The 57,671-nt window shown below is 59.8% G+C and carries 52 protein-coding genes (1 of these 52 running past the window's edge); 23 read left to right on the top strand and 29 right to left on the bottom strand.

From position 1 onward, the window contains the following. A protein-coding gene (locus PY649_RS28750; RefSeq protein WP_285872316.1) for an ATP-binding cassette domain-containing protein crosses the window boundary here: on the top strand, nucleotides 1-106 show its final stretch. 338 nt of this gene lie to the left of the window's left edge; the window shows 106 of its 444 coding nt (coding positions 339-444); its start codon lies beyond the left edge, outside the window; the stop codon is at nucleotides 104-106. 126 nt (nucleotides 107-232) lie between these two features. Here the strand turns inward: PY649_RS28750 and PY649_RS35210 are convergent, their stop codons facing one another. Then, the gene (locus PY649_RS35210; RefSeq protein WP_432761423.1) at nucleotides 233-559 is read right to left on the bottom strand and encodes an IclR family transcriptional regulator domain-containing protein; all 327 of its coding nucleotides are present in this window, start codon (nucleotides 557-559) and stop codon (nucleotides 233-235) included. 12 nt (nucleotides 560-571) lie between these two features. Next, entirely contained in the window at nucleotides 572-1,054 is a 483-nt protein-coding gene (greA, locus tag PY649_RS28745) for a transcription elongation factor GreA (RefSeq protein WP_285872314.1), read from the bottom strand. Between the two features lie 314 nt (nucleotides 1,055-1,368). Here greA and ubiA point away from each other — a divergent pair, with 314 nt between their 5' ends. Further along, entirely contained in the window at nucleotides 1,369-2,283 is a 915-nt protein-coding gene (ubiA, locus tag PY649_RS28740; protein WP_285872312.1) for a 4-hydroxybenzoate octaprenyltransferase, read from the top strand. A 46-nt stretch (nucleotides 2,284-2,329) separates the two neighbouring features. On the opposite strand, the gene PY649_RS28735 is transcribed toward ubiA, so the two are convergent. The 4 genes from PY649_RS28735 to PY649_RS28720 all read right to left on the bottom strand — a co-directional run bounded on the left by PY649_RS28735 (nucleotide 2,330) and on the right by PY649_RS28720 (nucleotide 4,380). Beyond that, nucleotides 2,330-2,656 (bottom strand): hypothetical protein, encoded by a 327-nt coding sequence (locus PY649_RS28735; protein WP_285872311.1) that lies wholly within the window; start codon nucleotides 2,654-2,656, stop codon nucleotides 2,330-2,332. A gap of 1 nt (nucleotide 2,657) precedes the next feature. After that, on the bottom strand, nucleotides 2,658-3,224 hold the full coding sequence (locus tag PY649_RS28730; RefSeq protein ID WP_285872310.1) for an isochorismatase family protein: 567 nt from the start codon (nucleotides 3,222-3,224) through the stop codon (nucleotides 2,658-2,660). 37 nt (nucleotides 3,225-3,261) lie between these two features. Continuing rightward, nucleotides 3,262-3,720, bottom strand: coding sequence for a MarR family winged helix-turn-helix transcriptional regulator (locus PY649_RS28725; RefSeq protein WP_285872309.1), 459 nt, complete (start codon nucleotides 3,718-3,720; stop codon nucleotides 3,262-3,264). Between the two features lie 90 nt (nucleotides 3,721-3,810). Then, nucleotides 3,811-4,380, bottom strand: coding sequence for an alpha/beta fold hydrolase (locus PY649_RS28720; protein WP_285872308.1), 570 nt, complete (start codon nucleotides 4,378-4,380; stop codon nucleotides 3,811-3,813). 248 nt (nucleotides 4,381-4,628) lie between these two features. Between PY649_RS28720 and PY649_RS28715 the strand changes: the two genes are divergently transcribed. Beyond that, nucleotides 4,629-4,778 carry a hypothetical protein gene (locus PY649_RS28715; RefSeq protein WP_285872307.1) on the top strand — a complete coding sequence of 50 codons (150 nt, stop codon included), beginning with the start codon at nucleotides 4,629-4,631 and terminating at the stop codon, nucleotides 4,776-4,778. A 370-nt stretch (nucleotides 4,779-5,148) separates the two neighbouring features. Next, nucleotides 5,149-5,418: a GCG_CRPN prefix-to-repeats domain-containing protein gene (locus PY649_RS28710; RefSeq protein ID WP_285872306.1), complete on the top strand. Its 270-nt coding sequence runs from the start codon at nucleotides 5,149-5,151 to the stop codon at nucleotides 5,416-5,418. 255 nt (nucleotides 5,419-5,673) lie between these two features. Here PY649_RS28710 and PY649_RS28705 read toward each other — a convergent pair whose 3' ends face one another. Together PY649_RS28705 and PY649_RS28700 are read right to left on the bottom strand one after the other, a co-directional pair. Further along, nucleotides 5,674-8,127, bottom strand: coding sequence for a phospholipase C/P1 nuclease family protein (locus PY649_RS28705; RefSeq protein WP_285872305.1), 2,454 nt, complete (start codon nucleotides 8,125-8,127; stop codon nucleotides 5,674-5,676). Between the two features lie 256 nt (nucleotides 8,128-8,383). Continuing rightward, nucleotides 8,384-10,117, bottom strand: a complete 1,734-nt coding sequence (locus PY649_RS28700; RefSeq protein ID WP_285872304.1) for an adenylate/guanylate cyclase domain-containing protein — start codon at nucleotides 10,115-10,117, stop codon at nucleotides 8,384-8,386. A 403-nt stretch (nucleotides 10,118-10,520) separates the two neighbouring features. Between PY649_RS28700 and PY649_RS28695 the strand changes: the two genes are divergently transcribed. After that, nucleotides 10,521-12,218: a phospholipase D-like domain-containing protein gene (locus PY649_RS28695; protein WP_285872303.1), complete on the top strand. Its 1,698-nt coding sequence runs from the start codon at nucleotides 10,521-10,523 to the stop codon at nucleotides 12,216-12,218. Nucleotides 12,219-12,302: 84 nt separating this feature from the next. Continuing rightward, entirely contained in the window at nucleotides 12,303-13,211 is a 909-nt protein-coding gene (locus PY649_RS28690) for an acetamidase/formamidase family protein (RefSeq protein WP_285872302.1), read from the top strand. Between the two features lie 13 nt (nucleotides 13,212-13,224). On the opposite strand, the gene PY649_RS28685 is transcribed toward PY649_RS28690, so the two are convergent. From PY649_RS28685 to PY649_RS28655, 7 genes are all read right to left on the bottom strand, one after another. After that, nucleotides 13,225-14,967, bottom strand: coding sequence for a cation:proton antiporter domain-containing protein (locus PY649_RS28685; protein ID WP_285872301.1), 1,743 nt, complete (start codon nucleotides 14,965-14,967; stop codon nucleotides 13,225-13,227). A gap of 194 nt (nucleotides 14,968-15,161) precedes the next feature. Next, nucleotides 15,162-16,208 (bottom strand): NAD(P)-dependent alcohol dehydrogenase, encoded by a 1,047-nt coding sequence (locus tag PY649_RS28680; RefSeq protein ID WP_285872300.1) that lies wholly within the window; start codon nucleotides 16,206-16,208, stop codon nucleotides 15,162-15,164. Nucleotides 16,209-16,660: 452 nt separating this feature from the next. Continuing rightward, complete coding sequence (locus PY649_RS28675) at nucleotides 16,661-18,124, bottom strand: MFS transporter (protein ID WP_285872299.1); 1,464 nt, start codon at nucleotides 18,122-18,124, stop codon at nucleotides 16,661-16,663. Between the two features lie 120 nt (nucleotides 18,125-18,244). After that, nucleotides 18,245-19,360 carry a mandelate racemase/muconate lactonizing enzyme family protein gene (locus PY649_RS28670; RefSeq protein WP_285872298.1) on the bottom strand — a complete coding sequence of 372 codons (1,116 nt, stop codon included), beginning with the start codon at nucleotides 19,358-19,360 and terminating at the stop codon, nucleotides 18,245-18,247. Between the two features lie 179 nt (nucleotides 19,361-19,539). After that, a complete protein-coding gene (locus PY649_RS28665; protein WP_285872297.1) occupies nucleotides 19,540-21,018 on the bottom strand; it encodes an NAD-dependent succinate-semialdehyde dehydrogenase in 1,479 nt (492 codons plus the stop codon). Nucleotides 21,019-21,020: 2 nt separating this feature from the next. Then, nucleotides 21,021-22,271: an iron-containing alcohol dehydrogenase gene (locus tag PY649_RS28660; RefSeq protein WP_285872324.1), complete on the bottom strand. Its 1,251-nt coding sequence runs from the start codon at nucleotides 22,269-22,271 to the stop codon at nucleotides 21,021-21,023. A gap of 24 nt (nucleotides 22,272-22,295) precedes the next feature. After that, nucleotides 22,296-23,300, bottom strand: a complete 1,005-nt coding sequence (locus PY649_RS28655; protein ID WP_285872296.1) for an Ldh family oxidoreductase — start codon at nucleotides 23,298-23,300, stop codon at nucleotides 22,296-22,298. Between the two features lie 82 nt (nucleotides 23,301-23,382). Between PY649_RS28655 and PY649_RS28650 the strand changes: the two genes are divergently transcribed. Further along, nucleotides 23,383-24,081: a GntR family transcriptional regulator gene (locus PY649_RS28650; protein ID WP_285872294.1), complete on the top strand. Its 699-nt coding sequence runs from the start codon at nucleotides 23,383-23,385 to the stop codon at nucleotides 24,079-24,081. Nucleotides 24,082-24,181: 100 nt separating this feature from the next. Beyond that, on the top strand, nucleotides 24,182-24,697 hold the full coding sequence (locus PY649_RS28645; RefSeq protein ID WP_285872293.1) for a hypothetical protein: 516 nt from the start codon (nucleotides 24,182-24,184) through the stop codon (nucleotides 24,695-24,697). A 236-nt stretch (nucleotides 24,698-24,933) separates the two neighbouring features. On the opposite strand, the gene PY649_RS28640 is transcribed toward PY649_RS28645, so the two are convergent. Then, the gene (locus PY649_RS28640; RefSeq protein WP_285872292.1) at nucleotides 24,934-25,689 is read right to left on the bottom strand and encodes a 2-keto-4-pentenoate hydratase; all 756 of its coding nucleotides are present in this window, start codon (nucleotides 25,687-25,689) and stop codon (nucleotides 24,934-24,936) included. 82 nt (nucleotides 25,690-25,771) lie between these two features. Here PY649_RS28640 and PY649_RS28635 point away from each other — a divergent pair, with 82 nt between their 5' ends. Both PY649_RS28635 and PY649_RS28630 read left to right on the top strand, forming a co-directional pair. Continuing rightward, nucleotides 25,772-26,143, top strand: coding sequence for a hypothetical protein (locus tag PY649_RS28635; protein WP_285872291.1), 372 nt, complete (start codon nucleotides 25,772-25,774; stop codon nucleotides 26,141-26,143). 47 nt (nucleotides 26,144-26,190) lie between these two features. Beyond that, nucleotides 26,191-26,988 (top strand): FadR/GntR family transcriptional regulator, encoded by a 798-nt coding sequence (locus PY649_RS28630; protein ID WP_285872290.1) that lies wholly within the window; start codon nucleotides 26,191-26,193, stop codon nucleotides 26,986-26,988. Between the two features lie 108 nt (nucleotides 26,989-27,096). Here PY649_RS28630 and PY649_RS28625 read toward each other — a convergent pair whose 3' ends face one another. The 3 genes from PY649_RS28625 to PY649_RS28615 all read right to left on the bottom strand — a co-directional run bounded on the left by PY649_RS28625 (nucleotide 27,097) and on the right by PY649_RS28615 (nucleotide 30,841). Beyond that, nucleotides 27,097-28,593: an MDR family MFS transporter gene (locus tag PY649_RS28625; protein ID WP_285872289.1), complete on the bottom strand. Its 1,497-nt coding sequence runs from the start codon at nucleotides 28,591-28,593 to the stop codon at nucleotides 27,097-27,099. Between the two features lie 250 nt (nucleotides 28,594-28,843). Next, a complete protein-coding gene (locus tag PY649_RS28620; RefSeq protein ID WP_285872287.1) occupies nucleotides 28,844-29,320 on the bottom strand; it encodes a nucleoside deaminase in 477 nt (158 codons plus the stop codon). A 99-nt stretch (nucleotides 29,321-29,419) separates the two neighbouring features. Further along, a complete protein-coding gene (locus tag PY649_RS28615; RefSeq protein ID WP_285872286.1) occupies nucleotides 29,420-30,841 on the bottom strand; it encodes an aldehyde dehydrogenase family protein in 1,422 nt (473 codons plus the stop codon). Nucleotides 30,842-30,955: 114 nt separating this feature from the next. On the opposite strand from PY649_RS28615, the gene PY649_RS28610 reads away from it, so the two are divergent. Beyond that, a complete protein-coding gene (locus tag PY649_RS28610) occupies nucleotides 30,956-31,855 on the top strand; it encodes a LysR family transcriptional regulator (protein ID WP_285872285.1) in 900 nt (299 codons plus the stop codon). Between the two features lie 25 nt (nucleotides 31,856-31,880). On the opposite strand, the gene PY649_RS28605 is transcribed toward PY649_RS28610, so the two are convergent. The 3 genes from PY649_RS28605 to PY649_RS28595 all read right to left on the bottom strand — a co-directional run bounded on the left by PY649_RS28605 (nucleotide 31,881) and on the right by PY649_RS28595 (nucleotide 35,315). After that, nucleotides 31,881-32,753: an ABC transporter permease gene (locus PY649_RS28605; protein ID WP_285872284.1), complete on the bottom strand. Its 873-nt coding sequence runs from the start codon at nucleotides 32,751-32,753 to the stop codon at nucleotides 31,881-31,883. Beyond that, entirely contained in the window at nucleotides 32,753-33,673 is a 921-nt protein-coding gene (locus tag PY649_RS28600; RefSeq protein ID WP_285872283.1) for an ABC transporter permease, read from the bottom strand. The genes PY649_RS28605 and PY649_RS28600 overlap by 1 nt, the downstream gene beginning before the upstream one ends. 115 nt (nucleotides 33,674-33,788) lie before the next feature. Continuing rightward, the gene (locus tag PY649_RS28595; RefSeq protein ID WP_285872282.1) at nucleotides 33,789-35,315 is read right to left on the bottom strand and encodes an ABC transporter substrate-binding protein; all 1,527 of its coding nucleotides are present in this window, start codon (nucleotides 35,313-35,315) and stop codon (nucleotides 33,789-33,791) included. A gap of 171 nt (nucleotides 35,316-35,486) precedes the next feature. Between PY649_RS28595 and PY649_RS28590 the strand changes: the two genes are divergently transcribed. From PY649_RS28590 to PY649_RS28540, 11 genes are all read left to right on the top strand, one after another. Then, on the top strand, nucleotides 35,487-36,620 hold the full coding sequence (locus PY649_RS28590) for an ROK family transcriptional regulator (protein ID WP_285872281.1): 1,134 nt from the start codon (nucleotides 35,487-35,489) through the stop codon (nucleotides 36,618-36,620). Nucleotides 36,621-36,628: 8 nt separating this feature from the next. After that, on the top strand, nucleotides 36,629-38,074 hold the full coding sequence (locus tag PY649_RS28585; protein WP_285872280.1) for a M81 family metallopeptidase: 1,446 nt from the start codon (nucleotides 36,629-36,631) through the stop codon (nucleotides 38,072-38,074). 158 nt (nucleotides 38,075-38,232) lie between these two features. Next, the gene (locus PY649_RS28580; RefSeq protein ID WP_285872279.1) at nucleotides 38,233-38,970 is read left to right on the top strand and encodes a FadR/GntR family transcriptional regulator; all 738 of its coding nucleotides are present in this window, start codon (nucleotides 38,233-38,235) and stop codon (nucleotides 38,968-38,970) included. An 89-nt stretch (nucleotides 38,971-39,059) separates the two neighbouring features. Then, entirely contained in the window at nucleotides 39,060-40,568 is a 1,509-nt protein-coding gene (locus PY649_RS28575) for an ABC transporter substrate-binding protein (protein WP_285872278.1), read from the top strand. Between the two features lie 79 nt (nucleotides 40,569-40,647). Beyond that, nucleotides 40,648-41,595, top strand: coding sequence for an ABC transporter permease (locus PY649_RS28570; RefSeq protein ID WP_285872277.1), 948 nt, complete (start codon nucleotides 40,648-40,650; stop codon nucleotides 41,593-41,595). Beyond that, nucleotides 41,592-42,467 (top strand): ABC transporter permease, encoded by an 876-nt coding sequence (locus PY649_RS28565; RefSeq protein WP_285872276.1) that lies wholly within the window; start codon nucleotides 41,592-41,594, stop codon nucleotides 42,465-42,467. The genes PY649_RS28570 and PY649_RS28565 overlap by 4 nt, the downstream gene beginning before the upstream one ends. 22 nt (nucleotides 42,468-42,489) lie before the next feature. Then, the gene (locus PY649_RS28560; protein ID WP_285872275.1) at nucleotides 42,490-44,277 is read left to right on the top strand and encodes a gamma-glutamyltransferase family protein; all 1,788 of its coding nucleotides are present in this window, start codon (nucleotides 42,490-42,492) and stop codon (nucleotides 44,275-44,277) included. Between the two features lie 6 nt (nucleotides 44,278-44,283). Next, nucleotides 44,284-45,042: a DUF1028 domain-containing protein gene (locus PY649_RS28555; RefSeq protein ID WP_285872274.1), complete on the top strand. Its 759-nt coding sequence runs from the start codon at nucleotides 44,284-44,286 to the stop codon at nucleotides 45,040-45,042. Nucleotides 45,043-45,093: 51 nt separating this feature from the next. Continuing rightward, nucleotides 45,094-46,944, top strand: coding sequence for an ABC transporter ATP-binding protein (locus tag PY649_RS28550; protein WP_285872273.1), 1,851 nt, complete (start codon nucleotides 45,094-45,096; stop codon nucleotides 46,942-46,944). A gap of 79 nt (nucleotides 46,945-47,023) precedes the next feature. Beyond that, complete coding sequence (locus PY649_RS28545; protein WP_285872272.1) at nucleotides 47,024-47,575, top strand: glutathione peroxidase; 552 nt, start codon at nucleotides 47,024-47,026, stop codon at nucleotides 47,573-47,575. A gap of 182 nt (nucleotides 47,576-47,757) precedes the next feature. Next, on the top strand, nucleotides 47,758-48,819 hold the full coding sequence (locus PY649_RS28540) for a class I SAM-dependent methyltransferase (RefSeq protein ID WP_285872271.1): 1,062 nt from the start codon (nucleotides 47,758-47,760) through the stop codon (nucleotides 48,817-48,819). Nucleotides 48,820-48,867: 48 nt separating this feature from the next. On the opposite strand, the gene PY649_RS28535 is transcribed toward PY649_RS28540, so the two are convergent. The 7 genes from PY649_RS28535 to PY649_RS28505 all read right to left on the bottom strand — a co-directional run bounded on the left by PY649_RS28535 (nucleotide 48,868) and on the right by PY649_RS28505 (nucleotide 56,670). Continuing rightward, nucleotides 48,868-49,953 carry an ABC transporter ATP-binding protein gene (locus PY649_RS28535; RefSeq protein ID WP_285872270.1) on the bottom strand — a complete coding sequence of 362 codons (1,086 nt, stop codon included), beginning with the start codon at nucleotides 49,951-49,953 and terminating at the stop codon, nucleotides 48,868-48,870. Nucleotides 49,954-49,956: 3 nt separating this feature from the next. After that, on the bottom strand, nucleotides 49,957-50,865 hold the full coding sequence (locus tag PY649_RS28530; protein WP_285872268.1) for a carbohydrate ABC transporter permease: 909 nt from the start codon (nucleotides 50,863-50,865) through the stop codon (nucleotides 49,957-49,959). Continuing rightward, nucleotides 50,865-51,803 (bottom strand): carbohydrate ABC transporter permease, encoded by a 939-nt coding sequence (locus PY649_RS28525; protein WP_285872267.1) that lies wholly within the window; start codon nucleotides 51,801-51,803, stop codon nucleotides 50,865-50,867. The genes PY649_RS28530 and PY649_RS28525 overlap by 1 nt, the downstream gene beginning before the upstream one ends. Before the next feature lie 76 nt (nucleotides 51,804-51,879). Beyond that, entirely contained in the window at nucleotides 51,880-53,127 is a 1,248-nt protein-coding gene (locus PY649_RS28520; protein WP_285872266.1) for an ABC transporter substrate-binding protein, read from the bottom strand. 215 nt (nucleotides 53,128-53,342) lie between these two features. Beyond that, entirely contained in the window at nucleotides 53,343-54,464 is a 1,122-nt protein-coding gene (locus PY649_RS28515) for a Gfo/Idh/MocA family protein (RefSeq protein ID WP_285872265.1), read from the bottom strand. A gap of 11 nt (nucleotides 54,465-54,475) precedes the next feature. Continuing rightward, nucleotides 54,476-55,405, bottom strand: a complete 930-nt coding sequence (locus PY649_RS28510; RefSeq protein WP_285872264.1) for a sugar phosphate isomerase/epimerase family protein — start codon at nucleotides 55,403-55,405, stop codon at nucleotides 54,476-54,478. Nucleotides 55,406-55,635: 230 nt separating this feature from the next. Then, complete coding sequence (locus PY649_RS28505; RefSeq protein ID WP_285872263.1) at nucleotides 55,636-56,670, bottom strand: LacI family transcriptional regulator; 1,035 nt, start codon at nucleotides 56,668-56,670, stop codon at nucleotides 55,636-55,638. 244 nt (nucleotides 56,671-56,914) lie between these two features. Between PY649_RS28505 and PY649_RS28500 the strand changes: the two genes are divergently transcribed. Then, nucleotides 56,915-57,553, top strand: a complete 639-nt coding sequence (locus PY649_RS28500) for a bifunctional 4-hydroxy-2-oxoglutarate aldolase/2-dehydro-3-deoxy-phosphogluconate aldolase (RefSeq protein ID WP_285872262.1) — start codon at nucleotides 56,915-56,917, stop codon at nucleotides 57,551-57,553. Nucleotides 57,554-57,671: the final 118 nt, after the last annotated feature.

Raw genomic sequence — 57,671 nt, 5'->3', positions numbered from 1 at the left:
CGTTTCGACGCATGTCGTCGAGGCCGTTCCCGGCTTCTGCAATCGCGCCATTTTCCTGGCCGAAGGCTCGATCGCGGAAAGCTGGGATGCCGCGGCCCTCACCTAGGCCTCCGACCGGCCCGGCGGCTTCGGGCCGCCTGTCTCAGGCAGGCGCTTAGACAACATACTGCAAGCGGCAGCCAGCGCAACATCAACGACACTCGGCCGCGCTCGGCGAAATCAGGCGGATTTCTTATCTTTCGCCTTTCGAAAACCCAACCTTTCTGAAATCTCCAGGCCGCCGACCAACATAGTCTCGATACACTTCTTCCGATGCTCGGAGGTGTATCGCAGCTGGGGAGTGAGAACGTCCAAGGCAGCGGCGGTACGGCCTTGATAGTACTCTATCGGAACGGCGATAGCGTCGCCTCCGGCCACAAATTTGCCCCGGCTCGGCATAGCCGCGCTTGCGGATGACGGCCACTTCCTTGCGCAATGCATCGGCATCCGTGATTGTATTTTCTCGAATTTGCACGGGCTCAACGCGTGCCAGATATTCGTTCAGCTCCTCGTCGCTCATTGCCGTGGCGCTTTAGGAGATGGCAATGATCTCGAGCTCTTGATCACCTATGCTGACGACATCCCCAATCGCTTTACCCAACAGAGATTTCCCCACCGGGGCTACGAAGGAGATCGATCCGGCTTTCGGATCGGCTTCGTCCTCCCCCACGATACGATAGGTCTGCACGCGTCCATCGCTGCGGCTGAAGGTTACCGTGTGGCCAAAGGCAACGATGTCGAATGAAGTCGGGTTGGGGATCACCTGCGCCGTGCGAACTCTTGCCGAAAAGTATCGCGTGTCCCGCAACGGAATTGCCGCCTGCCGCCGCCGTTCGTTCACGTCTTCGATCGCACTGGCGGCATCATAGGCTTCGCGCGCTTCTTGGAGCTGCAATTCCAAGGCTTCCAGCCCCGCTTCCGTAACGAGGTTCGGGTGAGGTGAAATTGCGCGGTCGGGCAGCAACGTTTCCGCAGCTGTTTCGGCGCTTTCTTCCTTCATGAACGCGGTGCTCAATTTTAAACTCCATTTTGACGGCAGGCGAGCCGATATCGACACGTCGGCGGCTGTCACCGGCGCAGATCAATTCCGTTCGATTTTTCTGATGGTCACAGGCAGCTAAAATACCTCAATCCTGCGCAAGCAACGAGAGATTTTTCCAGATGGTCAATTTCGAGCGTCCATGACCAACGGAAAAGCTCAATTCCGGAATGCGTCAACTGCGATCATTGCGACGGTTAAGAGAGTCTCTATGCTGCCGCGATGAGAAGATGAGGCGCAAAGCCGAAACCAAATGTCCGGTATTTGCGACGCAGTTGTGGGATATGATGATGAACAGTTTGAGCGGCCCGGACCTAAGCGACATTCACCGAGGCGACTGGGTGGATTGCCGATTACCCCTGGCACTGCGGCCCTACGCACGTCTGGCGCGGCTCGACCGTCCCGTTGGAATATGGTTGACCCTTTTTCCCTGCTGGGCTGCGCTTGTCCAAGCGTCGCATGGCTTTCCGGATCTTCGGCAACTGGCGATCTTCTCTCTTGGCGCTTTGATGATGAGGAGCGCTGGTTCCACCGTCAATGATATTGCGGATCGAAAGTTTGACGGTCACGTCGAGCGGACGCGCTTTCGACCCTTGGCCAGCGGGCAGATCGGTGTGCCGCAAGCCCTCGCCTTCCTGATCGTTCAGCTCGCCCTGGCGGCTTCGCTTCTGTTCTTCCTGACGCCCTATACGCGTTTGGTTGCGATATGCGTTCTGCCGCTCGTATTCCTTTACCCGTTCTGCAAGCGCTTCACACATTGGCCTCAAGTCGTGCTGGGCGCAGCGTTCAATTGGGGGATGCTGATGGCATGGGCCGAGGTTGCCGGGCAGATCCCGGCCGGCGCTGTTCTCATGTGGCTCGGCGCCGTCGCATGGCAGATTGGCTATGATACCGTCTATGCCTATGTCGACGCAAAAGACGACACCCGCCTCGGCCTCAAATCGACGGCGCTCCTGTTTGGCCGGCACGGAAAGGCCTGCATCGGCGCGTTCTACGCCTTGACGGCCGGAGCGTGGTCGCTTGGCGGATATATGTTGGGCATGTCTCTACCCTACGCAATTGGGATGCTGGTGATCGCCGCGCATCTGGCCTGGCAGACGCGACAGATTGACCTTGCTCGCCCGGACGTCAATTTCCGGCTATTCCTGGCGAATATTCTGACCGGGGCGCTGCTTGCAGGCGCGGCTTTCGCTGGAACGTGGTGAGAAATTCAAAGTAGCCGCATTGGAGTGCGCGCAGGTTGCGCCGTCATTACCGCTCCGGCGCGTTCCCGCCGTGGAACTTGCCGAAGTGACGGGCAGCGAACAACGAAATCGCGACCCCGCCGAGACCGATGGCGAGAGCATCAACGCCGTCGTCCAGATGAAACGCGCCAAGCCGGATCAGAAGCAGGTATGCCAGCACGAGGTTCGCAAAGCCCCACAGGACATTGATGGTCGATGACGACAGTCCTTCCCCGCGTGGCTTGGCGAATGGCGACTGAAAGGGTTGGCCAAGGACCCCGCTGACCACGTGAGGAACCGCATTCATCAGGAAAACGCCGCCGCCAAACATCAGCAAATAATGAAGCCAATTCATTCTATAGGTCCCGCTTTGCAAGCTCGTTGATGATGTCCTCGGTCGTGGCGGTTTCGCCAAGCCGAGGGAAAATGTTGCGGATACTGTATTCGTGCGCCTCCGGGCGCGTGTCCATCATGGCATCGACCGCCAAGGCGACATTAAAACCTGCCTCATAGGCTTGACGCGCGGTCGCCTCGACGCCGGTGCCGGTCGCGACACCAATGATCACGACCTGCGTCACATCCAGGGACTTCAACCGAGAATCAAGGTCGGTCGTCGCAAACGCTCCCCAGCTGCGTTTGGTCACGACGATATCCGTGGGCCGTTGGTCGACTTCCGGGATAAATTCTGTGAACCCCGCCGGAAGCGGCTCCGTGTGACGCCTCGGCTGCTCCGTTCGACCTGGCGCTCCACCGGCCGCGTTGACAAGAACGACCGGAAGATTGCGTTTGCGAAATTCGCGAAGGAGCGCCACAGAACGATCGATGACAGGAGTGATCGAGCCGATGAACGGCGCGCCAATGATCCCTTTTTGAAGATCGACGACAATCAGCGCGGTTTTTGGATCAAGCGTAGTCAGGGCCATTGGGCCTCCCAATATATCGACAGGCTCAAAATCGGCGTCATGCATCGTCCTCTGTCAGCCGCTTCAAGCTGGTGATCGCCGACAAGACCTGCTTCTGCTCTTCGATCGACAGCTTTGCCTCTAAGGCTCGGGCGAGCCAGTCCTGGCGGGCCGCCCTGCCCTCCTGGATCAGGAGGCGGCACTTGTCCGTAAGGGAAAGGATTGTCTGACGACCGTCCGAGGGATCGGGTATTCCCGCAACAAGCCCTGACGACTCCAGCGCGGCACGAAGCGCGCCCATCGATTGCGGACGCATGCCCTCGCAGCGCGCGAGCGCCGAGGTGGTCATCGGGCCTTCCTTTTCCAGCCGAACAAGTGCCGATGCCTGGCTTGATGTCAGGTCTCCAACATGGCCCTGCTCCCGGAGCTTTCGCTTCAGCTTGCTTGCGAAAGCTCGAAGCTCTTCGGCAACCGTGGCCGCAAGCGGTGCTTCGGTGACTGTAGGCTTGTCGATCATGGAAGATGTTTATCAGATGTGAAGGTAAACTGTAAAGATAAACTTCATATCAAAAGCGATCGATCCATGTTTCGAAAACCGCGCGTGCCTTCATCCTGTGGCGGCCGAGGGCGCACCCTTGAGAATATCCTGCGCAACCTCGCTCAGGTCATTACTCAGTTGATGATCGCGGTGCGGCAGAGAGCGGACGACCGCTTCCGGGATTGCTTTCGCGTAAAATTCAGCATGCCCGAATGGGACGATTTTGTCTTCGCTTCCATGATAGATGAGGACAGGCAGCCCGGCAGGCAGTCGTTGGGAAAAATCGGTGCGTGGCACGATGTCATCGCTCGGCCAGCCGCCCTCGCCGATAAACGGCGCCGAGATGAGAATGAGAGCACCGGGTCTGAACTTCGGGCGCTCGTCAGCGAGCACGTGGATGAGAATGGTTCCACCGATGGAATGACCGATGAGGATGGCACCATCCTCGAGGCCATCGAATTCATTCAGCAGCGCTGTCTTCCAGGTCTGGTAGCGCGGATCGGCCTCATCAGGCATCCGCGGATATCGGAGGGTGAAGTCTTCGCCGAGTTCACGCTCAAGGCTCTCGACCAACTTAATGTCCCATTGGTCGTGCGCTGTCGCTCCCGCACCCTGTATGAAGAGGATTTGTCTCGGCATCGCGTGATCTCCCCATCTGCGTCAGAAAGCTTCGGACTGTCCGTCGCATTCAAGCTCGGCTCAACGTCGCTTTCGCTTGGCCTCCAGCCACCCGGCAAAGAATAGTACAAAGGCCGACACTATCCAGCGGCCGTTGATCTCCTCAACAAAACGCTCGGCTGCTGCGCTGATTTCGTCGGCCGATATTCTGCGGACGTGCCGGAACAGTCATTCGTGGATAAGGGTTATGGTCTGCATAGGAGATTGCCATGATCCGCAAACTGAAGTCTGGAGAGTACCGCCTCTACTCGCGCAAGGTCGATCCGAAAACCCAAAAACGCAGAAATCTCGGTACGTTCAAGTCACGGGCGGAGGCCGAGAAGCATGAGCGTGAGGTGCAGTACTTTAAGCACCACTAACGACACACATTGAAAGACGCGCCGAGCGACGCGCCGCTCGCCGGCATCCGTTTGCTTGATTCGGATGGTCAGCGGCCCCAACCAAGAATCTATCAAAAACAGTATTGGCCGCGACTCTTGGAGAGGCTCCGCAGATTTGCGTCCATTCGTCGTACGGTTGTCTCCAATGGAAGCTATGAAATGAGGAGATATTTGATTCTAATGCCGGAATAGGGGCCATCTGCCAGAATCCGCTCTTGTCCGGTCGTGGGCGCGCTCGCGGAGGCATTCGAAAAATTTTCATTTCCAACGATAAAAATGGCAGGAATTCGCGTTAAAGATATGTTCGGGATGCGAGGAGCGTCCCTGATGACATTAGAAAGAGGACATCATGAAAAAGTTGCTTATCGTAGCCTTCACTTCCGTGGCGGCGCTAATTGCAATTGCTCCTACCGCTGACGCGGCCCAAGGATGTGGCGAGGGATATCATCGCGGTCCCAATGGCTACTGCCGTCCGAACGTCCCACCTCGCGGCGGCGCGGTTGTCGTCGTACCCGGCGGCCCGCGAGTTGGCGTTTATTATCATGGACGCGGCTACTGGGATGGCCACCGCTACTGGGTGCATCGTGCACCTTACCGCGGCGGCTGGCGCTACTATTGAGCCGCAGCGTCCCTGGGTCGGTTGATTGACCGACCCATTTGCAAAGAGGGCGCGACTCTTGCCGGTTGCGCCCGTTGCCGATCTCGAAGATCGCTGCAAGCCGTTCGCGACAGCGAAGCACCGTTTCGGCGGCCTCGACATCTGCCTCGCCATCGGGTGTCATCAACCTGACCCCATTCCGAGCGTCGGCGGACCAAATCGGAACTGTGGTCCGATCCGGCCCGCGAAGAGCGTTTGGCGTCGTGCCAAGGGTTGCTATGAAAGATGCGCGGCGGTTGAGCGCTTGATCGCCGACCAGTCATCAGACTGAGCGTCGGCATACACATTAAGCGCAACGGATGGCACAACCTCCGGATTGTTATAGAGATCCATCAGAGCTTTTTCTGTTACTTCCGTTCCATCCCCAATGTTGTCGTCGCCCCTGCCCACGCCCCAGGCCGCCTGCCAAATGGCTGCCAGATACCGCGTACCACGCGCCATGCACGTCACTGTCCGGTCTCCGAAGTCATCCCACATAAGCTCTTTCTTTTCGGATTTCGAACGCCCGATCAATGCGACCCATTTGTCCACGATATCCCTGGGCGAGATTTCCGCCTGTGTCGCGGCAACGAGATCGATGATCGCCCTGGAGGCATCAAAGCCACTAGCAATCGGATCTATCTTCTCCGCGTCCAGCTCGGCCAATTGTTGAATCCTTGCCTGAAGGTTGTTGGCCAGGTCCTTGCTTTGATAGCCGAATGCGATCATGTCGTCTTCGTAACCGCTGTGAACACCGTCGGCCCGCATCTTCTTCCCCGCAGAACGCGGCCGATCGATAAGATCGTCAGGATCGCCCTGCGAGAGATAAGAGGTATGCAGCGGTTGGCAGGCATCTCCGACATAGTGGATGAGCACGCCGCCAGCACAGATGAAGAGAGCTTCGTCCGACTTCTTTGCGGCCGAGACCATGATGTCAAACAGCTGATGTACGCGAAATGGCAGCGCACCCCAGTGATTGCTCCGCTTGTGACCCAAGGCGTCATCCCATGCATCAAACTTGGGTTTGAGCTGAGCAAAATAGTCCATCCAAACCTTTGGGTTCAGATATTTGTTTGGCTGATCTTTGTTGAGTTCCAGAAATGATTGCCCGCCATAGGGAAGATCCAAATCGGCGAAGTGGTTCGGATTGTCGTCTTGTCCTCGAGACCCGGGACCTGGTTTACGATGTTTCGCTCCGTCGCCGCCGTCTTCAAAGCTGAAGTTCACGTTGCTTTTCCAGACGTTGTCCGGAACGTCGGCCAGCGGGACGAAATGTGGTTGATCATCCCCCTTTTCCAAGACCCTCGGATCGTTATCGAGCGCATCGTCCGGGGTCAGCGACAGGAGATCGATGTTTTTATCAATGAGGCTTTTGAGATGAGAGGATGACAGCAGATCCGTTGGCAAGATCAGCGCGCGACCGATCGCGTAATGCCCTACCCATCCCCAGATATAGCGCTGTTCAGCGTTTAGATCCGTAACCAGTTCGAGATTCAAATGGTTGAGCGCAGGGCTGAGAGCGGTCGCCAGCGCATAAGGATGCGACGATATCCGCCCTCCCTGCTGATTGAACTCTTCTTTTCCCCAGAGCATTGCGAAAGGATAGTAGATGGGCGGCGCACCATTCTTCGGTTGCCGGCGCCCATGCTGATGCTCGTCTTGATGCTCGATATAGAGCAGCGTGCCGGAATCGCCATGATGGACCATCAACGCCTCGGCGTGACGATCCGTGCCCTTGTTGTTCGTCTCTGGCCCGATCAAAAAGTCGCTGATGTATTCCGATCCACCGAGAGAACGATATCGATAGAAGAGGCCGTGAATCTCACCGCGGATTTTGCCGCTCACCCCTCCAAATCCGACCACCTTCATGGTCACGAGCTTGAGCGTAAAGCTATTGTCGTAGAGGTCGAGAATGGGCCCGATTTCGCCGAGCCCCAGAGTCTGCGCCTTCCACTGGGTCACGCTATCGATGTCGACCAGGCCGATATCGACCTGCAAACTCTGGTTATGCGATGAAAATGCTGGATAGACGTCTTTGAACGGAACACGGGACAATCCGGTTCGTGCCGTGACGCCGACGACCGATTGGCGATTGCCCTGGAGCGCCTTTATCTTCGTTCCCGCTTCACCGCTCACGTGTCGATTTGTCAGGACATAGTAGCGCTCGCCGCTTGTCACGATCGGCCCTGCGGTCCCGAACCGCGTCATGCCTTGACCGTCATCATTGACCAGAATGCTTCCGGGAGAAAGGAGGTTCCTCGCAAGTAGCAAATTGGGACTGATCGGCTTGCTCTTCCCGGACGTGACACGCTGAGCTTCTATGACGCACACCGGAACCGATCGGCCATCGGGGAGATACAAGGTCTTCGGAACAACATCCGACGCGTTATCTTTCGCCAGCTCCTCTTCATATTCCCACTTCGAAACAAAAACCAAAACGCAGGGCCACGAATAAGGGCGGACCTCGGAGTTGGACAAGGTGCGTTTGGAGTTTGTCTTGCTTCGCGGGCCCGGATCCGGCTCTTCTCTGCTGGGCCAAGGGTCCTCATGACGTATACGGTAGAGACCCACTGCCGTTGCGACGACGTTCTTCTTGTTCATCAAGTGATAGTGGAAGAGGTCCCGCGCTTCGAGCAGGTCTTTCAGCGACAGTGACGCGAAGGTTGAACTCGACTTGAAAAGTAAATCCATCTTACCCTCCCCTCCTGTTGGGCAGTATTCTACCGTAGGACATAAAATTGTCAGCGCATTTGGTTGCAGTATTGCGACAAATTTACTCTGATCGGTTGCGAGTCATTAGCTCGCGCCGCGTCCCCAGAAGTTTACCTCGCATGCGATCGGTCACTTCCGATGGAAGCAATACCTATAGGGGATCCACAATGCTTGGGTATGACGCAGGTTCGCAGAAGTCATAAGTGACATGAAAGCAGCGGTCGCCCGAGGGCGCCTATTTTTCAAGGCGCCACGATCCGTCCCAATCTTTGGAGGGTGGATTTGCCTTGAGGCTTTCGATGCGGCCCAGCAGGCCCAACGCTGGCCCGTCGCCGGGCATCACCTCCAGCGCCCCCTTGAGCGCGCGAAGCGCATCATCCCATCGACGTTCGCGGTATGCCGCAAGCCCTTCCTGGTACAAGTCGCGTGACGCCAACTGTTCCGGCGCCAGCTCGCCATTGCGTCCAAGCACCTCAAAAACCGCTTCCGGCCGGGTTTGGCCGGCAACAACGATCCGATCGATTTCTCTAAATTCCAGTGCGGTACCCGCCGCGGCGATTGTTCTCTCGCATACCAGATTGCGCGTGCCGTAAACCTTGTTTGCGCCCTCCAGGCGCGAGGCGAGATTTACCACATCGCCCATCACGGTATAGCTCATCATGATGTCGGAGCCGATACTTCCGACCAAGGCTTCGCCGGTTGCGACGCCAATCCGCAAATCGCATTTCTCCATCGGGGTGCCGCGGACGCCCAGCAAGTCAGGGATTTCCCGACGCAACGTCTCAATCCGCTCGATCATTTCCACGGTTGCCAGACATGCAAGTCGTGCGTGATCAGCCTCGTCAACGAATGGAGGACCCCAATAGGCCATGATGCCGTCGCCGATATATTTGTCGATGATGCCGCGGTTGGTACGGATAGGTTCGGACATAAGTGAAAAATAGCGGTTCATCACCTTGACCAGACCTTGCGGCACCAAGCCTTCGCTCAGGCTCGTAAATCCCCTCAGATCGCAGAACAGCACCGTCATCAGCCTGCGTTGCCCCTCGGCTGCAGTCAGGTTCGGGCGATCGATAAGGCCCTCCACGACGCGCGGATCGATATATTTTCCAAAAGTTTCCTTGACGCGCTGATTGGCACGCAACTGCACGACCATCCGGTTGAACGCAGCCGCTAGCTCTCCGATTTCGTCGCGGGTCGCGACATCGATGGATTGATCGAGATGGCCGGCCTCGACGGCGCGCGTGCCCTCAAGCAATTGCCGGACCGAACGAATGATGCCGCCGCTTACAAGGTTGGCGAAAATCAATCCGAGGACCGCGGCGAGCAGTGTGGCGATCGCAGAAACCAAGACCGCCCGAGACTGCTCCGCCCTAATCGTTAGGATAGCGCCATCGCTCACCTTCAGCATCTCCTGCCGAAGGGCGTCGATCTTTTGATTGAGTTCGTCGCGCAGCGCATCAATGCGTGAGAGACGATCTCTCACGCTGGCGAAATCCCGCACGTCGAGGAATGCGAGCAGTTCCCTAGTCTCCTGATTCAGAAGGCCGCGACCATCATTTATCAGACCGTCGATCCGACTTTCGATGCGCGCTAGTGCCGCATTGTCCGAAGGGGTACTCGTATCTGCGATGATGGCGTTGATGAGCTCGCGTGCAGCCTGCGTCTCGTGCTCGACTTCGACGTTCTTAGCGTCGTACTGCTGCTTGCGAGCCATATATCCCGCCTCATCGGGCGGCTCCTGCATCTTTGCGATCACCGCGCGGCGCAGCGCAAGAGCTCTTTGAAGCGACAGAAGATTGATCCGCATCAAATGCTCGTTAGCCGGACTGTATCTCTCCGTCAGCTCATCGAGCAGATGGCCCAGCCGCCCGACCATCACCATCGACAGTACGGAAGTGGCCATCATGAGGATGATCAAGCCAGCAGCAATCGAGACGATACGCCTCCTGATCGACTGCTTGATCATTGAACCAGAAAAGTTCCTTAAGTTCTGGAAAAGTGAGAGCATTTGAAATGTTTATTCCCCCGGTACACTCACCTCAATCCCGCTCGGATTGTCGTAACACAAAGCTGCCTGTGGTAGAAGGCGACCGGCGTTCCAGTCGGGTCGTGGCGATTGCAACGCGACCTAGGCAATTTCTCAGGCGTCCTGTGGTATCACGCTCGCCCGGACGAGATCGCGGCAACAGCATATTCCTCTAATCCAATGGAGCATTCATTCGGTTGTTGTGATAAGAAGTTACCTTCGCTGAATAGGTGTGCTGTTCTTTCGTCGTCGTTCGCATGAGAGTTGATGCGCAATCCGAATTTGGGGAGCAGATCGACCCTCCGATCATTCGATGAATACACCTGTGTGGGGAGGGTGAGATATGCGGGTCACGGCAGCGAGTGGGGTTTTGCGTGCGCGGGCGATTGCAGGAACCTACGTGGTCGTCCTGGCCTGGGATTTCGTTCCCGGGCAAGACGCCAAGAAAACGGGGCTGATGGGTTTTGCCATTCAGCGCGAGGAACTCAAGGACGGTGCCGTCGTCGAGCGTTACTGGATGACGGGTATCAAGCGCTTCAAGGACAAGGATCAAGGTCTCGCGCCAGGCACTCCCGTCAGCACGGCGGACCATCCGGTACAGAGCTTCCAATGGGCCGACTATACAGCGGAAACCGATCATATCTACCGCTACCAGATCGTCCCGGTCTATGGCGCGGTCAAGATGCTGCAGCTTGACACCGCCTCTGCCGTCACCCTCGAAATCGCAACCGAGCTCGAATATCTGCTGCATCCTGAAAAGAAAAACGACGAAGCGCGCCACGATGTTTACTTCAATCGCGGTGTGATCGGCTCACAGGCCTATGCGCGGCGTTTCGGCAATCGCATGCCGAATGCCGACAATCCCATGGCAGAAGAAATGGTCTGGCTGTCGCGCGGGCTCTTCGAAGCTCTCGTGAAATTCATCAGCCTCGCGGAGGACCACCGCTTTGGGCTGCGGGCGGCGCTCTACGAATTCCATTACCAGCCCATTGCGAACGCATTTGGCAAGGCAGTTGAAGCTGGAGCCGATGTGAAGATCGTCTTCGACGATGAGAAGACTTACAAGACGGCGAACGAGGCGGTCATCCGCAATGCCCGCCTCGATGAAATGAAGGTGGTCATTCCGCGTACGGTGACGGAAGGCATCCGGCACAACAAGTTCATCATCCTGCTCGAGGACGAAAAGCCGATCGCGGTCTGGACGGGATCGACGAACATTTCGGATGGCGGCATCTTCGGTCACTCGAATGTCGGCCACATCGTTTGGAGCCCGGAAATTGCCGAGATCTATCTCCAATATTGGACGCTTCTGTCGGAAAATCTCACGCCGACCAAGTTGCGGCCGAAAAATCGCGAACTGACGCCACTGCCCCCTTCCCGCCCCGAACCGAACAGCATCACACCGGTCTTCAGCGCGCGCGACGAGAAGGACAGCAGCGAATCGCTGCAGTGGTATGCCGACCGGATGGCCGAGGCACGGGAGATCTCCTGCATCACGCTGGCTTTCAACCTGGACAAGGTCTTCAGCAAGGTAATCGCGCAGGAAAACGACGTGTTGCGCTACATCGTCAAAGACGATGACCTGGGAGACGGCGAGATTATCGGGCGTGACCGCGACGTTCTCTTCGCCGCCGGTGGCCATTTGGAAAGCGGTGCTCTGGCGAACTTCCTGGCGGAGCGTGACAATCCTCTGAACACCAACGACTACATCCACGACAAGTTCATGCTGGTCGACCCGTTGAGCGACGACCCGCTGGTCGTCAGCGGCTCGGCGAATTTCAGCCAGCCGTCGCAGCGCATAAATGATGAGAACATGATCATCATCCGAGGCGATACGCGTGTTGCCGACATTTATTTGGGCGAGTTCATGCGCATCTTCGACCATCATTACGCGCGCTACATCGTCAAGAAACTCGCGAATTCGGACCAACAGGACCCGAATGCCGGATATCTCAAGGCCAATCCCGAAGACTGGCTTCTCGGCCAGTTCGACGAGCGAAGCTACAAAGCCAAGCGCCGGAGATATTTCGTCGGACCGTGAGAATTGCCAGCATTCCGCTCTTTCCGCAGAGGCCGAATCCGGCATAGGTTGGGTGGACCCAACTTCGGACAAGGCTGACGCTTCATGGCAACCCATCGTTTCACTCCGACGGCCTATCACAACGTCATCGGCTCTCTTCCACCGGCATTGCACATCGCCGATGGCGACACCGTCGTCACAGAGACGCTCGATGCCGCCGGTTACGACAAGGAAGGTGTCCAGAGAGCTTCCGGCCCGAATCCGATGAATGGTCCGATTTTTGTCGAGGGCGCGGAACGGGGCGATTCATTGAAGGTCGAAATCCTCGGCATGGTGCCGACGCGCGATACAGGCTTCACCCGTAGCGTCGTTGCCGGCAATGTCGTTGACCCGGAAGACGTACGGACGCTGCCGCCGAGCGATAAAGTGATCTGGCAGATCGATCGTGAAGCATTGTCGACCCGGCTTTCCGCGCCAGTCGCTGGTCTGGAGTCTTTCGTATTGCCGCTGTCGCCAATGATCGGCTGCTTCGGCGTCGCTCCCTCGCTAGGTCAGGCCATATCCACCGCCACCAGCGGCGAATTTGGCGGCAATATGGATTACCGGCTCCTCGCACCCGGCACGACGATCTGGTTTCCGGTGTCGGCGCCGGGTGCGCTCTTCTTCCTCGGCGATTGCCACGCCGTACAAGGCGATGGCGAGATCGTTGGGACCGGCATAGAGACCACCTTCGAGGTGACGGTACGGCTCAGCGTCGAAAAGAAGAAAATCATCTGGCCGCGTGGCGAAACCGCGGATGACATTTTCACCATCGGCAACGCCCGGCCGCTCGATCAGGCGCTGCAGCATGCGACCAGCGAAATGCTTCGCTGGCTGGCTTCCGACTATGGGCTCGACAAGACCGCCGCCAGCCATTTGCTTGGCCAGGTCGTGCGCTATGACGTCGGGAATGTTTTCGATCCCGCCTATACGATGGCCTGCCGTGTTTCGAAGACCTGGCTGGAGGGGCGGTAGGCTTTCGATCTGATCAGCTGGCGTCCAGCGATTGATCCCGCCTTTGGCGCGAGACGTTCATCTCCTGCCGCTGTCGGGCCATGCTGCTGACGGCGGCGCGCAGCCGCGGGTGGCGGGACATGAACAGGTTGAAATCGCGACGTTCCAGGACGAGGAATTGACAGAAATCGACCGCCACCACGTCGGCGGTGCGGCGTGCGCCTGTCAGTAGCGCCATCTCGCCAAAGAACGAGCCGGCGCCAAGCGGGATCTCGTCGTCCTCGAACTGCACCTCGACCGCACCGGACGCGATGAAATACATGCTGTCGCCCCGGTCACCGGTGCGGATGACGCGATCGCCGGGCGATGCCGACCTTGGGCGGAAGAGCAACAGAAGTTCCTCCTGCGCGTTTTCGTCGACCTTGTCGAACATCGGAAATGTCTCGATCAACTGCTCGATTTCCAGATGATGCTGACGATCCCGCGCCTCGCGCTGCGCCCCGATGACGGCCAGTTCGCGACGCAGCCGATCGTGCTTCGCGGCACCATAGTCGGTCGCCAGTGCCGGCCACCGCGAAAAGGTCCATTTCTCCAGCCTCTCGGTGCCAGCGAAAACCAGCGGATTGAGCGTGATAGACAAAATGGCGCCTGCAAGGATCAGATCCTGCCCCTCGCGCGGCAGCAGACCTAGCGAGACGCCAAGGCCGGCCAGGATGAAGGAAAATTCTCCGATCTGGGCAAGCCCGGCGGAAACTGCAAAACCCATGCTGGCGGGATAACGCAGCAACAGCACGACGCAAAAAGAGATCAGCGATTTGCCGAGAATGATGAGAGCGAGCACCCCGAGGATCATCAGCGGTTCGCGCACCAGCACCGACGGATTGAAGAGCATGCCGACGGAAACGAAGAACAACACCGAAAAGGCATTTTGCAACGGCAGGGAATCGGCCGCTGCCCGATGGCTGAGACGGGATTCGCTCATGATGAGGCCTGCGAAGAACGCGCCAAGCGCGAAAGAGACGCCGAATATCTCCGCCGCTCCAAAGGCGATGCCGAGCGCGATGGCGAGAACGGACAGGGTAAAAAGTTCGCGTGAACCCGTTCGTGCGACAGAGGTTAGTAGCCAGGGCACGATCTTCGGGCCGATGAAGATCGCGACCGCGGCAAAAGCCGCTACCTTGACAAGGGTGATGCCGATGGTCAGCCCGATGGGCCCGGTACTTGCGTGGGCGCCAGCATCGGCATGGCCACCAAGAACCCCGGCGAAAGCCGGCAGCAGCACGAGCGCCAGCACCATCGCCAAATCCTCAACGATCAGCCAGCCGACGGCGACGCGGCCGTTGGGCGAACTGACCAGGTTGCGCTCCTCCAGCGCTTTCAGCAGCACGACGGTACTGGCGACGGCGAGGCTCAAGCCGAAGACCAGGCCGGCGCCGATGCCCCAGCCCCACAGTGACGTCAGGCCAATACCCAAGAGCGCGGCAATGACGATCTGACCGACGGCGCCGGGAATTGCGACTCCGCGCACAGCGAGCAAGTCGGCTGCCGAAAAATGCAGGCCGACACCAAACATCAAGAGAATGACGCCGATTTCAGCCAGCTGCGACGCAAGAGCGGCGTCGGCAACAAAACCTGGCGTCGACGAGCCGATCATTACGCCGGCAACCAGGTATCCAACGAGCGGCGGCAGATGCAGGCGGTCGGCGAGATAGCCGAAAATGGCCGCAAATACGAAACCGGCGGCGATCAGTGCTATCAATGCGACGTCGTGCGGCACAGCGTCCCTTCCCGTTTTCCGGCGTTGCCGCCCAATTTCCTCTGTATGAAACTACGCTAGCATCGCTTTTGCAGCCGCGTCTACGGTTTCGGGCATGATCCCGAAAAACGCGGCGTGTTTTCGGACAACATCATGCGAAGCTAAAAAGGCAATCCGCCGCGCCATTTACAGGGCGCGGCGGCAAGAGCAGACGCTTACTGATCCATGACGATCTGCAGCTTCACGTCGCTCGGCCGGGCTTCCACGGCGCGATTGAAGGCTTCGATCGAATGCTCGAATTTGAAGGTTTCGGAGATCAGCGGCTTCAGGTCGACACGCCCAGATGCGATCAGCGCGATGGAACGCTCATATTGATGCGCATAGCGGAAGACGGTCTCGACGCGGATTTCCTTCGTCGATGCCGTCGAGACATCGAAACCGACCGGCGCCACCGGCAGGCCTACGGCGACGACCACTCCGCCGGGACGCGGCAGCTCCATCACCGTTTCCCAGGCCTTCGGCGAGCCCGAGCATTCGAACACGACATCGGCGCCCCAGTTGTCCGTCAGACGCTTGACCTCTTCGACGAGGTTCTTCTCACGGATATTGATCGGGATCACGCCCTGATACTGAGCGGCGATATCGAGCTTCGGCTGGGCAAGGTCTGCAACGATGGCGCGGGCGCAGCCCCCGGCAAGCGCAGCGATGGCAACCATGGTACCGATCGGGCCAGCCCCGAGCACGACGGCGGTATCGCCAGGTGTGATCTTCGCCTTGGTGGCCGCCTGCATGCCGACCGCGAAAGGCTCCACCATCGCGCCTTCGGCGAAGCTGACATTGTCAGGCAGTTTGAAGGTATAATTGGCCGGATGCACGACAAACGGTGTCAGCACGCCATGGATAGGCGGCGTCGCCCAGAAGGTGACGGCTGGATCGACATTGTACATGCCAAGACGGCTGGCCTTGGAATTGGGGTCGGGAATACCGGGTTCCATGCAGACGCGGTCGCCGACTTTCAGATGTGTCACATCCGCGCCGACTTCGACGATCGTGCCGGCTGCCTCATGGCCGAGCACCATCGGCGCATTGACGACGAAGGGGCCGATGCGGCCGTGCGTGTAGTAGTGCACGTCCGATCCGCAGACGCCCACCGTATGGATCTTGATCTTCACCTGACCCAGCCCGACCTCCTGCGGCAGGTCGATATCGCGCAGCGCCAACTCATGCTGACGCTCCAGTACCAGGGCACGCATCTTGCTCATCACGTCTTTCCTCTGTTCGGAAGCAATTTCCCGTCCCCGCATGGCCGCGAGGACACCCTTTGTTGGTTATATAGCCATGACCGCCGGCACAAAACGATCTTTCTGCGCAGAAAGGCGCAAATTGAGGCCGATTTGCACAAGACGGACGAACCGCTCACCAATCCAATGGATTAGGCCACCCTTGTTAAAGGCAATTCTATTATTAGTATTGACTAGCGTTTGATTTTATTGCCTTTTAGCACGCGGAGAACGGGGAGACATGTAAAATGGTATATGACTGGACCGGTCAGCGTACGCGCCGCATAAAAATGTTGCGTGCCGCCAGCATCGCAGTGCTTCTTCTTCTTTTGATCGCAGTTCCTGCCGTGCTCCTGCGATATGACCTGATTCACTATCATTTTTGAGAGGCCGGGTGGCGACGTACCGCCGGCCGCTCGCACCAAGGCGGCCGTTCAGGCCGCCTTTTTCGCAGCTGGCTTCGGCTTGCGCGAAACATTGTCACCCGCCTTCGGATCGAGCGGCAGACAATCCAGTACGGCAAGCAAAGCGATGACCCCCAGCATGACGAAAGCCAGGCGAAATTCGATGGCGATGATTCCGTTCAAACCGAGCGGCGCGCTGACCGCTTGGCCCAGGCGGATGCCGATAGCGCCGACGGCAATCCCCATCCCCATGGTCACCTGAAAGGCTGTGCTGAACACAGTGTTCGCGCCCGTCATCTGCTGCGGCGGGATGTCAGCAAAGGCTATGGTATTCAAGGCCGTGAAATGCATCGACCGGCACATGCCGCCGATGAACAGCACCGGAATGACGAACCAGAGGGAGGTATCCGGCGAAAACAGCGCGCAGGCCGCGATAAAGATGGCATTGAGGATGCCGTTGACCACCAGCACCGGCTTGAAGCCGAAGCGCCTCAGGATCGGCGTCGTGCCCGGTTTCATCGCCAGATTGCCGGCAAAGACCGCCAAGGTGAGCATGCCGGCGTGAAAGGCGCTAAGCCCGAAACCGACCTGAAACATCAGCGGCAGCAAGAAAGGCACGGCACCGATGGCGATGCGAAAAAGCGAGCCGCCGGAGATAGTGATGGCAAAGGTCGAGTGCTTCAATCCCACCAGCTCGATCAGGGGATGTTCGGTTCGCCGGAAATGGAACACGGCAACAGCCAGAAGAACAATGGCGGCAATCTCGTAGGTCCAGGCTTCCAGCCAGACCGGATCGGGACGGCCAATCAGCTCCAAACCATACGTCAGGCTCGCCAGCCCAAAACCGCTGATGACGAAGCCAATCCAATCGAAGGGCGGCCGCGCTGCATTCTTGGTCTCCGGGATCAGCATAAGAGCGAAGACGAATGCCAACATGCCGAGCGGCAGATTGAGGAAGAAGATCCAGCGCCAGGTCGCATGATCGGTGATGAAGCCGCCGAGCGGCGGCCCCAGAATGGGCGCCACCAGCGCCGGCCACGTGATCGTCGCGATTGCCGAGATCAACTGATCCTTCGGCGTATTGTTGAGAACCACGAGGCGGCCGACCGGCACCATCATCGCACCGCCGATGCCTTGCAGGATTCGCATGGCGACAAAGGAGCCGACACCATTGGCAAAGCCGCAGAGAACGGAAGCCAGCGTGAAGACGACGACAGCAGTAGTGAAAACCAGGCGGGCGCCAAAACGATCGCTGATCCAGCCGCTGATCGGGATGAAGACCCCGAGCGTCAGCAGATACGCGCTCATACCGATGTTGAGATCGACGGGTCGGGCACCGAAAGACACAGCCATCTGCGGCAGCGCAGTGGCGATGACCGTGCCATCGAGATTTTCCATGAAGAAGGCGCCGGCCACGAGCAGTGCAATCAGCAGCGGGCGCCAACCGGAAACCTGCGTTACCTCCCCCCGCTTGCGCGTGGATATATCAGTCATTCAAAAATTGCTCCGAATCCGCCTCACTCCCCTGCTATTTATACGGTTCGGAACCGTTTCCGATAGCCGGAAATCGTCCCATCATTCGGCGGGACGATCACGTTTCGCGTAGCGCCCGGATCAGAATTTGATCACGATCTTGCGCTTCTCCATTTCAACCGCGTCGAACTGGACGCCAAGACCCGGTGCCGTCGGTAATTCGAAGCGTCCGTTGTTCGGCTCGGACGGGTTGACGAAGACAGGTGCGCCCCGCTCCCAATTGTCGGCCAGCTCCACCGGCTTGGCGAGGTGCATGATCGTGCTGAGCACGTGGATGTTGGCGAGATGACCGACGGTTGGCTGCGTCTGGTGCGGCACCAGCTCGACGCCGTGGGCATGTGCCAACGCGGCGCATTTCATCATGCCGGTGATGCCGCCCATTTTCACGATATCCGGCTGCACCATGCGCACGCCGGCGTCGATCAATTCGCGCAAGCCTTGCAGAGTATAGGTCTGTTCACCCGCCGAAACCGTGATGTCCAGCCGCTGCGCCACTTCACCCATCGCGCGGACGTTATAGTGCTGCACGGGTTCTTCGAACCACATATAACCAAGGTCCTCCAATGCACGGCCAACACGGATCGCGCCACCGATCGAATAGCCATTGTTGGCGTCGAAGCCGATGACGAAATCATCGCCCAGCAGTTTGCGCACGGCCTTGGCCTTGGCGATATCGCCGGCAAGATCGACGTCCTGCTTGGTGCGGTCGCCATCCCAGCGGATCTTCACCGCCGCCGGCTTTTCCTTGGCGACGCGGCGCTCGACGACACGGAGCACTTCATCGACCGTGCGACCCGAGTTGTTGCCGATCGAAGTGTAGCACGGCAGGCTCGTCGTCCAGGCGCCGCCGAGCAGCTTGTGAACCGGCTGCCCAAGAAGCTTTCCCTTCAGGTCCCAAAGTGCGATGTCGAGAGCGGCAAGAGCGCCGGTCGTCGCACCTTCCGGGCCGAGCTTCACGCATCTATGGAACAGCGTGTCGAGCAGGATGGCATGGTCGAGCACATCCTTGCCGACGAGATAAGGCGCCATATCCCTGGCGATGATGCCGAGCGAGGCAATACCGCCCTGCATCGGCGAGGCCTCGCCGAGGCCGAACTGACCGTCTTCGGTTTCGATGCGGACGAATGCGCAACGTGGTGACCCGGTCTCTCCGCTGCCCATCGGCAGCTGAAAAGCTTCTATAGATTTGATCTTCAAAGTGATTTCTCCTTTTCTCCCTTCTCCCCTCGGGGAGAAGGTGCCCGACAGGGCGGATGAGGGGGCTCGGAATTTCAATTCCGAGCGCTTTGAGCACAAGCGAAAGGCCAGTTTCCCAGTAACACCCCCTCAACCTGCGCTGCGCGCGTCCTTCTCCCCGGCTGGGAGAAGGGGAGTCGTCACCAGGTAACGGCGATGTATTTGGTTTCGCAGAATTCCAGAATGCCGTGATGGGCACCTTCGCGGCCGAGACCGCTCTGCTTGGTACCACCGAAGGGTGCCGCGGGATCGGAGACGAGGCCACGGTTCAAGCCGACCATGCCGCTTTCCATCCGCTCCGATACGCGCAGACCGCGGCTGAGATCGCGGGTGTAGACATAGGAGATCAAGCCGAATTCGGTGTCGTTGGCGACACGGATAGCCTCTTCCTCGGTTTCGAAGGTCGTGATCGCGGCGATCGGGCCGAAAATCTCGGCGGCGGCAATGTTCGCATCGGCGGTGACATCCCTAATCACCGTTGGCGGGAAATAATAGCCGTCCTGATCGAGCGGCTTGCCGCCGGTCAGAACATTCGCGCCGCGTGCCGTCGCGTCATCGACGAGGCCGGCGATGCGGTCAAGCGCCGCCTTGTTGATGACAGGCCCGCATTGCGTCGCCTTGTCGTAGCCGGCGCCGACCGTCATGGCGTTCATACGCTCGGCAAGACGCCTGGAAAACTCGTCGACGACGCCCTTCTGCACATAGAAGCGGTTCGCCGCCGTGCAGGCTTCGCCGCCATTTCGCATCTTGGCGACCATGGCGCCTTCGATCGCCGCATCCAAATCCGCGTCGTCGAAGACGATGAAGGGCGCATTGCCGCCAAGCTCCATCGAACAGGAAATGACTGTATCGGCCGCCTCATGCAGCAGCTTGCGGCCGACAGGCGTCGAGCCCGTGAAGGAGAGCTTGCGCACGCGCGGATCGTGCAGCATGGCGCTGACGACCGGGCCGGCTTGGGACGTCGTAATGACGTTGACGACCCCATCCGGAACGCCGGCCTCGGCGTAGATCTCAGCCAGCGCAAAGGCGGTCAGTGGCGTTTCCGTCGCCGGCTTCAAAACGCAGGTGCAGCCTGCCGCCAAAGCCGGCGCGATCTTGCGCGTCGCCATAGCCGCCGGGAAGTTCCAGGGGGTGACGAGCACGGCGATGCCGATCGGCTGGTGCTGGACGATGATTTTGTTGGCGCCGGAGGGCGCGGAATATATATCGCCGTTCAGCCGCACGGCTTCCTCGGAAAACCAGCGGAAGAACTCGGCAGCATAGGCCACTTCGCCATGCGCATCGTTCAGCGCCTTGCCGTTTTCCAGGCTGATCAACTCAGCCAGCATATCCTTGCGCTCGATCATCAGTTCGAAGCAGCGGCGCAGGATCTCGGAGCGCTTGCGCGGCGCGGTCGCTGCCCAGCCGGCAGCGGCTGCATGAGCGGCAGCAACCGCTTCCATGGCGTCATCAATGGTGCAGTCAGCAACCGTCGCGATCGTGACGCCGGTGGAGGGATCGACCACGTCGGCGCGTTTGCCTGTCGAAGCGGGTCGCCATTTGCCGCCAATATAGAGATCGGTCGGAATGGCGGCGATATCGAAGCTGATGGCTGCGGAGATTTTCTGGATGGCATTCATGTCTAATTTGCCTTTCGGTCGGATGCCATGGCGCGAAGACGGCTGCGGCCGCCACTAAACGCGGCCTCGACCAGCACCGCCATCGTCGCCATGTCGAGCGGACGGGGATTGTTCTTGATCAGCCGGGCGCTGCCCATCGCCTGCTCGGCAACGAGCGGCAAATGGTCGGCGACAACCCCGAGATCGGCGATGGTCTTTGGAATGCCGATAGAGGCAAAGAGGTCATCGACCGCATCGATCGTCGCAGAGGCGCGTTCGAACGCTGATGCACCGGCGAGATCGAGGCCCATGGCGACGCCGATCTCGCCCAGTTCGGCCTCGCAATGGTTACGGTTGAACTCCATGACATAGGGCATCATGACAGCGACACCCATGCCGTGCGGTGTGTGGGTCATGGCTCCGACCGGATATTGCACCGCATGGGCAGCAGCCGTGCCAGCGGTGCCGAAAGCCAGCCCGGCGGTGGTCGCCCCCAGCATCAGCCTTTCGCGCGCCACGGCATCGTTCCCATTGTCGTAGGCCTGCTTCAGGCTGGCGGAAATATGCGCGATCGCCATCAGCGCGTAATTGTCGCTCAGCACATTCTTGCCAAGGAAAACATGCTCGTGGACGATCGTTCCGGTCGGCTCGCGACGCACGGTCGTATAGGCCTCGATCGCATGGGTCAGCGCGTCGGCGCCAGAGACGGCGGTCAGGGACGGCGGACAGGAATAGGTCAATTCCGGATCACAGATTGCTGTGTGCGAAATCAGATGAGGGCTGGCGATGCCGACCTTTACGGCCCGGTCCGGGTCCGTGATGACAGCAACAGGCGTGACCTCGGAACCAGTGCCGGAGGTCGTCGGCAAAGCGATCAGCGGCAAGACCGGTCCCGGCACCTTGAACTCGCCGTAATAATCCTGAGCCCTGCCGTCATGCGCCAGCAGCAGTGCAATCACCTTAGCGGCATCGATGCAACTTCCACCGCCGATGCCGACAACAAGATCGGCGCCGGAAGCTTTGCCGAGCTCGACGCCGCGGGCAATGCATTCCAGCGGCAATTCGGCGATTGTTCCGTCAAATATCTTTGTTTTTACACCGACTTGCGAGAGCGTATCAATAATTTGCTTGAACTCGCTGTTGGCCGCCAGCCGTTCGTCCGTGACAACCAATGCGTGTTTGCCCAGACCGGCGGCATAGGATGCGAGCGCGCGACGCTGGCCAACGCCGAAGACCAGATTACGCGGTGTGCGCAGTGTACCGAACAATGACAATGCCATTTCTCCTTTAGCGGCTTATTAGGCCGCAACTTTCGTTCCGGCCAGAACTTGCAGCCGTTCCCAAACCTCGTCGGCGATCGGCACGCCATCCCGCAGCCTTTGCTCGCGGCAGGAGCGGCCGCGCTCGCCGGGGATCAGCACCCGATCGAAGCCCGCGGCCGGTTCCAACGCGCGAATTTCATCGAGATAGGCTTTCAGGCCGTAATGCGGGCCATCGATCACGATAAAGAGGTCGCCCTTGTTGCAAATCGCCGTCTCGTCCAGCGTCCCGCGGACGTCGGTCCCGATCGCGGCACTTGCGAGACTGCTGACCAACAGCTCGAAAGCGAGACCGAGCGCATAGCCCTTGGCCTGGCCGAAGGGCGCGATCGCGCCTTTTTTCGCCGCCTCGGCGTCCGTCGTCGGATTGCCGGCCGCATCCAGCGCCCAATGCTTCGGGATCGGCGCCTTGCGATGCGCGTGGTCATGGATCTCGCCCATCGATACGACGCCGGTGGCGGTATCCATCATGAAAGGCCCATCCTCGGTCGGAATGCCGATCGCAATCGGATTGGTGCCGAGCATGGCGCGGCGTGCGCCCCAAGGATGCACCAGGGCCTCGCTGGTCGACAGCGCGATGACGGTGAACCCTTCGCCGGCGACCCGCTCGGCGTACCAACCGAGCATGCCGATATGGTTGGAATTGCGGATCGCCGCGATGGCGATCCCCGTTTCCCGCGCCCGCGCCGTCAGTGCTTCCAGTGCCGCATTGGCGACCACAGGGCCAAGCCCGCGCTGGCCGTCGACGCTCAGGAAGGCCCGCTTGCGCCATTCATGCAGACCGCGCACATTAGGATCCGCAACGCCATTGGCGATGCGGCGCGTGATTCGGTCGAGACGGAGAAAACCGTGGGACGGGATACCGCGAAGTTCGGCTTCGAATAGGAGGTTAAGCTGCTGATCGGCATGATCCTGTGGAATACCGGCGCGTTTGAGTGCCTTGGCAGCCACATCCCGCAACAAATTCGCGTCGACAACGGTCACAACACAAAATCCGATCGGATATCTGATTGAAGCCAAGGCACTATGCTGCTAAGGAAAGATTGCGTCAAGGGAGTAATTTTCAATGGCAAAGGGTCTGATCGGGACGAGTGATACCGGAAGCAGTTTCGTGCGCCGCCCTCCCCGTCTCGGCGACGAAGTTTACAATGCGATCTACGCGCAATTGATGTCGCTGAAGATCCCGCCAGGCGGCCGTATCTCGGTCGATAGCCTTGTGCGTGAACTCGGCGTCTCGCAGACGCCCATCCGCGAAGCGCTGTCTCGGTTGGAAGCGCTGGGTCTCGTCGTGAAGACCCATCTCATCGGCTACAGCGCCGCCCCGCAGCTGGACAAGGACCGGCTGCAGCAGCTCTATGAACTACGGCTGCTGTTGGAGCCGTTCGCGGCTGGCCGCGCGGCTGTCAACATGACGGAGGAAGCAATCGAGGCGCTGGAGAAGGTCGACAAGGACATGCGCTCGGCCCGCAATGACGATCCCCGCCTTGCCTATGGCGAATTCGCCCAGAGCGACAGCACCTTCCACGACCTCATCGCCATCGGCAGTGGCAATCTGCTGATCCATGAGACGCTGGCGCGGCTGCACACTCATGTGCATCTCTTCCGCCTGTTCTTTCACGCCCGCGCCACCACTGATGCCAATGACGAGCACGAGCGCATCATCGCTGCGATCAAGCAAAAGGACCCGGCTGCCGCCGAAGCGGCGATGCGCGACCATATCGAACGGTCGCGCAAGCGCTTCATGATGATCTTCGGTAGCGAATAGGCGGCCAAAGGTATGTTAGTCGGGTTTTTACATACGACGGGCTGCGAACTCATAAAGCAAGCTCGGTGAATAGTAGTTTGCACAAGGATTAGGTCCATCAATGTTATCGCTTGATGATCCTCGCTGGAAAGAATTGCTCCACGCCTACGGCAATGCCGAGGATGTTCCGGAATTGCTGAGTGTGCTGGGTTCGTCGCCAGGTCCAAAGGTAGACGTTAACGTGGAGCCTTGGCATAGCCTCTGGTCGTGCCTTTGCCATCAGGGCGACGTTTATACCGCTTCATACGCAGCCGTTCCCCACATCGTGAAAATTGCAAACGAAACTCAGGGACCCATCGATCGCTCATTTTTCCTATTGCCGGCCGCCATTGAAGTAGCTCGCCGGACAGGACAGGGGCCAGAGCTTTGCGATCTGTACGCCGAAGATTATCACGACGCGATAAAGCAGCTAGTTGATACCGTCAGCATTCACCGGAACGAGGCCTGGGACCAGGCGATGCTTTTGTCCGTCGCGGCAGCGCAAGCCGTTGCAAAAGGGCATGTCGACGTAGCAGAAGCGCTACTGAACTTGGACGCAAATTGGATCGAAAAAATCAATAGCGGCGAGTTCGATTGAATTTTCGCAATGTCGATGTGTGATGCAAATGCGCCGCGCGCCGATGTCACCTCACTGACTTCGATGACGTGCCATCAAACCACTTCTATCCAACAAGCCGCGAAGCGTAGGCGCGTTGCCGAATACTGAAGCTACGCTGGACGAAGCCGGCAATATACTTGCCGGCTTCGTCCTATGATGAATAGTTCAGGGCCACGCGAGAGCGTAAGCGTTGGGGTCGCAACAAAGCGTTCCAATTAGACTAGCCGCAGCGAAATGGCTCCCAATGCGCCGAAATCGGCGCTGACGGTTTCGCCGGGACGGCCGATCGGCGCATTTATGCGTGAGCCGGTGATGACGACCTGCCCGGCCTTGAAGCCGCCGTAGTCGCGGGCGCGGCCGTTGGCGAGCCAAGTCAATGCTTCCAGCATATCGGCGAGGGACGGTCCTGTATCGACGGTCGACACCGCAGACCCGATCCTCAGCGTGATGCCAAGACGGGACAGGTCGATATCCTGCCAATTCTCCTTCGCCGCGCCGACGGCGACGCCGGAATTGTTTTGCAGGTCGGCGATAACGGTCAGCCGCGGCACCTCCAACTTCGGATTGAAACGTGTTCCAAGGATTTCGAGGGACGGATGCAGCGCCGCGATCGCGGACTGAACCTGCTGCTGGCTATAGGGTGTGTCGCGCGGCGGCAGATCGATGCCGAAACGGACGCCGACCTCAGCCTCGACGAGCGTCGCCATGGCGCCGGCAACACTCAGGACGTCGCTGCCACGGCGGTAGACACTGGCAAAAATCGGTGAGCAAAGCGGCTCCGGACCGGTTCCGGCTGCGACCTTCCAGCCGCCGATGCCCTCTTCGCCAAGTTCGATCAGCTTATCTTGTACCCTATAGGCCGCCTCGATGCTCTCAGGAACGAAATCGTCAGCCAACCCCTCAAGATGGAAGCCACTATGCCGAGCGCTCAGCAAATTCTTCGCTGCCGCGGCAACACACTTCTCGATCAAAGTCCTCTCCCCCGCTGTTATCTGGAATTCCGGAAGGCCATGACCGAGCGCCATAGCATAAAATCCGATCGGATATCTGATTGTGGCAATATCAATTGCTTATACGATCCCGTCAAGCCGTGAAGTCGCACTTGCTATCTTGAATATGTGTAGTGAGATGACGTCAATAGCCCTTGTCGTGCATGACGATGTCATCCCTGCGCCGGAGATCACTTGCGCGATGATGGTCAATCCGGGCAACGATTTCAACTATGCGCCGAGCCTCATTCAGCTCGTTTTGTTAAACAAACCGGTCGATGTGGCGATAGTAGGCATGCACACGCAAGACATGGTAGAGTCTGACGTGAGATATGGCGCAACGAAAATGGCCGAATCGACATCGACCAATTATGGAGCCGTTACGCGAAGCCCAAAATATCAGCGTGAGATCCCAAGGGAGTCCGTCATTGGCTGAAATTTTGCTCGTATCGGCTCTTCAACCAAGAATGAGAGTCTCGGATAATGAAGCACGGCATTGATGCAACGACTGCCGCTCGGGTGAGCCCGGAAACGAAACTGATCGTGACGCAGTCCCCATTCGATGCCTATGTACGCAAATACGGTACGATCCCGCGGCGCGGCGTCTTCGGCTATTTCGTCCATGAACTCGGCCGCCGCATCGTCGGTGGCGATTATCCGGTCGGTACTACGCTTCCGAACGAGCCGGATCTGGTGGAGCAGTTCGGCATCAGCCGCACCGTCATCCGCGAGGCGATGAAATGCCTGGCCGGCAAGGGGCTGGTGGAAATCAAGACCCGCGTCGGCACGCGAGTGAAGGAACGCTCCAACTGGCATCATCTCGATACCGACGTCATGGTCTGGCACTACGAGACCGGTCCGTCGATGGAGATCATGCGCTCGATCAAGGACCTCCGGCGGGTGCTGGAGCCGGAGGCGACGGCGCGAGCGGCTGCCCGCGGGACCGCGGACGACCTAGCCGCCATCGCCTCTGCCTATGAGGACATGGTTTCCACCATCGGCGACGTCAACACCAATGCCGACGCCGACCTACGCTTCCATACCGCGATTTTCGCCGCCACCCGCAACATGGTCTATGCGCAACTCATCGATCTGATCGCCGTCGCGATCTACGCCAACCGTGCACTTTCGAGCCATGACGAGGTGGCGGAAGGCCAGAAGCGCTCCCTGCCCTACCACAAGGACGTCCTCGACGCGATCGTCGCCCGCGATCCCGACGCGGCCCTCAAGGCCTCGCACCGCCTGCTCGATTCCTGGCGCATCGATCGCTACGATTTCTGAGGCGGCAAAGGCGGCCGTGGATCATTGTCCCTGTGCCGGAAAGAGCAAGAGCGGATAATCGCAACTGACCGGCGGAGTTTGCCCATCACCAAGCAAATGAGCAGAAAATCAGTGCGTCATCGCTTCCTGCGCATCCGTCTTTGACATCTGCCGGCGCCCTGCATCACGCGCGACCGGAATGAGCCAGGTGGTCGCACAGGTCAGGACCGCGACGACGACGACACCCCAGAAACTCCAATGCAGGGCAGCATCGAAGACGCCACGGATCGCTGGATTACTAGCGAGGTCCGAAAGTCCGCTCGGCTGGTTCAGGACGTCATGCAGCTTGGCGGCCAGATCGCCGCTGCCAAAATGGACAATGCCGATATTGAGCACCGCGCCCAACGCGGTCGCGCCGAGTGTGTTGCCGAGACTGCGCGAAAAGATGATGGACGCCGTGGCGCTGCCACGCATCGACCATTCCACACTCTCCTGTACGAGCACGATACTGGTGAGGCTGATGAGACCCATGCCGAAACCCATAAGGAAAGAGCCGATACCCGCCAGCACCGGGCTGCTCGCCGGCGTCAGGAACAAAAGAAAAGCGGAGCCGAAGGGAAACATGAAGCTGCCGACACGCAGGGTCCTGCGAATGCCGAACGTGCGGAAGAGGCGGCTCGACATCATCACCGCCAACGGCCAGCCGACGATCAGCATCGTCAGCGTGAAACCGGCCACCAGCGGCGAACGGCCGAGCACGCCCTGCACGTAGATCGGCAGAACGGTCGTCAGCCCGATCAGAGCCATGCCGGCCAGAAGCGTCGCCGCATTGCTGGTCGCCACCAGCCGCCGGCTCCACAGTTCGATCGATATGATCGGCTCCGGTGCGCGCCGCTCTTGTAGGAGGAACAACACGCCGGTGACGACGAAGACGATCGCGAGCGAGCCGAGAACGCCGAAACCGGAAGCGGTTTCCGTAAGGATCACCAGGAGGGAGATGATCGATATCGAGAACAGGATGGTGCCGAGATAATCGATCCTCGCCTCGCGCGGTGTGATCTGCTCATGCAGGAAGAAGGTGAAGCCGATGATGGTCAACACGCCAATTGGCAGGTTGATCCAGAAAATCCACGCCCAGGAGAAGTTATCGACAATAACGCCGCCGGCAAGTGGACCGATGACGGCCGATACCGCCCAGACGCTGGCGAGTGCGCCCTGCACCTTGGCGCGCTCCTCTAGCTTGTAGAGATCGCCGACCACGGTCATCGTCACCGGCTGAATCGCGCCGGCGCCGAGACCCTGCAGCAGTCGGAAGGCGATCAGCGAGGCCATTGACCAAGCCACGCCCGCCAACGCCGAACCGACCAGGAAGATCAGGATGCCACCGATCAGCATCGGCTTGCGACCGAAAATATCCGACAGTTTGCCGTAGATCACTGTCGTCGTGGACTGCGCCAGGAGGAACGCAGAGAAAACCCAGCTGTAATAGGTGAAGCCGCCGAGCTGGCCGACAATGCGGGGCATGGCGGTAGCAACGATCGTCGCCTCGACCGCGACCATGAAGGTCGCCAGCATGATCGAGACAATGACCAACGGGCGTCTCGAACGATCGGCCGTACTGGACATGACATTCCTCTCTGACTGTTCCGCCCGGCCGCAAATGCCTGCGGGCCGTCGACACGGCCATGGACGAACAATAAATACTTGAGATCAACGTTGGCGGGTCGAGCAACTGCAGGGGCGCGGCCTGCTGAATCGTTATCGCAGGCATTGCATAGTTGCGCCCGCATATGTCAACCATTTAACGAAATCGCGTCTCGCACAGCCGCTTCACGATTTTATGACATACCCCAATCGGGACAGCGAAACCTATGCCTCACCACACGCCGTCATGCAGCGCCGTCGCCTCCTCGCAGAGCATCGGCCCGATGACCTCAACTTTTCGCTGACCCGCTTCAAAGACCACGCGGCAGGGCAGATCAAGTGTCGGATTTTCGGGGTGACTGCCAATGATCTTCTTCAACCGGCTTTCGCTGAGCCCATAGACGACGCGGCCGACGCCAGCCCAGTAGGCGGCGCCGGCGCACATGGCACAGGGTTCAGCTGAGGTATACATCGTGCATTGCACGAGGAAGCCCGGCGAATATTGCTGCGAAGCCCGCGTCATCAGCACGCGCTCCGCATGGCCCGTCATGTCCTGCGTCGGATTGTAGGCGTTTTCCTGTTCCATCAGCACCGTGCCGTCAGGCCCGACGAGAATGGCACCGAAAGGATGATTGCCGTTCAGCCGCGCCCGTGACGCCACTTCGAAGGCGCGGCGCAGAAAGACTTCGTCATCGAGAGGAGCGATCATGGGGCACCGCCTTGCAATGAAACGCAATGTCGGCAGCTTGCTCGTTGCAAATCCGGCTGACAAGTCGCCATTTCAAGGCTGGCGCAGGAAATACGTTGCTCAAGCGGCGGCGATCACGCTCTTCGGCTCCAGATAGGCTTCCAGACCAAACACTCCGTACTCGCGGCCGATGCCGGATTGCTTGAAACCGCCGAAGGGCGCCATGGGCTCATTGTGAAAACCGTTGATCAGCACCCGACCGGCCAGGATGCGCGAGGCGACCGTGCGCGCATGCGCCGGATTGGAGGAGATAACATAGGCCTGAAGGCCGTAGACGGTGTCGTTGGCGATTGCGATCGCCTCCTCTTCGCTGCTGTAGGTGAGGACGCAGAGAACCGGCCCGAAGATTTCCTCGCGGGCGATCGTCATGTCGTTGCTAACACCGGTGAAAACGGTCGGTTTGACGAAATACCCGTTCTCCAGACCATCCGGACGTCCTTCGCCGCCGATCAGGATGGTCGCACCTGCTTCGACCCCAAGATGAATATAGCGCTGCACGCGCTCATATTGTTTTTGGCTGACCATCGGACCTATCGCCGTTGCGGGGTCACGGGGGTCGCCGACCTTGATGTTCTCGACCGCAGTCTTGAGCAACTCGTTGAATTCCGCCGTGCGCGATTCCGGCACAAGCACGCGTGTGCCGGCAATGCAGGCCTGGCCGCTATTAGCGAAGCCGGCGGCGATGACATGCGGAATGGCCTCAGCAAAATCCGCATCATCGAGAACCAGTGTTGGCGACTTACCACCCAGTTCCAGCGTCACCCGCTTCATGGTCTCCGCCGCCGTGCGCAGGATCGCCTTGCCGACGGCTGTTGAGCCGGTAAAGGAAATCTTGGCGATATCCGGATGGCTGCTCAATTCGCTGCCGACCACATCGCCGCGGCCGTTGACGATGTTGAACACGCCGGCTGGCAAGCCGGCATCGTGCAGGCACTCCGTCAGGATTTGTGTCTGCGAAGCGCTCATCTCACTCGGCTTGACGACGGCGGTGCAGCCCGCGGCAATCGCGGTCGAGAGCTTGTTGCAGATGAAACCGTAATCATTGTTCCAGGGGGTGATGAGGCCGACGACTCCGAGCGGCTCCATGATTACCTGCGCCGTTCCGATCCGCCGTGTGAATTCATATTGCTCGAGCGTTTTCGCGGCATTGAGAAAACAATCGGCCGCATATTGTGTCGCCCAGGCGGCACGCGATACCGGGCCGCCATATTCCTCGATCGTAACCTCGGTCAGGGCTTCCGCCTTTGCGAGAACGGCATCGTGCAGGCGATGCAGCAAGGCGATACGCTCCTCCTTGCTTGTCTGTGAGAATGACGGAAAAGCGCGCTTGGCGGCGGCAATGGCGCGGCGCGCATCCTCGGCGTCGCCAAGCCTGACCTTGCCGATGACCTCGCCTTTTGCCGGATTGACGAGATCGAAAAACTCTTCCCCGTGCGGCGTAACGAAACTGCCGTCGATATAAATCTTGTCGATGATCCGCATGATGATCTCCTTGTCCGGCTGATGGCGGTATCTCTGGTCATTTCCGATATAAGCCGATAGGTTTGCATCAATAAGCAGGACAAAGCGCCATGAGGTGGTGCGGAAATCGGGATAATGCACAAGTCCGGATTGATCGAACTCGAAGCCGTCATCGCCGTTGCTCGACGCGGCAGTTTCCGAGCCGCGGCGGTGGAGCTTGGCATGTCGTCGACAGCGCTGAGCCATGCCGTCGCCGGATTGGAGGCGCGGCTCGGCGTACGCCTGTTCAACCGGACAACGCGCAGCGTGTCACTTTCGCCGGCCGGCGAGCAATTCGTCGCCACGGTCGCGCCGGCGCTTTCGGACATCCATGGCGCCATGGAGGCGGTTAACAGCCATCGCGACACCCCCGCCGGCATATTGCGCATCAACAGTTCCGTTGGGGCGGCACGCCAGATCCTGACGCCGATCGTTCTTGAATACCTCAGACGCTATCCGGACATGCAGGTCGACCTCGTGACCGAAGGCCGGATGATCGATATCGTCGTCGATGGCTTCGATGCCGGTATCCGCACGGTCGATACCGTGCCGAAAGACATGATTGCCGTGCCGTTCGGCCCGCCGCTGCGCTACGCCATCGTCGGGTCTCCCGCCTATTTCGAAGTGCACCCCCGGCCCGGCAAGCCGCAGGATCTGACGCAGCATCGCTGCATCCGTGCCCGCTTGCCAGGCGGCGCGCTCTATCGTTGGGAATTTGAAAAGCGGGGCGAAGCACTCACCCTCGATGTTCCCGGTTCCCTCACACTCGATGAGCCAACGCTGATGCTGGAGTCGGCCCGCGAAGGCGCCGGCCTGGCCTATCTTTCGGAATGGTCCGCTGCTGCCGACATTGCTGCGGGGCGGTTACTGCGTGTATTGGAGGACTGGACGCCGGCTCTGCCTGGCCTCTGCCTTTATTATCCCGGCCGCCGGCTTCTGCCGGCCGGATTGCGAGCGTTTGTCGATCTCATCCATGAGATCGGCCGGCATATCTGATTGCCGAAAACCCTAATCCCCGCGGCTAGCGGCGCGGGTCGAGCATGTCCCGCAGGCCATCGCCGAGAATGTTGAAGCCGAGCACGGTGACCATGATGGCAAGACCGGGAAATAGCGACATGTAGATGTTGAGGCCGAGATAGTTGCGGCCGTCGCTCATCATCGCGCCCCATTCCGGCAGAGGCGGCTGTGCGCCGAGACCGAGGAAGGAGAGGCTGGCCGCAGAGAGGATCACCGTTCCCGCCGTCAGCGTCGATTGCACGATGATCGGGCCGATGGCGTTACGCAGAATATAGTGCGTCATGATCCGCCCGCGCGAAATGCCGAGCGAGGTCGCCGCCTCGACATATTCCATCTGCTTCAGCCCAAGCGTCAGATTGCGGCTGAGGCGTGCATAGACCGGCACCGAAAAGATCGCGATGGCGATCATCATGTTGAAGAGACTGGTGCCGAGAACGCTGACGATCAGGATGGCGAGCACGACGCCCGGAAAGGCGAAGAGCACGTCCATGATCCACATGATGGCATGGTCGACATAGCGGCCGGTCATCCCAGCAACGATGCCGAGCGGTACCCCGACGACAGTCGCAAGCCCGACGCTAAGGATCACTTCCAGCAGCGAAATGCGGGCGCCGTAGATGACGCGAGCGAAGATATCGCGGCCATTGTCGTCCGTGCCGAACGGATGCTCGAAGCTCGGCGGCAGCATGGTGTTGATCAGGTCTTGCGCATAGGGATCAGCCGAGGTGATCAGCGGAGCGAAGATGGCGAGCAGCACGATGACGCCGATCAATATGCCGCCGATGAGAATGCCGCGATGGGCGGTCAAACGACGCCATGCGGTGCGATAGCGTCCGCGCGCCGATGCAGCTCCACCCTTTGGCTCAACCAACGCCATCAGTCGAACCTTATTCTGGGGTTCAAGGCCGCAATCAGCATTTCCGCCAGAAAGTTCATCACCACGACGCCGGTCACGGCGACCAGCGTGACACCCTGGATGACGGGATAGTCTCGATAGCGAACGGAATCGACCAGAAGCCGGCCGATGCCCGGCCAGTTAAACACCGATTCCGTCACCACGGCGCCGCCGATAAGGCTACCGAAATTCAGTCCGACGATGGTGATGATTGGCAGCAATGCGTTACGCAGCGCGTGGCTCCAATAGATGGTAGCAGCCGGCACGCCCTTGGCGCGCGCCGTGCGGATATAATCCTGAGACAGCACCTCGATCATGCTGGATCGCGTCATACGGGCGATGACGGCCATCGGCAGGACGGCAAGCGAGACGGAGGGCAGGATATAGCTTTTCCACGATGTCGCACCGAGCAGCGGCAGCCAGCCGAGCGAAACCGAGAAGGTGTTCATCGCCATCAACGCCAGCCAGAAATTTGCGATCGACGCGCCGGCGATCGCAAGCAGCATGACGAGCTGGTCCGGCCAACGATGACGGAAAATCGCGCCCGCCATGCCGGCCGGAACACCGACGAGGATGGCGAGCAGATAGGAGGTGATCGCCAGCGCGATCGTATAGGGCAGACGCTCACCGATCTCGGAGACGACGGGCAATTTCGATTTGATCGACATGCCGAGATCGCCCCTCACCGCGCCGTAAGCGAAATCGGCATATTGCGCCGGCAGGCTGCGGTCGAGCCCGAGGCGCGTGCGCATATCGTCGACCGCGGCTTGAGTTGCTTCCGGCCCGGCCATCAGGCGGGCGGGATCGCCGGGCAGAGCGCGAATGGCAAGAAACACCAGCAGCGAGACGCCGATCAGGATCAGCGGCAGCGCAAGCAGCTTTCTGGCGATATAGGCTTTCATCAGACAGTCATTTCCGGGAGGTGCGGACGGAGACTAGAGCACCCCGCATTCAAATGTAGTCATGTGAATGCGCGTAAGAAGCATAGCGCTATGGCAGCCTCCGTCCGGCAAGTCATCAGTCCTTGGTCGCGTCCTTGACCTCGATCTGGCCGCCAGGCACGACCCAGACGCCTTTGACGTTGGCACGGGTCGCATAGAGGTCCTGCGTCGTATAGAGCAGTACATGCGGCGCCTCGTCATTGACGATCTTCTGCGCCTCGACATAAAGCGCGTTGCGGGCGCCTTCGTCTAGCGTGGACGCTGCTTTGTCGAGCACCTCGTCCAGCTTCGGCTCATTGAAGAAGCCTAGATTGGCGCCGGTTGGCGCTGCGCTCGCCGAATAATAAAGTGGACGGAACTGCAGGTCTGCGCCGTTCACGCCCGATGACCAGGAAGCGACAACCGAGCCGGTGCCATCAGTCTGCTTTCCAGCCGGGTCGGCAAAGGCCGCCTTGGCCCAGACGCCGCTTTCCATGCGGCGGACATCAAGCTTCACGCCTGCCTTGGCCCACATGGCCTGGAGCACTTCGCCAAGACGCGCGTCTGGCTCCTGGACAATGGTCGACATCTCGAAACCTTTGGGATAACCGGCATCGGCAAGCAGCTTTTTCGCTTTGTCGATATCATATGTATAGGGCGCCAGCGTCTTGTCGTATCCGGGCGTCACCGGCGCGAGCGGCGAATTGGCCGGCGTCGCATAACCCTGCATGATCGCCTTGACGAGGCCGGCGCGGTCGGTCGCATAGTTCAACGCCTGACGCACGCGGACATCATCGAGCGGCTTCAGCTTGGTGTTGAGTGCCAGCCAGAAGACCGCGGAGCCTTCGCTCTTGTTGAGCTTCATGTCCGGATTGGCTTCGATCTGCTTGGCAAAGGCCGGCGGCAGCGGGCTGACGACGTCGGCATCACCCGTATGCAATGCCATGTTCATGACCGAGGGTTCGGACGTCCAGGTCCACTTGATTTCGTCGACGCCTTTCGGCGCACCGCCCCAGTAGTTCGGGTTTTTCTCTTCCAGCACATATTCGCCGGATTTATACTCGGCGAGCTTGTAGGGCCCGGTTCCGACCGCCTTGCTGCCGATCGTACCGGCCGCATCCGCAGTCGGGCTTACCATCAGGCAGGCGCCCGTGGTCAGAAGCGCCAGGAAGGCTGGGTAAGGATGCTTCAGCTTGAACTGTACGGTCATCGGATCGACGGCCGTGACGCTATCGATGAAGGTGCGCAAACGGCCGCTGGCGGCAAGGCCGCGTTTCGGATCGAGATGGCGGGCGAAATTCTTGACGACCGCATCGGCATTGAACGGCGTACCGTCATGGAAGGTCACGCCTTCGCGCAGCTTGAAGGTCCAGACGAGGCCGGCGTCGTCGCTCTTCCACTCGGTGGCGAGCGCCGGCTTCAGCGTAAGATCGGAACTGCGGGCAAGAAGGCCCTCATACATCGGGTCCAGCAGCGCGGCCGTATAGGTTGCGGTCTGGTCGCCCGGGTCCATCGAGCGCGGAGCCTCGGTCTGCATGACGTTCAACGTCGAGGCCAGTGCCGCGATCGGCGAAAACAGCGAGCTGGCGATTACACCAACCGCAAGCAAGCTGCTGCTTTTCATGAGTTTTTTCCTGAAGATCGTCATCTCGTTCACCCATTTTGAATGTCTACCATCCATCGGCTGGGCAATGGACTTAAGTCATATTTTGTAATTTATTGCGGTTGATTTGTTCACTTGCTGAACTTATTGTCAAGCCAAAATAATAGGCAAACACCCAGGCGGAACATCGAATTGCTTACCTCCTCGCAGCGACAACTCCTGCGCGTCATCAGCGAGTCCGGCCCACTCAGCCGGACGGTTCTTGCCGCGTCGATGGGGCTCAGCAAGGCGGCGATGAGCGGCATCGCCCGTGACCTCATTACGCTCGGCGTCCTGCATGAGACCGAGACGGTCTATGGCCAGGGCCGGCCGTCGATATTGCTCGACCTGCATCCCGAAGGCGCGTTCTTCGTCGGCATTTCACTGCTTGAAGATCCGGCACCGATGGTCCTCAGCGATCTCAACGGCAAGATCATCGCCCGGGAGAACATGCCGCTGTCGCGCGATCCGGAGGTTATCGCAGGACTGATCGCCGACGCGCTTCCGAAGCTGCTCGCCAGGCGGCCGGATGCGGCGGACAAATTGTCGGGCCTCGGCGTTGCTCTTTCCGGGTTCGTCGATGAGAAGCAGGCCAATTGCGTGCAATCCACTCTGCTTGGCTGGCAGGATGTACCGCTGGCCAAGATCATCCGGCAAAAGACTGGCATCGAGACCTTCATCGAAAACGACGCCAAGGCAGTCGCCGTCAGTGAAAAGCTGTTCGGCAGTGCCCGCGACATTCAGAACTTCAGCGTCGTCTCCTTCGGCGACGGCGTCGGCTGCGCCCATTTTATCGGCGGCAAGCTCTATCGCGGCAATCATGGCGGCGCCGGCGAAATCGCCCATTGCACAATCGAACCTAACGGCTCCCCCTGCCGCTGCGGCAAGCGCGGCTGCCTCGATACGGTTGCGTCGATAAAGGCGATCAAGGAGATGTCGAAGGCGGAAGGCCTTGCCTGCACCTCTCTCACCGAACTGGAAGAAGAAGCATCGGTCGGCAATGCCGTCGCCATCCGCATTCTCCATCGGGCCGGCGGCGCCCTGGGCCTGGCGATCGCCCACCTCATCCAGTTCAACGATCCCGGCATGATCTTGATCACCCACGTCGAAGGCAATTTCGACGGATTGTTCGGCACGGTCGTGCAGCAGGCGATCGAAGCCAATGTGTTGCCGCGCTATGCCGGCCAGACGCCGATCCGCACCCAGCGCGTCGACAGCGACATTTGGGCGCGGGGTGCAGCCAGCATTGCCGCCCATAATTTCCTGATTGGTCCCAACCCGAATTGAGGTTTCCCATGCGCATCGCCGTCGGAGGCATTCATATCGAATGCAGCACGTACAACCCCGTCCTGAACGAAGAAAAGGATTTCCGCGTCGTACGCGGCGAAGAACTGACGGCCGCGCCCTATTTCGCATTTCTCAAGGACTATGACGCCGAATTCCTGCCGACGATCCACGCGAGAGCCATCGCCGGCGGTCCTGTCGCCCGCCACACCTACGAAGCGTTCAAGGCGGAGTTCCTGGAGCGGCTGAAGCCGCTGCTGCCGCTCGACGGTCTCTATCTTGCGATGCATGGAGCGATGTACGTCGAAGGCATGGAGGATGCCGAGGGCGATTGGATCAGTGCTGCCCGCGAGTTGGTCGGCGACGACTGCACGGTTTCGGCGAGCTATGACCTGCATGGCAACGTCACGCAGCGCATCATCGATGCATTGGACATGTATTCCACCTATCGCACCGCGCCGCATATCGACGTCGAGGAGACCATGCGCCGCGCGGTGACGATGCTCACCCAGAGCCTGAAGACCGGCGTGAAGCCGATCCTGCTCTGGGCCCCGATCCCGGTCGTGCTGCCCGGCGAGCGCACCAGCACGGTCGATGAACCCGCAAAAAGCCTCTACGACCTGCTGCCCGGCATCGATGCCATCGACGGCGTCTGGGATGCCTCGCTCATGGTCGGCTATGTCTGGGCCGACGAGCCGCGCGCCACGGCCGCCGCCATCATGACCGGCACGGATCGCTCCGTTCTCGAACGCGAAGCGAAACGGCTGGCACAGGCCTATTGGAATGTCCGCAAGGATTTCGTCTTCGGCTGCGAGACCGGCACGATCGAGGAATGCGTCGCCACGGCGATTGCCAGCCCGACAACCCCTGTGGTGCTCGCGGAATCCGGCGATAACCCGACCGGCGGCGGTGTCGGCGACCGCGCCGATGTCCTGGCGGAGCTGATTGCCCAGGGTGCGACCGGCGTCGTTTTCGCCGGGATCGCCGACAAGGCAGCCACCGAAGCCTGCTATGCTGCCGGCGTCGGCGCGAAACTCGATCTCACTGTCGGTGCTTCGCTGGACACCAAGGGCAGCAAACCGGTGACCGCCGAGTTCACCGTCAAGTTCCTGTTGAATACCGGCGACGCCACGGACCGCCAGGCGGTCGTCTCGGTCGGCGGCATCGATCTGGTGCTGTCGGCAAAACGTCGCCCCTATCATAATGTCGCAGATTTCACGCGTCTTGGCCTTGATCCGCATCAGGCCAAAATCATCGTCGTGAAGTCCGGCTATCTCTCTCCGGAGCTGGCTCCGATCGCCAACCCGAACCTGATGGCACTCTCGCCCGGCGTCGTCGACCAGTTCGTCGAGCGCCTGCCGCGGCTGCGCAAGCAGAAGCCGACCTATCCTTTCGACAAGGATTTTACCTTCACGCCCGAGGTGGCGCTGTCCGCGCGCTCGGCTGGTCGCGCCTGATCACCGTCGAGGCATGGCGCTCCACTTTTCGCTGCAAAATTAGGTGCATTGCACAATTATTGTGCGGCACAATATATTGCCCAAAAAAGAGCTTGACGCTGCGCGTGAGTTGAATTTGTATTGAACCAATCGAACATTGGTACGAACCATTTAGCACCATGGCAGCCAACGGTCTCCCGGAAAATTCGACCTACGCCCTGGAAAAACTCCGGGGCCTTTTGGGCTCGGACAATCTGGAATCAGATGGCAAGCTGCCGACCGAGCGGTCGCTTTCGGATATGTTCGGCGTCAGCCGCCGTGCCATCAGGCGAGCCCTGGAAGTGCTCGAGGCGGAAGGCCGTATCTGGAGGCGCCAGGGATCGGGCACCTATGCTGGCCAGCGCCCGGACGACTGGAGCCAGCACGTCGGTTCGCTGATCGCCGGCACCAATCTGATGGAAATCATGGAAGTGCGCCTGCGCATCGAGCCGCAGCTCGCTCAACTCGCGGCGATGCGTGCCAAATCCGATGATATCGACCGCATGTACGAGCTGACGAAAAAGATCTTCGCCAGCGGCGATGCCGACAGCCGCGAACTCTGGGACGGCGCGTTGCATCGCCTGATCGCACAGAGCGCCGGCAACCAGTTCTTTCTGACGATTTTCGATGTCATCAACCATGTCCGTCAGGACGAGGCGTGGCAAACCATTCGCGAATTGGCCCGCAACACCAACAGGACGCGCCCGGTAACCTATGCGCAACACGTGGCGATCATCGATGCGATCGCAGCCCGCAACCCGATGGGAGCTGCCGAAGCCATGCGCCAGCATCTGCTGGTGCTGCAGGAGAGCCTGATTCGCGTCACCTCGCTCGACGCTCAGTATCCAGAAAAGGAACTGGCCGGCGAGTTGAAATGACTATTGGCGTGCCACTACGCCGAGACTGATGGCCGGAGAGGAAACCGGCCGGGAACGCAGTGAAAATAAAATCATAACAGGAGAACATCATGAAAATCGCCAAATTCCTGACATCGCTGGCCGCCGGCGCGTTGATCGCGCTGCCGGCCTGCGCCGTCGAATTGAAAATCGGCCTGCAGGACGACGCCGACGTGCTGGATCCGGCACAATCGCGCACGTTCGTTGGCCGAATCGTCTACACCGCACTCTGCGACAAGCTCGTGGACGTGACGCCGGACCTCAAATTCGTGCCGCAGCTCGCCACCTCGTGGAAATGGTCCGCTGACGGCAAGCAGCTTGTGATGGAATTACGCCAGGGCGTAAAATTCCAGGACGAAACGCCATTTAATGCGCAGGCCGTGGTGGACACCATCCAGCGCAACCAGACGATGCCGGAATCGCGCCGCAAGAGCGAACTCTCCTCGGTTGCAAAAGTTGAGGCGACGGGCGAATACGAAGTGACCTTCACGCTGAAGGCGCCTGACGTCACGCTTCTCGCCCAGCTTTCCGACCGTGCCGGCATGATTGTATCGCCGACAGCTGCCAAGGCGTTGGGCGCGAAGTTCGGCGATCATCCGGTCTGCGCCGGCCCGTTCAAGTTCGTCGAGCGCGTGCAGCAGGACCGCATCGTGCTGGAGAAGTTCCAGGATTACTGGAACAAAGATAATATCTTCATCGACAAAGTGACATACCTGCCGATCCCCGACACGACGGTTCGCCTCGCCAACCTGCGCTCGGGCGATCTCGACATGATCGAACGCGTCGCCGCCTCCGACATCGGCACCGTCAAGAGCGACTCCAACCTCGCTTACGCCGACGCCGTCTCCACCGGCTGGATGGGGATCTATGCGAATATCGGTAATGGACCCCGCGCCGACAATCCCATGGGCAAGGATAAGCGACTGCGTCAGGCTTTCTCTCTGGCGATCGACCGAGCGGCTGCCATGCAAATCGTCTTTGACGGAACCGCCGTCGCCGGCAACCAGCCCTTCTCGCCGAACAGCCCCTGGTACGACAAGGACATTCCCGTTCCGGCTCGTGACGTCGACAAGGCGAAGGCACTGATGAAGGCCGCCGGCTATGACCGTGTACCTGTCGAAATCGCCGTCACCAACGATCCGGTCACCATGCAGACGATGCAGATCATCCAGTCGATGGTCGCAGAAGCCGGCTTCGACGTAACGCTGAAGCCGACGGAATTCGCGACGCTGCTCGATGCGCAGACGGGCGGCAACTATCAGTTCAGCCGCTCCGATTGGTCCGGCCGCCCTGATCCCGATGGCGTGATCCAGCAGTTCGTCACCACGGGCGCCGGGTTGAACGACTCCAAATACAGCAATCCGCAAGTCGACAAATTGCTGCTCGAAGCCCGCCAGTCGCAAGACAATGCGGTTCGCAAGCAGAAATACGACGCCGCCGGAGCCATCATGAACGACGAGCTTCCGATCATCTATCTCGGCCATCAGGCCTGGATCTGGGCCTACAACAAGTCTGTGACCGGCTTCGTGCCCTCGCCGGACGGCATGATCCGCCTCGTCGGCGTGAAGAAGAGCAGCTAACGCAAAAGCGCCATGCGGAGTGCAGGTTACGCCCCGCATGGCCCTCTCCCGTGATCGATGACGAGGTCAGGATCTGCTCATGTATACCTACATCGGAAAGAGGCTGCTGGTCGCCGTACCGACGCTGCTGATCATCTCCATCTTCGTTTTCTCCCTGCAGAAGCTTCTGCCAGGCGACCCGATCCTGGCGATGGCCGGCGAAGAGCGCGACCCGAAGGTCATCGAGTTTCTCCGTGAGAAATACCGGCTGAACGATCCGGTGGTTTACCAGTATGGTTATTGGCTGAAGGGCGCGGTCACAGGCGACCTTGGCATTTCGCTGCGCACCAACCAGCCGGTGTTGACGCTGGTTGCCGAAAAGCTGCCGGTAACCATCCAGCTCGCCGTCATGTCGATGATTTTCGCCTTCGTCATCGGCATCCCCATGGGCATATTGGCGGCGGTGAAGAAGAATACGGTCATCGACTTCCTCGCCAATATCGTTGCCCTATGCGGATTGTCCGTGCCGAATTTCTGGCTCGGGATCATGCTGATCCTGCTGATATCGGTGAAACTTCACTGGCTTCCGGCTTCCGGCTATCAACCGTTCTTCGACGATCCTCTGCGTTCGATCCAGACCATGTTGATGCCGTCCTTCGTGCTCGGCAATGCGCTCGCCGCAACGCTGATGCGCCACACGCGCTCGTCGATGCTGAGCGTGCTCAGCGCGGATTACATCCGCACGGCCCGCGCCAAGGGTCTTCCGGAAGCTGCCGTCGTTCTCAGCCACTCCTTCCGCAACGCCATCTTGCCGGTTGTCACCGTCAGCGCGCTGCTCTTCGGCGAACTGCTGGCCGGCGCCGTTCTGACCGAGCAGATCTTCACCATTCCCGGTTTCGGCAAGCTCATTGTGGATGCGGTCTTCAACCGCGACTATGCCGTCGTCCAGGGCGTCGTGCTCTGCACCGCCGTCGGCTTTATCGGGATGAATCTGGTTGCCGATGTTCTTTATGTCCTCCTCAACCCGCGCCTGAGGGCCGCCCTATGACCGCGATCCCGCAGACGTCAGTCGCCGCCCCCGCCAAACGCACACCGAACCGCGCGTGGCGCAAACTGAAGGCCAACAAGGGTGCGCTGCTCGGCCTCGCCATTATTCTTTTCTTTGCCGCACTTGCCATTCTGGCGCCGGTGTTGCCGCTGGCCGATCCGGTCGCGACAAGCTGGTCGGCGATCCGCAAGGCGCCGTCGGCCGCCCATTGGCTCGGCACCGACGATATCGGCCGCGACATTCTCTCACGTATGATCTGGGGCGCGCGGGCATCGCTGATGGCGGGCATCTTTTCCGTCGCCATCGCAGTGGCGATCGGCGTACCCTTCGGCCTTATCTCCGGCTATTACGGCGGCTGGATCGACCAGATCGTCTCGCGCATCACCGAAGCTTTCTTGGCCATGCCCTTTCTGATTACCGCGATCGCGCTCGCGGCCTTTCTCGGGCCGAGCCTGACCAATGCGATGATCGCCATCGGACTTTCGGCGACGCCTGTCTTCGTGCGCCTGACGCGTGGCCAAGTACTTGCGGTGAAAACGGAAGAGTATGTCGAAGGTGCTCGCTCGATTGGCCTGCACCATTTCAGCATCATCATCCGTTACATCCTGCCGAACGTTTTCGCGCCTATCCTGGTGCAGGGTACGCTCACCATTGCAACGGCGATCATCGCCGAAGCCAGTCTCTCTTTCCTTGGCCTCGGCCAGCAACCGCCGGCGCCCAGCTGGGGATCGATGCTCAATGTCGCCAAGAACTACCTGGAGCAGGCGCCCTGGATGGCCATGTGGCCGGGCGCCGCCATTTTTCTCGTCGTCATTGGTTTCAATCTGCTCGGCGACGGTCTGCGCGATGCGCTCGATCCGCGCGAAGCGTGAATAATCTGAAAGGACTTCTGCAATGACCGCATTTACGACTCGCCCTGAAATCCTCGGCACTTTCGGTGTCGTTACCTCCACGCACTGGATCGCCTCGGCGGTCGGCATGAGCATTCTCGAAAAGGGCGGCAATGCGTTCGATGCTGCGGTCGCGACTGGCTTCGTTCTGCAGATCGTCGAGCCGCATCTTTGCGGTCCCGGCGGCGACATGCCGGCGGTCATCTATTCGAAGAAGAAGGACAAGGTTGAAGTCATCTGTGCCCAGGGGACTGCTCCTGCCGGTGCCACCCTCGAGCACTATACGGGCGAGGGCCTGTCGCTGATCCCCGGCGACGGCCTGCTCGCAACTGTCGTCCCCGGAGCCTTCGACGGCTGGATGCTGATGCTGCGCGACTACGGCAAGCTCACCGTCCGCGATGTCTTGGAACCGGCAATCCACTATGCCGAACACGGCCATCCGGTGCTGCCACGTGTCTCTGCAACCATTGCCGGCCTCGCCGAATTCTATCGCAAAGAGTGGCCAACCTCCTACGAGACCTGGCTGCCGGGCGGCTCGGCTCCCGAGCCTTGGTCGAACTTCAAGAACCCGGTCCTTGCCGAAACCTGGAATCGCATTGTCTCGGAAGCGGAAAGCAAGAGTGGCCGCGAGGCGCAGATCGAAGCAGCCCGCGACGCCTATTATCGCGGCTTCGTCGCAGAGGCGATCGATGCCTACCTACGCAAGGCCGAAGTCATGGATGCGAGCGGCCAACGCCATAAGGGCGTGCTGACCGCCGACGACATGGCCAATTGGTCGGCGACGATCGAAGAGCCGCTGACCCACGATTACCATGGCTGGACGATCGCCAAGATCGGCCCCTGGGGCCAAGGGCCCGCCTTCCTCCAAACACTGTCGCTGCTGAAGGATTTCGATCTCGCTGCCATGGACCCCGCCGGCGCGGATTTCGTGCACACCATCACGGAAGCCATGAAGCTTGCCTTCGCCGACCGCGAGGTCTATTACGGCGATCCGAACTTCACCAAGGTGCCGATCGATATCCTGTTGTCGGACGCCTATGCCGCGGAACGCAGCAAGCTGATCACCTCGGAGGCTTCCCATTCCCTGCGTCCCGGCAAGTTAGCCGGCTTCGAGAGCCAGTATGATCTCACCATGGATATGTTGGAAACGCCGGAAGCCAAGGGCGGTGCGGTCTACGAGCCGACCATGTCGCACTTGACGGAAAAGCGCGGCGATACCGTGCATATCGACGTCATCGACCGCGAGGGCAATATGGTCTCGGTGACGCCTTCGGGCGGCTGGCTGCAATCTTCACCGATCGTTCCCGGCCTCGGTTTCTGCCTCAATTCCCGCGCGCAGATGTTCTGGCTGAAATCCGGCCTGCCTTCGTCGCTCGCGCCCGGCAAGCGGCCGCGCACCACGCTGACGCCATCGCTTGGCCTTTACGAAGGCCGTCCGACGCTCGCCTTCGGCACACCTGGCGGCGATCAGCAGGAGCAATGGCAGCTCGCCTTTTTCCTGCGCTATGCCCATCACGGCATGAACTTGCAAGAGGCGATCGATCAGCCGCTGTTCCACACCTCGCATTTCCCGAGCTCCTTCTATCCCCGCACCCGCGAGCCCGGCAGCATCACGGCAGAGGCCAATTTCAGCACCGAGGTGCTCGACGCACTGCGCAAGAAAGGTCACAAGCTGACGGTCGCGCCGGAATGGACGGTCGGCCGGCTGACCGCCGCGCGGCGCGATGCCAGCGGCCTTCTGCGCGCGGCCGCCACGCCGCGTCTGATGCAAGCCTATGCGGTCGGGAGATAAGCGCTCATGACCTGGTCGATTGTCACCCGCGAGCCGGAAACCGGTCATCTCGCCATCGCCGTTGCCACCCGCTTCTTCGCGGTTGGCAGCATCGTACCGAATGTTCGCGGCGGCATTGGTGCCGTCGCGACGCAGGCCTTTACCAGCCCGCTCTACGGCATCGATGGTCTGGCGATGCTTGCCGCCGGCCATGCGCCGGAGGAAATCATCAAAACATTGACCGCCCGCGACGAAGGTCGCGAACAGCGCCAGTTCCACATGATCGACAGCAAGGGCAACAATGCCGCTTTCACCGGCGCCAAATGCATCGACTGGGCCGGTCATCTGATCGACGACAATGTCTCGGTTGCCGGCAATATGCTCGCCGGCCCGCAGGTGATCGCCGAGACTCTGTCAACCTTCAAGAAAACCCAGGGCAAGCCGCTCGCCGAGCGGCTGCTCGAAGCGATGCGTGCCGGCGAGGATGCGGGCGGCGACAAGCGCGGCAAGCAATCGGCCGCTTTGGTCATTTATCGCGACCAGGATTATGCCTGGCTAAACATCCGTGTCGATGACAGCGCCGATCCACTGACGGAGCTCGAACGGCTCTATGCCGTCGCACAGGAACGCTACCTGCATGTTGCCGAGACCACGCCAACCCGACAGAACCCGAGCGGTATGATCGACCGTCGCGAGATCGACGAAAAGATCGCGGCCCTGGAAGCCGCAAGGATTGCCGAAGGCCGCCCGTCTGCCTCCTTCGCCACTGCGGCTAAGCCGTCATGAGCGGAGCCGCGTAATGCCTCATACGATGCGCAAGATCATAAAGGTGAGCCCATGACAACCGTAGCCGCTCGGCAGACGAACACTGACGCAAAGCCCGTCCTCTCCGTCTCCAACCTGACGACATCGTTCCTCGCCGATGGCGAATGGCGCACCGTGGTGAAGAACATTTCCTTCGATGTCATGCCGGGCGAGACGGTGGCGATCGTCGGCGAGTCCGGCTCGGGCAAGAGCGTTACCTCACTCTCAATCATGCGACTGCTCGCCAAGGGCAGCAGCCGCATCGAAGGTTCGATCAAGCTCAACAGTCGCGACATCCTTTCGCTCTCGGACAACGAAATGCGCAAGGTACGGGGCAAGGACGTCGCCATGATCTTCCAGGAGCCGATGACGAGCCTTAACCCGATCTTCACCATCGGAAGGCAGATTTCCGAGGCGCTCACCTGCCATGGCGATATCTCCAAGGCCGAAGCCAAGGCCGAAACCATCCGCCTGCTCGAAAAAGTGCGTATCCCGAACGCCTCTTCCCGCTTTGACGAATATCCGCATCAGTTTTCCGGCGGCATGCGCCAGCGCGTGATGATCGCGATGGCGCTGGCCTCGCGCCCGAAGCTTTTGATTGCCGACGAACCGACGACTGCGCTCGACGTCACCATTCAGGGGCAGATCCTCGATCTCATCAAGGTTCTGCAGGAAGAGGAAGGCATGTCCGTCCTCTTCATTACACACGACATGGGCGTCGTGGCCGAAATTTCGGACCGAACCATTGTCATGTATCGCGGCGAAGCGGTGGAGACCGGCAACACCGACGACATCTTCCATCGCGGCCAGCACCCCTATACCCGCGCTCTCCTCTCCGCGGTGCCGCGGCTCGGCTCGATGAAGGAGCAGCCGCGGCCGCTGCGCTTCCCGATCGTGGATGCAAGCACCGGCGAGCGGACGGAGCCGACCGCGCTCGCCGACACGGTCGATCGCGGCAAGACGCCTATCCTCGAGGTGAAGAACCTCGTGACCCGCTTCAATATCCATGGCGGGCTGCTGGGGCGCACCACCGGCGCCATCCACGCCGTCGAGAACGTCTCCTTCGATCTCGCCCAGGGCGAGACGCTGTCGCTGGTCGGAGAATCCGGCTGTGGCAAATCGACGACGGGACGCTCGATCATGCGCCTCATCGATCCCAATGCCGGGGAAGTCCGCCTTGACGGCTACGACGTGATGAAGCTTGACGCGCTCAATCTGCGCCGCATGCGTCGCAGTATCCAGATGATCTTCCAGGATCCGTTCGCCAGCCTCAACCCGCGCATGACCATCGGCGCCGCTGTCGCAGAGCCCTTCATCGAACACGGACTCGGCACCCGCGCCCAAGCGCGCGAGAAAGCGGCCGACCTGCTGGAGCGTGTCGGACTGATGGCGGATATGATGTCGCGTTACCCGCATGAATTTTCCGGCGGCCAGCGTCAACGCATCTGCATTGCCCGTGCGCTCGCTCTCGACCCCAAAGTCATCGTCGCCGACGAAAGCGTCTCGGCTCTCGACGTCTCGATCAAGGCACAGGTCTGTAACCTCCTGATGGACCTGCAGCAGAGCCTCAATCTTGCTTATCTCTTCATCTCACACGACATGGCCGTCGTCGAACGAGTGAGCCATCGCGTCGCGGTGATGTATCTCGGCGAGATCGTCGAGATCGGCCCCCGTGCCTCGGTGTTCGAGAACCCGCAGCATCCCTATACGAAGAAGCTGATGGCGGCCGTCCCGGTGCCCGATCCATCGCGGCGCGGCATCAAGCGCAATCTCGCCGTCGACGAGCTGAAGAGCCCGGTGCGGCCAGTCGGCTATAGTCCGCCAGCGCGCCAATATCGTGAGGTCTCGAATGGCCATCTGGTGCGGCTGGACGAGGCAGCGTAACGCAACCATGCCGTTGACTTCGACCGGCTTCGGCGTTGATATCGGCAGCCCGTTTTCAAAATGATTTGGAGTGATTGTGATGACTGATACCATGCTCGATATTCCGGTAAAGAGGATCGACGGCAGCGAGACGACGCTCGCCGACTATCGCGGCAAGGTCATCATGGTCGTCAATGTCGCCTCCAAATGCGGACTGACGGTGCAATATGAAGGGCTGGAAAAGCTCTATGAGGACAAGCGCGACGACGGCCTTGTCATCGCCGGCTTTCCCGCCAATGATTTCAAAGGCCAGGAACCCGGCACGAATGACGAGATCCTGAGCTTCTGCACCCTCACCTATGACGTGCAGTTTCCGATGTTTTCCAAGATCGCGGTGACCGGCGAGGAACGGCATCCGCTCTACGACAGCCTGATCGCCTCCGGCATCGAAACGACCGGTGACGGGCCGATGCGAGCACGCCTCGCCGAACGCGGTCTGCATACGGGACAGGACAACGGCATCGTCTGGAACTTCGAAAAATTCTTGATCGGCCGGGATGGCAAAGTCGCTGCCCGCTTCGCACCTGACGTTACGGCAGATGATCCGCGATTGCTCGCCGTTCTGGAAAAAGAGCTGGCCCGCGCGGGCTGAGCCGCCTCGCGCACTTCCGGAAATAAGGCGTTATCTCAATAGGTTACGCCTTTCCATGACGGCGGCGCGAAGGGTGCTTAGCCCGGTCGTATCATTGCCTCCCCTCCCGCCCGGGAGTACATTTCGACTTCCGAATATATCCGGACAGAACGCTGCATCAGTTCTAATGGGAGGAGGATGTCATGCGCGAACCTGATATGCAGAAACTCGACGCACTTGTCGGACGCCTGGTCGGCGATCTCGGCGCTGCGGTCACGGGTGTGTTGGTGACACTTGGGGATCATCTTGGCCTGTTCAGGGCCATGGCGGACGGAACACCTATGACCTCGGCGGAATTGGCCGACAAGGTCGGGGTAAAGGAGCGCTATGTGCGTGAATGGCTGTCGGCGCAGGCCGCGGCCGAATATGTCAGCTATGACGACAAGACTGAGCGTTTCCACCTGACGCCCGAACAGGCAATGGTGTTTGCGGAGGAAAACAGTCCCGCTTTCTTCACCGGCGCCTTCGAGGTCGTTCAATCCATGTGGCTCGACGAGCCGAAAATCGTCAACGCTTTCAAAACCGGTAGCGGTCTCGGCTGGCATGAACACAGCGCCTGCCTGTTCCGCGGCACGGAGCGCTTCTTCCGGCCGGGCTACAACAGCCATCTCGTTTCGGAATGGATACCCGCGCTGAAGGGTATACAGGAAAAGCTTCAAGCCGGCGCGGCCGTCGCCGATGTCGGCTGCGGCCATGGTGCTTCCACCATCCTGATGGCGCAGGCCTATCCGAACTCGACCTTCTTCGGTTTCGACTATCATCTCCCCTCCATCGAGCGGGCGAAAGCCGCAGCGAAGGACGCAGGTGTCGATGGTCGCATCACCTTCGAGCAGGCGTCCGCCAAGGACTTTCCGGCCGCCGGTTATGATCTCGTGGCGATGTTCGATTGCCTGCACGACATGGGCGATCCTGTCGGCGCCGGCAAACATGTCAGGGAAAGTCTCGCCGACGACGGCACCTGGATGATCGTCGAGCCCTTTGCGCATGATTGCCTGAAGGACAATCTCAATCCGGTCGGTCGCGTCTACTACGGCGCATCGACGATGATCTGCACGCCAGCGTCGCTATCGCAGGAAGTTGGGCTGGGTTTGGGCGCGCAGGCCGGTGAGATGCGACTGCGCAAAGTTGCCATGGATGCGGGCTATTCGCATTTCCGCAAGGCGACCGAAACGCCGTTCAACATGGTCTTCGAAGTGAGGGCATGAATACTGCGGCCGCGCGCTCCATTGAACGCGCGGCCGCAGTTTGATCCTTTACAGACGCTGGCCGTCTTCGCCGAACAACGATGCAAGCGCAGGCTGGAAATAGACGGGCTGCTCGCTCTCCAGCGCAACCTCCTCATCGGCATCGATGCGCACCGACATGGTCTCCTTGCCGATCTGACCCCAGACCAGATTGTCCGAGCCCATCGGCTCGACGATGCTGAAGGTTGCCGGCAGGCTGGACATGCGGCCGTTGGTAGCGGCAAACTGCATCTGTTCCGGCCGTACACCGAGCGTTGCGGAACGGCCTTCGCCGGGCGTGCCCGAGAATTCGTAGCCATTCAAGTCGATCTTGCGGCCGTCGGGCAAGATGAAGGCGGGTGTTCCGCCATTGCTCCCTACCTGCCCTGAAAGGAAGTTCATGGACGGCGAGCCAACGAAGCCGGCAACGAAACGGTTGACCGGCCGGCGATAGATTTCCTTCGGCGCGGCGAACTGCTGAATGACGCCGCCGCTCATAACAGCGATACGGTCAGCGAGCGTCAGCGCCTCGATCTGGTCGTGCGTGACATAGATCATTGTCGAACCAAGCCCGGCATGCAGCCGTTTCAACTCGACACGCAGCTCGGTGCGGAGCTTGGCGTCGAGGTTGGAAAGCGGCTCGTCGAACAGGAAGACATCGACATCGCGGACAAGTGCGCGGCCAATGGCGACACGCTGGCGCTGACCGCCGGAAAGTTCGCCTGGTCTACGTTTGCGCAACGGGTCGATCTGCAGGATCTGCACGGCGCGGTCGACGCGTTTGGCGATCTCATCCTTGTTCATACCGGCGATGCGGAGCCCAAAGGAGAGGTTTCCCTCGACCGTCATCGTCGGATAAAGCGCATAGGACTGAAAGACCATGCCGATGCCTCGGTCTTTCGGCTCCTCCCAGGTGACGTTCCTGTCGCCGATCCAGATCTGGCCGCTACTGATGTCGGTGAGGCCGGCGATGGCGTTCAGCAAAGTGGACTTGCCACAGCCGGAGGGCCCGAGAAGGACGATGAATTCGCCCGACTGGATTTCAATATTCAACGATTTCAGAACGCTGACGGTGCCGAAATCGATTGCGAGTTCGCGAATGGAAACATTGGCCATGAGTTATCCCTTGACTGCACCCGCGGTGATACCGCGCACGAACCAGCGACCCGAACCGAAATAGACGATCAGCGGAACCAGAGCGGTGAGGATGGTCGCCGCCATATTGACGTTGTAAAGCTTCTCGCCTTGGGTCGAGTTGACGATGTTGTTGAGCTGAACCGTCATCGGAAAGTTTTCCCGGCCGGCGAAGACGACGCCGAAGAGGAAGTCGTTCCAGATGCCGGTAACCTGCAGGATCCCCGCCACCACCAGGATCGGGATTGACATGGGGATCATTAGCCGGAAGAAGATCTGCCACAGTCCCGCCCCATCGACGCGGGCAGCCTTGAACAGCTCCATCGGCAGGCTGGAATAATAGTTGCGGAACAGCAGCGTCAAAACCGGCAGGCCGAAAACCGTGTGGGTGATGATGATGCAGGGCAATGTCGAATAGACGCCGACGCCGCGGTAGATGAGTACCAGCGGATAGATGAACACCTGATAGGGAATGAAAGCGCCAAGCAGCAGAATGGCGAACAGAACATTCGCGCCCCTCACCCGCCAGAAGGACAGCGCATAGCCGGTCAGCGACGAAATGAAGATCGACATGATCATGCTCGGTATCAGGATCTTCACCGAATTCCAGAAGCCGACGCTGATGCCGCCGCACTCGAGGCCGGTACAAGCCGTGCTCCACGCCTGCACCCAGGCCTCGCCCGTCCAGACCTGCGGAAAGGCGAAGATATTACCTTGCCGGATTTCCGGCATGGATTTCAGCGAGGTGACGATCATCACATAGAGCGGCAAGAGGAAGAACAGCGCCGCTATCACGAGAAAGGCGTAGAGGCCGATGCGCGCCGGGGACAGGTGCTGCGGCTTATGCCCTGACGGGCCGTCCATGACCTTTGCGACGGAAGATGGCATTGTCATCAGTTCCCCCTCGGTTTTTCACGGAAATATTCGTAGTAGAGCCACGGCGTGACCAGGATGACCACGGTGATGAACATGACGGTTGAGGCACTGGTCGCAAGGCCGATATTGCCGCGTCCGAAGAGGTAATCCATGATGAATTTCCCCGGTACCTCGGTCGATATTCCCGGTCCGCCGCCGGTCGTCGCAAGCACCAGTTCGTAGACCCTGACCACGGCGATCGCCAGAAGCACGCTGGCAGTGATGATGGTCGGTCTCAGGATCGGAATGACGATGTGGAGATAGACGCGCCATGTCGGTATGCCGTCGATGCGTGTCGCCTTCCAGAGTTCACGATCGACGCCGCGCAATCCTGCCAGCATGATCGCCATGACCAATCCGGACGATTGCCAGATGCCGGCGAGTACGATGACGTAGAGCGCCAGGTCGCTTTGGACGATCCAGTCGAAGCGGAACCAGGTGAACCCGATCCCGTCGGCGACCCTCTGCAGACCGAGCGTCGGGTTCATGATCCACTGCCAGACAAGCCCGGTAACGATGAAGGACATCGCGAAGGGGTAGAGAAAGATCGTCCGGAACGTATTTTCGAAGCGGACCTTCTGATCGAGCGCGACGGCCAGAAGAAAGCCGAGGATCAGGCAGCCGGCGATGAAGAGTATGCCGAAGACGACGACATTCTGCAGCGATAGCAGCCAGCGTGCGGTCGTGAACAATCGTTCGTACTGCTTGGTGCCGACAAAGATATTGACCGGCAGCACCTTGCTGTCGGTAAACGATATCCAGATGTTCCAGACAACCGTCACGACATAGGCGAGCAACACGATGATAAAGGCTGGGAACAGCGCAACATAGGCGGAAAGATGTCTCTTCTTCTTGGTGGCAGCCTTCCCGGCGACCGTCGCGGCGATGGCTCCGGCAGCAGTTTGTGGGGTACTCATGGCTAAAGCTCCTCCTGCGCATTCATGGGAACCGGCGGCAAGTCGGTCCTGCCGCCGCATGGATGTCGGATGAGGCTTATTTCGCCTGCTCGATGACCTTTGCGAACTGCTCGGCGAACTGGTTGGCCGTCATGCTCGGCGTCGTCCAGTACTGGGCGACAAGGTCCTGTTCAGTCTGAACGATGTCCTGCGGCGTCAGCACGTCGGAGGTCAGGATCTGGCGGCTTTGATCCTTGAGCGCGGTCAGGCCCTTCTGGGCGCAGGCGTCGAGCTTGGAGTTGTCCACGTCGAGGCGGACCGGCACGGAACCCTTCTTGGAGTTGAAGGCGAGCTGGCCTTCCTTGGACATGATCACAGTCGCAAGCAGCGTCTGCGCATCGGTCGCCTTCGCGTCCTTCAGGACAGGGAAAACGAAGATGTCGCCGCCCATCATGAAGTTGGATTCACCCGGTCCGAGAATGCAGCCGAAATCCTTGTCGGCGACCATGTTGGCATGGATAAACTCGCCCTTGGCCCAGTCGCCCATGAACTGGATGCCGGCCTTGCCGTCGATCAGCATTCCGGTCGCCACGTTCCAGTCACGGTTCGGGCTGCCCGGGTCCTGATAGTTGCGCAGCTTGGCGAAGACTTCCGCCACATGCTTGAACTTGTCGGACTTGACGGCGTCAGTGTCGAGATCCTTCCAGACCTTGGCGTAGAGGTCCTTGCCGCCTTCGCCGAGAAGGATGGCATTGAACATCAACTGGAGCTGCCATGGTTGACCGCCAACGGCGACCGGGATCAGGCCGGCGGCCTTGATCTTGTCGAGCGCGGCAAACATTTCGTCCCAGGTTTTCGGCTCTTCGGTCACGCCTGCCTTGGCGAAAACCGGCTTCGAGTAGAACAGCCAGTTCTGGCCATGGTCGTTGATCGGTGCGCCATAAATATGCCCCTGGAACTGGATGGCATTATAGAAGGCCGGCGTCAGGACCGATTTCCAGTCCTGCTCCTTGGCAAGATCGTCGAGCGGACGCAGCAGGCCCTGCTGGGCCAGATCATTCATCTGCGTACCGGTATTGAACTGCATGGCTGTCGGCGGGTTGCCACCGATGATTCGGTTAATGCCGATCGGACGCGCGGTTGAGCCGGACCCCGCGATCGCGGTGTCGACCCATTGGCCACCGGCGGCATTGAATGTATTGGCGAGCTCACGCACGGCGGCGGCTTCGCCACCAGATGTCCACCAGTGTAGGACCTCGGCTCTCTTTCCTTCAGCCTGGGCGCCGGTGACGCCCAGTGCGATCAGCGCCGTTGCGCCAACCAATGCCATTAACAATCCACGCATATGCTCCTCCTCCATTTATGGCGTTCTTCTGAACGCCTGTATTTCAGCCGCCGTTGTCTCACGACCATCGGGTGCCGAATGCTGTGGCCCTCCAAAACCGCGCCGCTGGGCCTCCATTCCCCGCGGCGAACAGGCAATGCTTCCTCGGCATTGCCCGCTCGTCAAGTGTGCAGTCTCGGAGGACTGCCAATTCTCCTAACTCTCTATAACCTAGCCTATGCGAAACGTCCCTCTTTAATTGCACGCGGAATCGGATCCGGGCGGCCGCAACTGCTGTAGATTGCGACGACCTTGCGCGACTGAGCGGAACGCTCGAATGCCGTCATCACTTCCAACGCGTGGAAGGCGAGTTCCGACGATACGCGATGCTGGCGCCCCGCGCGAAGGGAATCTACCATTTCGGCCGCGCCCAAACCACGCAGGCCGAGATGGCCCGGCACACCTTCGGTATAAGGATGGTCCACTGGAATCTCTTCCCAAGCCTCACCGCCGTCGCGGAATATCTCAACCTTACCGCTAAAGTTGTTCGGGTCTGGTGTTACCATGCTTCCTTCGGAGCCGTAAATCTCGATCTGATTGTGTTTGTGTTTGATGACATCGAAACTTGTGGCGATGGTTATCGTCGCACCGCTATGGAATTCCATCACACCGGTCAGATGCGTCGGCACCAGCACCTTGATCGTCTCGCCGCGGCGCGGATCGGTCTTCACCGCGCGTTCGATGCGAGTGATCTTGGCGGCGCCGAAGACCTCGCGCACCGGACCGAGCAGGGCGATCAGATTCGTGACGTAATAGGGGCCAACGTCTAGCATGGGTCCGCCGCCGCGGCCATAGAAGAACGCCGGGTTCGGGTGCCAGTGTTCATGGCCAGGCAGGAGGAGCATGGCGGTTGCCGATACGGCCTTGCCGATACGGCCTTCATCGAACAACCGACGCGTCAATTGATGGCCACCGCCAAGGAAGGTATCGGGCGCGCAGCCGAGGCGAAGGTCGCTGGCGCGCGCGATCGACATCAGCTCTTCGGCTTCGGCCATGCTGATGCCAAGCGGCTTTTCCGAATAGACATGCTTGCCGGCGAGAAGCGCCTTCTTACTGATCGAGTAATGCGAAACCGGCGTCGTCAGATTGATGATCAGGCCGATTTCCGGGTCAGCGAGCATGGCGTCGAGGGAGACGGCCTGAAGGCCGAATTGTGCGGCAAGCTTTTGTGCCGGCCCCTCATAGAGGTCGTAGATCGACTTGACGCGGATGAAGTCGAACATATGCAGGGTTGCGACATAAGTGGCGCTGATATTGCCGGCGCCGACGATACCGACTTTCATGGGTGCAGTGCTCATGGATATAACCTCTAGGAAATGGTGATGTTGAGTTCAGCGGCGGCATCGCGCAGATAGTTCATGCCGCGCCGCATCTCCTGATCGAATTCAGGCGTCGCCTCGCGGAAATGGGTCCAATGCGAGGCACCCGGCGCGTCTTCCAACTCCAGCGTGATCGGACCGGAATAGCCGATCGCCTGCAGGGCGGCGAAAATCGCCTTCCAGTCGATCTTGCCGCGCCCTGGACGCCAATGGGCGTTGGTATGGCCTTCATTGTCGGAAAAATGCGTGTTGAAGATGCGCTCGCCGAGCGCCAGCACGACATAGTGCGGCATGTCCCCGGCCGGGAAAAGATGGCTCGGATCGAAGTTCAGGCCGAGGTTCGAAGCACCAGTGCGCTCGATCAGCCGCAGCATGCCCTGGCCTGAGCTGACCCAGCGATAGGGATGCGGCTCGACAGCGACGCGCAGGCCGGCCGAACCGGCGATTTCGCATGCCTTGGCAAAGCCGTCGACCACGGCATTGTATTCGGCCGTCCAGTCCCATTGCGGCTCGACCGCCGCCGTCCATTCCTGAGAAATCGGCCGCTGCAGGATCGGCTTGACGTCGGACTGGAAGGGATAGGGCGTCATGCTGGTCATGATCGGCGCGCCGATCTCAGCCACGACATCGACCCCACGCTTGTAGCCGTCGAGATCGACGCTGGAGAAGGCAGCACCCGCGTGGCGGCTGAAGGGCAGGTTGAAGAAGAAATTGGTGAGCGTCAGCCCCTCACCCTCGGCGATCTCGTTCAGACCGCGGATCGTCGCCGGCGTGTAATAGGCCAGCATGTCGACCGACCAGGCAGTGAGCTCGAAACCCTTGCAGCCCGTGCGAGCGAGCCGCTTCAGCGGCGCCTCATAAGGCGGGTTCCAGTTGAACGTCCAAATTGGTGATCCGAAAAAAAGCGAGCCTGCGCCCACAACGTCATCCTCCCATGGAATGCGGTCGCCTACGAAACACGAGGCTCCGTCCTCTTGCTGACAGCCCTTGCCGATCGGAGCCTCATACCCCTCCATTCCGCAATTCGTAACGTTACGAATGATAGATAAATTCAACCCTGTCAAGCAGCCTTTTTCAGACAGTTACGCACGGATATTCCGGTAATGGCTGAAATAAAAACGTTACGAATGCTTTTGGCCAAACTTCTCCGTCAGACGGAAAGTGCCTGACTATCGTGATCCACAAATTCGGCATTGATGAGTTCGCGCAGATCGCTCGGATCCTCGCCGCCGATCGCCCGGTATAAAAAGGAAGCCAGACGCTCGCCGATGACATAGTTGGAATAGTAAAAGGCGCTAAGCGGTGGATTGAAGAAATCGTGCAATCGCGTGCCGCCGTAGGTAATTACCGCGAAATCCTTGCCCACACGACGGCCGACCTTGCGCAAGCCGGCCAGGAACCCGAGCGCGGCCTCTTCGCTGGCAACAAAGGCGCCGGTCGCTTCCGGATGCCAGGCGATTATATTCTTCGCCAATTCCTGGCCGCTGTCCGGCGTCGTGGCCGCAAAATGGATGAGGTCGTCCGGAACGGCAAGGTTGCGCGCGGTAAACGTCTTGCTCCAGCCTTTGACGAATTGCAGACTGTAGGTGAACTGGCTGGACGGCGCGATCAGTAGCGGCCGGTGATGGCCAGCATCCAAGAGCAACCGCGCCGCTTCCGCACCGATCGCCTCATGATCGAGATCGACGTTCGAATGGACGCTTAAAAGCTCGGTGCGCCCAAAGGTGACGAAGGGCGTGCCGACCTCCAGCAGATACTTGACGCGGTCGTCCTGCGGTCTCGTGTGGGTTATGATGACGCCGTCGACGGAGCCCTCTTCGACGAGATCGCGAACGGTCGCCAAGGGATCGTCCGCCTGCAATTGCGGCACCACCGTGGTCCGATAGCCATAGCCCTTCATATGGCGCGACACGCCTTCGACCAGCGAGGCTACGACGATGTTCATCTCGCCTTCGCGTTCGAAGGGCAACACGATGCCGATCGCGTGGGTCTTGCCGGTCCGGAGGTTGAGGCCGCCGAGATTTGGGCGATAACCGAGCTCCCCGGCCACTCGCTTCACCAGTTCGATTGTCTCGCGGTTGACCTCGGGTCCCTCCTTCAAGGCGCGACTGACTGTCGTGATCGACAGGCCGAGCGCGGTTGCAACCGTGCGCAGCGTCACACGCTGACCAGGATCCCGCCGCAAGCCACGTCCCGCTCCCAATCCCTGCACTTTCGACAATCCCCTTCGCTCGGCGTCAACTGCTCGACAATGCCCGCTGTCGAACGCGCGTGCAAGGATCACTCTTGGGTGAACGGAGCGCCATGACCTGCATCAATGATCTGCCAATAAAGTCGCCTCAGAAAGAAACAACCTATGCAAGTCTCTCCTGCGCGCTACTATTGCATAGTCCGCAGCGCTTCCCATTACCCGTCAGATCGGTTTTCCCATGACCCAATATCCCGTCGCCTCATTGATTGCGCCGCATGCGAAGCTCATTCCGGTGCTGCATGTGGAAGACCCTGATCGTGCCGAACCGCTTTTGGAAGCGCTGGTCAGTGCTGGCATCAAGATCCTGGAAGTGACGCTGCGCAGCGCCTGCGGTCCCGAGGTGATCAAGCGGATGCGGGCTTTGGGCACGGATGCCATCGTCGGCGCGGGCACCATCACCAAGCCGGACCAGCTTGCCTCGGTGATCGACGCCGGCGCCGAATTCGGCGTCAGTCCCGCATTGACGCCGGCGCTGGCAGAGGGAGCGCGCCTCTCCGGCCTGCCCTTTCTGCCTGGCGTGTGCACGCCAAGCGAAGCATTGTTTGCCCGCGAATTCGGCTTCTTCGAGCAGAAGTTCTTTCCTGCCGATCTGATGGGCGGCCTAGGCTGGATCAAACATGTCGATCCGCTTTTCCCGGATCTCAAATTCTGTCCGACCGGCGGCATCTCCGACGACAATTCCAGTCAATATCTGGCGTTGCGCAACATTTTTGCCGTCGGCGGCGCTTTCCTCGCGCCCCGCGAATTGATCGAAGCGGCCGATTGGCAGACGATCCACAAGCGCGGCAAGATGTCGGTTGCAGCGGCGGCGCGCTGACGTCGTTCGCCAAAAATATCTAGAGCGTTTCATGTTTTGTTTGAAGCATATCCAGCGTTGACAAGATAATTGGTGCACTCGTCTGGACCGATGGTCTGGACGAGTGAGCCGAGATATC

It is taken from the genome of Rhizobium mayense, assembly GCF_030272705.1.
Lineage (GTDB): Bacteria > Pseudomonadota > Alphaproteobacteria > Rhizobiales > Rhizobiaceae > Rhizobium > Rhizobium mayense.
Note: the sequence above shows the minus strand (reverse complement) of the source record. Positions and strands in the feature narration are given on the sequence as shown.

Excerpts from the sequence above, each read along its gene's own strand:
- PY649_RS35210 (WP_432761423.1), bottom strand. The coding sequence starts at position 559 with ATGAGCGACGAGGAGCTGAACGAATATCTGGCACGCGTTGAGCCCGTG.
- ubiA (WP_285872312.1), top strand. The coding sequence starts at position 1,369 with ATGAACAGTTTGAGCGGCCCGGACCTAAGCGACATTCACCGAGGCGAC.
- PY649_RS28735 (WP_285872311.1), bottom strand. The coding sequence starts at position 2,656 with ATGAATTGGCTTCATTATTTGCTGATGTTTGGCGGCGGCGTTTTCCTG.
- PY649_RS28730 (WP_285872310.1), bottom strand. The coding sequence starts at position 3,224 with ATGGCCCTGACTACGCTTGATCCAAAAACCGCGCTGATTGTCGTCGAT.
- PY649_RS28725 (WP_285872309.1), bottom strand. The coding sequence starts at position 3,720 with ATGATCGACAAGCCTACAGTCACCGAAGCACCGCTTGCGGCCACGGTT.
- PY649_RS28720 (WP_285872308.1), bottom strand. The coding sequence starts at position 4,380 with ATGCCGAGACAAATCCTCTTCATACAGGGTGCGGGAGCGACAGCGCAC.
- PY649_RS28715 (WP_285872307.1), top strand. The coding sequence starts at position 4,629 with ATGATCCGCAAACTGAAGTCTGGAGAGTACCGCCTCTACTCGCGCAAG.
- PY649_RS28710 (WP_285872306.1), top strand. The coding sequence starts at position 5,149 with ATGAAAAAGTTGCTTATCGTAGCCTTCACTTCCGTGGCGGCGCTAATT.
- PY649_RS28705 (WP_285872305.1), bottom strand. The coding sequence starts at position 8,127 with ATGGATTTACTTTTCAAGTCGAGTTCAACCTTCGCGTCACTGTCGCTG.
- PY649_RS28700 (WP_285872304.1), bottom strand. The coding sequence starts at position 10,117 with ATGATCAAGCAGTCGATCAGGAGGCGTATCGTCTCGATTGCTGCTGGC.
- PY649_RS28695 (WP_285872303.1), top strand. The coding sequence starts at position 10,521 with ATGCGGGTCACGGCAGCGAGTGGGGTTTTGCGTGCGCGGGCGATTGCA.
- PY649_RS28690 (WP_285872302.1), top strand. The coding sequence starts at position 12,303 with ATGGCAACCCATCGTTTCACTCCGACGGCCTATCACAACGTCATCGGC.
- PY649_RS28680 (WP_285872300.1), bottom strand. The coding sequence starts at position 16,208 with ATGAGCAAGATGCGTGCCCTGGTACTGGAGCGTCAGCATGAGTTGGCG.
- PY649_RS28675 (WP_285872299.1), bottom strand. The coding sequence starts at position 18,124 with ATGACTGATATATCCACGCGCAAGCGGGGGGAGGTAACGCAGGTTTCC.
- PY649_RS28665 (WP_285872297.1), bottom strand. The coding sequence starts at position 21,018 with ATGAATGCCATCCAGAAAATCTCCGCAGCCATCAGCTTCGATATCGCC.
- PY649_RS28650 (WP_285872294.1), top strand. The coding sequence starts at position 23,383 with ATGGCAAAGGGTCTGATCGGGACGAGTGATACCGGAAGCAGTTTCGTG.
- PY649_RS28645 (WP_285872293.1), top strand. The coding sequence starts at position 24,182 with ATGTTATCGCTTGATGATCCTCGCTGGAAAGAATTGCTCCACGCCTAC.
- PY649_RS28630 (WP_285872290.1), top strand. The coding sequence starts at position 26,191 with ATGAAGCACGGCATTGATGCAACGACTGCCGCTCGGGTGAGCCCGGAA.
- PY649_RS28625 (WP_285872289.1), bottom strand. The coding sequence starts at position 28,593 with ATGTCCAGTACGGCCGATCGTTCGAGACGCCCGTTGGTCATTGTCTCG.
- PY649_RS28620 (WP_285872287.1), bottom strand. The coding sequence starts at position 29,320 with ATGATCGCTCCTCTCGATGACGAAGTCTTTCTGCGCCGCGCCTTCGAA.
- PY649_RS28615 (WP_285872286.1), bottom strand. The coding sequence starts at position 30,841 with ATGCGGATCATCGACAAGATTTATATCGACGGCAGTTTCGTTACGCCG.
- PY649_RS28610 (WP_285872285.1), top strand. The coding sequence starts at position 30,956 with ATGCACAAGTCCGGATTGATCGAACTCGAAGCCGTCATCGCCGTTGCT.
- PY649_RS28605 (WP_285872284.1), bottom strand. The coding sequence starts at position 32,753 with ATGGCGTTGGTTGAGCCAAAGGGTGGAGCTGCATCGGCGCGCGGACGC.
- PY649_RS28600 (WP_285872283.1), bottom strand. The coding sequence starts at position 33,673 with ATGAAAGCCTATATCGCCAGAAAGCTGCTTGCGCTGCCGCTGATCCTG.
- PY649_RS28595 (WP_285872282.1), bottom strand. The coding sequence starts at position 35,315 with ATGAAAAGCAGCAGCTTGCTTGCGGTTGGTGTAATCGCCAGCTCGCTG.
- PY649_RS28585 (WP_285872280.1), top strand. The coding sequence starts at position 36,629 with ATGCGCATCGCCGTCGGAGGCATTCATATCGAATGCAGCACGTACAAC.
- PY649_RS28580 (WP_285872279.1), top strand. The coding sequence starts at position 38,233 with ATGGCAGCCAACGGTCTCCCGGAAAATTCGACCTACGCCCTGGAAAAA.
- PY649_RS28575 (WP_285872278.1), top strand. The coding sequence starts at position 39,060 with ATGAAAATCGCCAAATTCCTGACATCGCTGGCCGCCGGCGCGTTGATC.
- PY649_RS28570 (WP_285872277.1), top strand. The coding sequence starts at position 40,648 with ATGTATACCTACATCGGAAAGAGGCTGCTGGTCGCCGTACCGACGCTG.
- PY649_RS28565 (WP_285872276.1), top strand. The coding sequence starts at position 41,592 with ATGACCGCGATCCCGCAGACGTCAGTCGCCGCCCCCGCCAAACGCACA.
- PY649_RS28560 (WP_285872275.1), top strand. The coding sequence starts at position 42,490 with ATGACCGCATTTACGACTCGCCCTGAAATCCTCGGCACTTTCGGTGTC.
- PY649_RS28555 (WP_285872274.1), top strand. The coding sequence starts at position 44,284 with ATGACCTGGTCGATTGTCACCCGCGAGCCGGAAACCGGTCATCTCGCC.
- PY649_RS28550 (WP_285872273.1), top strand. The coding sequence starts at position 45,094 with ATGACAACCGTAGCCGCTCGGCAGACGAACACTGACGCAAAGCCCGTC.
- PY649_RS28545 (WP_285872272.1), top strand. The coding sequence starts at position 47,024 with ATGACTGATACCATGCTCGATATTCCGGTAAAGAGGATCGACGGCAGC.
- PY649_RS28540 (WP_285872271.1), top strand. The coding sequence starts at position 47,758 with ATGCGCGAACCTGATATGCAGAAACTCGACGCACTTGTCGGACGCCTG.
- PY649_RS28535 (WP_285872270.1), bottom strand. The coding sequence starts at position 49,953 with ATGGCCAATGTTTCCATTCGCGAACTCGCAATCGATTTCGGCACCGTC.
- PY649_RS28530 (WP_285872268.1), bottom strand. The coding sequence starts at position 50,865 with ATGACAATGCCATCTTCCGTCGCAAAGGTCATGGACGGCCCGTCAGGG.
- PY649_RS28525 (WP_285872267.1), bottom strand. The coding sequence starts at position 51,803 with ATGAGTACCCCACAAACTGCTGCCGGAGCCATCGCCGCGACGGTCGCC.
- PY649_RS28520 (WP_285872266.1), bottom strand. The coding sequence starts at position 53,127 with ATGCGTGGATTGTTAATGGCATTGGTTGGCGCAACGGCGCTGATCGCA.
- PY649_RS28515 (WP_285872265.1), bottom strand. The coding sequence starts at position 54,464 with ATGAGCACTGCACCCATGAAAGTCGGTATCGTCGGCGCCGGCAATATC.
- PY649_RS28500 (WP_285872262.1), top strand. The coding sequence starts at position 56,915 with ATGACCCAATATCCCGTCGCCTCATTGATTGCGCCGCATGCGAAGCTC.